Annotated in this window: 52 protein-coding genes (2 of these 52 only partly in view); 25 read left to right on the forward strand and 27 right to left on the reverse strand. The window is 62.1% G+C overall.

Annotated features, from left to right (window positions below):
• The 3 genes from HJO_RS03720 to HJO_RS03730 all read right to left on the reverse strand — a co-directional run.
• Positions 1-67 carry the 5' portion of an SDR family oxidoreductase gene (locus HJO_RS03720; protein WP_035613608.1) on the reverse strand. It extends 719 nt beyond the left edge of the window, so the window shows 67 of its 786 coding nt (coding positions 1-67); it begins with the start codon at positions 65-67; its stop codon lies off the left edge, out of view.
• Positions 68-157: 90 nt separating this feature from the next.
• Complete coding sequence (locus HJO_RS03725) at positions 158-1,030, reverse strand: CPBP family intramembrane glutamic endopeptidase (protein ID WP_051618121.1); 873 nt, start codon at positions 1,028-1,030, stop codon at positions 158-160.
• A gap of 10 nt (positions 1,031-1,040) precedes the next feature.
• On the reverse strand, positions 1,041-2,978 hold the full coding sequence (locus HJO_RS03730) for a CocE/NonD family hydrolase (protein WP_051618123.1): 1,938 nt from the start codon (positions 2,976-2,978) through the stop codon (positions 1,041-1,043).
• A 168-nt stretch (positions 2,979-3,146) separates the two neighbouring features.
• On the opposite strand from HJO_RS03730, the gene HJO_RS03735 reads away from it, so the two are divergent.
• Positions 3,147-3,728 (forward strand): hypothetical protein, encoded by a 582-nt coding sequence (locus HJO_RS03735; RefSeq protein WP_035613611.1) that lies wholly within the window; start codon positions 3,147-3,149, stop codon positions 3,726-3,728.
• A gap of 75 nt (positions 3,729-3,803) precedes the next feature.
• Here the strand turns inward: HJO_RS03735 and groL are convergent, their stop codons facing one another.
• Together groL and groES are read right to left on the reverse strand one after the other, a co-directional pair.
• A complete protein-coding gene (groL, locus tag HJO_RS03740; RefSeq protein ID WP_035613614.1) occupies positions 3,804-5,450 on the reverse strand; it encodes a chaperonin GroEL in 1,647 nt (548 codons plus the stop codon).
• Between the two features lie 57 nt (positions 5,451-5,507).
• Positions 5,508-5,798 (reverse strand): co-chaperone GroES, encoded by a 291-nt coding sequence (groES, locus tag HJO_RS03745; protein WP_035613617.1) that lies wholly within the window; start codon positions 5,796-5,798, stop codon positions 5,508-5,510.
• A gap of 209 nt (positions 5,799-6,007) precedes the next feature.
• On the opposite strand from groES, the gene HJO_RS17520 reads away from it, so the two are divergent.
• Entirely contained in the window at positions 6,008-7,192 is a 1,185-nt protein-coding gene (locus tag HJO_RS17520) for a DUF3137 domain-containing protein (RefSeq protein ID WP_051618126.1), read from the forward strand.
• A 50-nt stretch (positions 7,193-7,242) separates the two neighbouring features.
• A complete protein-coding gene (locus tag HJO_RS03755; RefSeq protein ID WP_035613620.1) occupies positions 7,243-7,902 on the forward strand; it encodes a hypothetical protein in 660 nt (219 codons plus the stop codon).
• On the opposite strand, the gene HJO_RS03760 is transcribed toward HJO_RS03755, so the two are convergent.
• Genes HJO_RS03760 through HJO_RS03785 form a run of 6 tightly spaced genes read right to left on the reverse strand, consistent with a single transcriptional unit; the run spans position 7,899 to position 14,231 of the window.
• The gene (locus HJO_RS03760; RefSeq protein WP_241764657.1) at positions 7,899-8,846 is read right to left on the reverse strand and encodes an RDD family protein; all 948 of its coding nucleotides are present in this window, start codon (positions 8,844-8,846) and stop codon (positions 7,899-7,901) included. The genes HJO_RS03755 and HJO_RS03760 overlap by 4 nt on opposite strands.
• Positions 8,843-9,835 carry a stage II sporulation protein M gene (locus HJO_RS03765; protein ID WP_035614446.1) on the reverse strand — a complete coding sequence of 331 codons (993 nt, stop codon included), beginning with the start codon at positions 9,833-9,835 and terminating at the stop codon, positions 8,843-8,845. The genes HJO_RS03760 and HJO_RS03765 overlap by 4 nt, the downstream gene beginning before the upstream one ends.
• An 8-nt stretch (positions 9,836-9,843) precedes the next feature.
• On the reverse strand, positions 9,844-11,157 hold the full coding sequence (locus tag HJO_RS03770; RefSeq protein WP_035613623.1) for a DUF58 domain-containing protein: 1,314 nt from the start codon (positions 11,155-11,157) through the stop codon (positions 9,844-9,846).
• The gene (locus HJO_RS03775; RefSeq protein WP_035613626.1) at positions 11,154-12,110 is read right to left on the reverse strand and encodes an AAA family ATPase; all 957 of its coding nucleotides are present in this window, start codon (positions 12,108-12,110) and stop codon (positions 11,154-11,156) included. The genes HJO_RS03770 and HJO_RS03775 overlap by 4 nt, the downstream gene beginning before the upstream one ends.
• Positions 12,097-13,323 carry a hypothetical protein gene (locus HJO_RS03780; RefSeq protein ID WP_035613629.1) on the reverse strand — a complete coding sequence of 409 codons (1,227 nt, stop codon included), beginning with the start codon at positions 13,321-13,323 and terminating at the stop codon, positions 12,097-12,099. The genes HJO_RS03775 and HJO_RS03780 overlap by 14 nt, the downstream gene beginning before the upstream one ends.
• Positions 13,320-14,231 (reverse strand): hypothetical protein, encoded by a 912-nt coding sequence (locus HJO_RS03785; RefSeq protein ID WP_156945404.1) that lies wholly within the window; start codon positions 14,229-14,231, stop codon positions 13,320-13,322. The genes HJO_RS03780 and HJO_RS03785 overlap by 4 nt, the downstream gene beginning before the upstream one ends.
• A 142-nt stretch (positions 14,232-14,373) precedes the next feature.
• Between HJO_RS03785 and HJO_RS03790 the strand changes: the two genes are divergently transcribed.
• Positions 14,374-14,841 (forward strand): GAF domain-containing protein, encoded by a 468-nt coding sequence (locus tag HJO_RS03790; RefSeq protein WP_035613632.1) that lies wholly within the window; start codon positions 14,374-14,376, stop codon positions 14,839-14,841.
• On the opposite strand, the gene HJO_RS03795 is transcribed toward HJO_RS03790, so the two are convergent.
• From HJO_RS03795 to HJO_RS03820, 6 genes are all read right to left on the reverse strand, one after another.
• Positions 14,806-16,521, reverse strand: a complete 1,716-nt coding sequence (locus tag HJO_RS03795; RefSeq protein WP_162173766.1) for a carboxylesterase/lipase family protein — start codon at positions 16,519-16,521, stop codon at positions 14,806-14,808. The two genes, HJO_RS03790 and HJO_RS03795, sit on opposite strands and share 36 nt — an antisense overlap.
• A gap of 137 nt (positions 16,522-16,658) precedes the next feature.
• A complete protein-coding gene (locus HJO_RS03800) occupies positions 16,659-17,768 on the reverse strand; it encodes a cystathionine gamma-lyase (RefSeq protein ID WP_035613638.1) in 1,110 nt (369 codons plus the stop codon).
• On the reverse strand, positions 17,761-18,744 hold the full coding sequence (locus tag HJO_RS03805) for a glutathione S-transferase family protein (RefSeq protein WP_035613641.1): 984 nt from the start codon (positions 18,742-18,744) through the stop codon (positions 17,761-17,763). Before HJO_RS03805 ends, HJO_RS03800 begins: the two co-directional genes overlap by 8 nt.
• Complete coding sequence (locus tag HJO_RS03810; RefSeq protein ID WP_051618130.1) at positions 18,741-19,163, reverse strand: DUF1330 domain-containing protein; 423 nt, start codon at positions 19,161-19,163, stop codon at positions 18,741-18,743. The genes HJO_RS03805 and HJO_RS03810 overlap by 4 nt, the downstream gene beginning before the upstream one ends.
• Before the next feature lie 3 nt (positions 19,164-19,166).
• Complete coding sequence (locus HJO_RS03815) at positions 19,167-19,574, reverse strand: hypothetical protein (RefSeq protein ID WP_035613644.1); 408 nt, start codon at positions 19,572-19,574, stop codon at positions 19,167-19,169.
• Positions 19,571-20,146, reverse strand: a complete 576-nt coding sequence (locus tag HJO_RS03820) for an NUDIX hydrolase (protein ID WP_051618133.1) — start codon at positions 20,144-20,146, stop codon at positions 19,571-19,573. The genes HJO_RS03815 and HJO_RS03820 overlap by 4 nt, the downstream gene beginning before the upstream one ends.
• A 45-nt stretch (positions 20,147-20,191) precedes the next feature.
• Between HJO_RS03820 and HJO_RS03825 the strand changes: the two genes are divergently transcribed.
• Positions 20,192-20,470, forward strand: a complete 279-nt coding sequence (locus HJO_RS03825) for a hypothetical protein (RefSeq protein ID WP_156945405.1) — start codon at positions 20,192-20,194, stop codon at positions 20,468-20,470.
• On the opposite strand, the gene HJO_RS03830 is transcribed toward HJO_RS03825, so the two are convergent.
• Positions 20,457-22,760, reverse strand: coding sequence for a S9 family peptidase (locus HJO_RS03830; protein WP_084141418.1), 2,304 nt, complete (start codon positions 22,758-22,760; stop codon positions 20,457-20,459). The genes HJO_RS03825 and HJO_RS03830 overlap by 14 nt on opposite strands.
• Before the next feature lie 143 nt (positions 22,761-22,903).
• Here HJO_RS03830 and HJO_RS03835 point away from each other — a divergent pair, with 143 nt between their 5' ends.
• A complete protein-coding gene (locus tag HJO_RS03835) occupies positions 22,904-23,539 on the forward strand; it encodes a tetratricopeptide repeat protein (protein WP_051618134.1) in 636 nt (211 codons plus the stop codon).
• A 127-nt stretch (positions 23,540-23,666) separates the two neighbouring features.
• Positions 23,667-25,331, forward strand: a complete 1,665-nt coding sequence (ettA, locus tag HJO_RS03840) for an energy-dependent translational throttle protein EttA (RefSeq protein WP_035613650.1) — start codon at positions 23,667-23,669, stop codon at positions 25,329-25,331.
• Here ettA and HJO_RS03845 read toward each other — a convergent pair.
• The 3 genes from HJO_RS03845 to HJO_RS03855 form a co-directional block, all read right to left on the reverse strand.
• Positions 25,328-26,533, reverse strand: coding sequence for a glycosyltransferase (locus HJO_RS03845; RefSeq protein ID WP_035613653.1), 1,206 nt, complete (start codon positions 26,531-26,533; stop codon positions 25,328-25,330). The genes ettA and HJO_RS03845 overlap by 4 nt on opposite strands.
• A gap of 158 nt (positions 26,534-26,691) precedes the next feature.
• Positions 26,692-27,318 (reverse strand): MlaC/ttg2D family ABC transporter substrate-binding protein, encoded by a 627-nt coding sequence (locus HJO_RS03850; protein ID WP_051618253.1) that lies wholly within the window; start codon positions 27,316-27,318, stop codon positions 26,692-26,694.
• 33 nt (positions 27,319-27,351) lie between these two features.
• Positions 27,352-28,107: an MlaA family lipoprotein gene (locus HJO_RS03855; protein WP_035613656.1), complete on the reverse strand. Its 756-nt coding sequence runs from the start codon at positions 28,105-28,107 to the stop codon at positions 27,352-27,354.
• Positions 28,108-28,250: 143 nt separating this feature from the next.
• On the opposite strand from HJO_RS03855, the gene HJO_RS03860 reads away from it, so the two are divergent.
• The 6 genes from HJO_RS03860 to pyk all read left to right on the forward strand — a co-directional run bounded on the left by HJO_RS03860 (position 28,251) and on the right by pyk (position 36,233).
• Positions 28,251-29,228 carry an ArsR/SmtB family transcription factor gene (locus HJO_RS03860; protein ID WP_035613659.1) on the forward strand — a complete coding sequence of 326 codons (978 nt, stop codon included), beginning with the start codon at positions 28,251-28,253 and terminating at the stop codon, positions 29,226-29,228.
• On the forward strand, positions 29,225-30,124 hold the full coding sequence (metF, locus tag HJO_RS03865; protein WP_084141424.1) for a methylenetetrahydrofolate reductase [NAD(P)H]: 900 nt from the start codon (positions 29,225-29,227) through the stop codon (positions 30,122-30,124). Before HJO_RS03860 ends, metF begins: the two co-directional genes overlap by 4 nt.
• Positions 30,125-30,133: 9 nt before the next feature.
• A complete protein-coding gene (locus tag HJO_RS03870; RefSeq protein WP_035613662.1) occupies positions 30,134-31,201 on the forward strand; it encodes a homocysteine S-methyltransferase family protein in 1,068 nt (355 codons plus the stop codon).
• A gap of 125 nt (positions 31,202-31,326) precedes the next feature.
• Positions 31,327-31,887: a pyridoxamine 5'-phosphate oxidase family protein gene (locus tag HJO_RS03875; RefSeq protein ID WP_035613665.1), complete on the forward strand. Its 561-nt coding sequence runs from the start codon at positions 31,327-31,329 to the stop codon at positions 31,885-31,887.
• Between the two features lie 11 nt (positions 31,888-31,898).
• Positions 31,899-34,538 carry a methionine synthase gene (gene metH, locus HJO_RS03880; protein ID WP_051618139.1) on the forward strand — a complete coding sequence of 880 codons (2,640 nt, stop codon included), beginning with the start codon at positions 31,899-31,901 and terminating at the stop codon, positions 34,536-34,538.
• A gap of 270 nt (positions 34,539-34,808) precedes the next feature.
• The gene (gene pyk, locus HJO_RS03885) at positions 34,809-36,233 is read left to right on the forward strand and encodes a pyruvate kinase (RefSeq protein WP_035613666.1); all 1,425 of its coding nucleotides are present in this window, start codon (positions 34,809-34,811) and stop codon (positions 36,231-36,233) included.
• On the opposite strand, the gene HJO_RS03890 is transcribed toward pyk, so the two are convergent.
• On the reverse strand, positions 36,220-36,762 hold the full coding sequence (locus HJO_RS03890; protein ID WP_051618141.1) for a retropepsin-like aspartic protease family protein: 543 nt from the start codon (positions 36,760-36,762) through the stop codon (positions 36,220-36,222). The genes pyk and HJO_RS03890 overlap by 14 nt on opposite strands.
• Positions 36,759-36,953 carry a DUF1289 domain-containing protein gene (locus HJO_RS03895; RefSeq protein ID WP_035613671.1) on the reverse strand — a complete coding sequence of 65 codons (195 nt, stop codon included), beginning with the start codon at positions 36,951-36,953 and terminating at the stop codon, positions 36,759-36,761. Before HJO_RS03895 ends, HJO_RS03890 begins: the two co-directional genes overlap by 4 nt.
• 139 nt (positions 36,954-37,092) lie before the next feature.
• Here HJO_RS03895 and HJO_RS03900 point away from each other — a divergent pair, with 139 nt between their 5' ends.
• From HJO_RS03900 to HJO_RS03915, 4 genes are all read left to right on the forward strand, one after another.
• On the forward strand, positions 37,093-38,088 hold the full coding sequence (locus tag HJO_RS03900; RefSeq protein ID WP_035613674.1) for a nicotinate-nucleotide--dimethylbenzimidazole phosphoribosyltransferase: 996 nt from the start codon (positions 37,093-37,095) through the stop codon (positions 38,086-38,088).
• A gap of 127 nt (positions 38,089-38,215) precedes the next feature.
• Positions 38,216-39,412, forward strand: coding sequence for an acyl-CoA dehydrogenase family protein (locus HJO_RS03905; RefSeq protein ID WP_035613677.1), 1,197 nt, complete (start codon positions 38,216-38,218; stop codon positions 39,410-39,412).
• 23 nt (positions 39,413-39,435) lie between these two features.
• Positions 39,436-40,590: an acyl-CoA dehydrogenase family protein gene (locus tag HJO_RS03910; RefSeq protein WP_035613680.1), complete on the forward strand. Its 1,155-nt coding sequence runs from the start codon at positions 39,436-39,438 to the stop codon at positions 40,588-40,590.
• A 135-nt stretch (positions 40,591-40,725) separates the two neighbouring features.
• Positions 40,726-41,964, forward strand: coding sequence for a glycosyltransferase family 4 protein (locus HJO_RS03915; RefSeq protein WP_162173767.1), 1,239 nt, complete (start codon positions 40,726-40,728; stop codon positions 41,962-41,964).
• Between the two features lie 28 nt (positions 41,965-41,992).
• Here HJO_RS03915 and HJO_RS03920 read toward each other — a convergent pair whose 3' ends face one another.
• On the reverse strand, positions 41,993-43,114 hold the full coding sequence (locus HJO_RS03920; RefSeq protein ID WP_035613686.1) for an NAD(P)/FAD-dependent oxidoreductase: 1,122 nt from the start codon (positions 43,112-43,114) through the stop codon (positions 41,993-41,995).
• A 704-nt stretch (positions 43,115-43,818) separates the two neighbouring features.
• On the opposite strand from HJO_RS03920, the gene HJO_RS03925 reads away from it, so the two are divergent.
• From HJO_RS03925 to HJO_RS03965, 8 genes are all read left to right on the forward strand, one after another.
• Entirely contained in the window at positions 43,819-45,105 is a 1,287-nt protein-coding gene (locus HJO_RS03925) for an outer membrane beta-barrel protein (protein WP_084141429.1), read from the forward strand.
• Positions 45,106-45,224: 119 nt separating this feature from the next.
• A complete protein-coding gene (locus HJO_RS03930; protein ID WP_162173768.1) occupies positions 45,225-47,552 on the forward strand; it encodes a GNVR domain-containing protein in 2,328 nt (775 codons plus the stop codon).
• Between the two features lie 49 nt (positions 47,553-47,601).
• Positions 47,602-48,744 carry a glycosyltransferase family protein gene (locus tag HJO_RS03935; RefSeq protein WP_051618145.1) on the forward strand — a complete coding sequence of 381 codons (1,143 nt, stop codon included), beginning with the start codon at positions 47,602-47,604 and terminating at the stop codon, positions 48,742-48,744.
• Between the two features lie 2 nt (positions 48,745-48,746).
• Positions 48,747-50,033 (forward strand): O-antigen ligase family protein, encoded by a 1,287-nt coding sequence (locus HJO_RS03940; RefSeq protein ID WP_162173769.1) that lies wholly within the window; start codon positions 48,747-48,749, stop codon positions 50,031-50,033.
• A 28-nt stretch (positions 50,034-50,061) separates the two neighbouring features.
• On the forward strand, positions 50,062-50,802 hold the full coding sequence (locus tag HJO_RS03945; protein ID WP_051618147.1) for a polysaccharide deacetylase family protein: 741 nt from the start codon (positions 50,062-50,064) through the stop codon (positions 50,800-50,802).
• An 86-nt stretch (positions 50,803-50,888) separates the two neighbouring features.
• A complete protein-coding gene (locus HJO_RS03950; RefSeq protein ID WP_156945407.1) occupies positions 50,889-51,977 on the forward strand; it encodes a hypothetical protein in 1,089 nt (362 codons plus the stop codon).
• Positions 51,964-53,376 (forward strand): MBOAT family O-acyltransferase, encoded by a 1,413-nt coding sequence (locus tag HJO_RS03955; protein ID WP_035613697.1) that lies wholly within the window; start codon positions 51,964-51,966, stop codon positions 53,374-53,376. Before HJO_RS03950 ends, HJO_RS03955 begins: the two co-directional genes overlap by 14 nt.
• 559 nt (positions 53,377-53,935) lie before the next feature.
• A complete protein-coding gene (locus HJO_RS03965) occupies positions 53,936-55,033 on the forward strand; it encodes a glycosyltransferase family 2 protein (RefSeq protein ID WP_035613703.1) in 1,098 nt (365 codons plus the stop codon).
• A 5-nt stretch (positions 55,034-55,038) separates the two neighbouring features.
• Here HJO_RS03965 and HJO_RS03970 read toward each other — a convergent pair whose 3' ends face one another.
• From HJO_RS03970 to HJO_RS03980, 3 genes are all read right to left on the reverse strand, one after another.
• On the reverse strand, positions 55,039-55,812 hold the full coding sequence (locus HJO_RS03970) for a family 16 glycosylhydrolase (protein WP_162173770.1): 774 nt from the start codon (positions 55,810-55,812) through the stop codon (positions 55,039-55,041).
• A 140-nt stretch (positions 55,813-55,952) separates the two neighbouring features.
• Positions 55,953-56,648: a sugar transferase gene (locus tag HJO_RS03975; protein WP_084141435.1), complete on the reverse strand. Its 696-nt coding sequence runs from the start codon at positions 56,646-56,648 to the stop codon at positions 55,953-55,955.
• A gap of 341 nt (positions 56,649-56,989) precedes the next feature.
• Positions 56,990-57,152 carry the end of a polysaccharide biosynthesis/export family protein gene (locus HJO_RS03980; RefSeq protein WP_035613707.1) on the reverse strand. 431 nt of this gene lie beyond the right edge of the window, so only the last 163 of its 594 coding nucleotides appear in the window; its start codon lies beyond the right edge, outside the window; it ends in the stop codon at positions 56,990-56,992.

The following is a 57,152-nucleotide window of genomic DNA, read 5'->3' on the forward strand; positions in this document are numbered from 1 at the left end:
CCGTGGCCTGGCCAAGGCCGGATGCGCCGCCGGTGACGACAACGGGTGTGGATTTGCTGATCTGCATGGGTTTCTCTCCTCGGGATTATCTTTTGCCCGATTTGTAGACCCGGCTTCCGGCCTTGGGAACGCCTGCCGCCGGGAGAGGTAGCCCATGTCAGGCGATCCCGTCCCTCCTGGCCCGCCAATAGAAATACGCCGCCAGCACCACGCTCACGATCGGCAGCAGGATGCCGAACTCGTCGATATACATATGCGTGCCCTCGCCCTCGACGGTCAGCGGCGTGAAGATGCGCTGCAGGAACAGGTTGTGGCTCGCATGCAGGATCACCGCCGGCCACAGGCTGTTCGACCGGAACGCCAAGTAGGCATAGACAATCCCCATCGGCACGATGGACAGGGTGAACAGCACCATTTGCAATGTGAAATTGCCCGTGCCGGCATTGTAGTCGGTGAACAGGATGCCCGGCCAGTGCCACACCGCCCAGATCAGGCCGGAGAGAAGGCCCACGGCCCAGAACGGCATCACCTTGCGCATCTCCCACACCAGGAAGCCGCGCCAGCCGATTTCCTCGCCCAGCGCCCGCGCCGCCGATGCCACCACGCCCAGCGTGCCCATCAGGACCACGCAGAACACCACTGCCGCGATGTTCGTCTCCCCGCTCACGATCTGGCTGGAGAAATCCGCCAGTGTTTCGGCATTCGGGAACCCGCTGCCGCCCAGCCCCAGGCCCCAGACCGGTACATACATCACCAGGCCGTAGCCAATCGGCAATGCCCAGGCCAGCCAGTTCCAGCGCCACTCGCCCCAGCGCCAGGGCAGGCTGGCAATCGGCCGCTTCAGGATCAGGCAGGTCAGCAGCGCCGCAATGCCGGGGCTCCACATGATGCCGCTCACCAGCAACAGGCTCATCCCTCCGCGCTGCGCCATCAGCGTGTCGAATACCGCGCTCAGCGCCAGCATCAGCGCCATGAAGATCGCAATCGCCTTCCATGCGGCCCTTCGGTCGTCCGTCAGTCCCTCAGTCATTTTCAGCCCCTCAATTGTTCGTCAGGTCCACCACTGGCAGGTCGATCCGCGACAGCATCGCAGGCCCGTGATGCACCCTGTTCGTCGCCACTGCCGTTTCGGTCGTCGTGTACGGGTCGCCCGCGGTGTTCAGGTTGCGCGCATAGGCCGGGAAATGGCTCGACGAAACTTCCACCCGCACCCGGTGGCCCTTCAGGAACACATTGCCTGCCAGCATCGGCGGCGGTGTGATCGCATAGGTCTCGCCGGGCTGCATGAACACGGGCCTGTCCATGCCCTCGCGATAGCGCATGCGCAGGATCGTGTCGGTGATGTTCCACGCGGTGCCGTCCGGCGCGACATCCACCAGTTTCACGGTAAAGTCCGTATCCGGCATGTCCGACGAGACGAACAGGTCGGTATGGATGAATCCGAAGACCGGCAGGTCTGCCTCCAGCACGTCGCTCGTATAGACCAGCACGTCATCGCGCGCTTCGATCCCGCGCTGGTCATAGGCGCCGTCCTCCTGGTCTGTCCCGAGGCCGGAAATCTGCCCGCCATGCGCGATCACGGGGTCGGCAGGATCATAGGTGAACGTGTCGACCGCTGCGGCGTCCGGCGCCGTTGTCACCAGTGTGCCGTCGCCGTCCAGTGTGTTCGCGCTGCCGCCACTGGACAGGTAGAACGTCTTCGTGGTGTCCGTCCCGGCCTGCGGCACCGCATCGAAGGACACCCAGCGATTGATGCCCGCCATGTACACGGTCACCGCCTGTGCCGGCAGGGGGGCATCGGCCTTGCCCTTCAGCCAATGGTCCAGGAAGGCCAGTTCGCGCGCGGTGTAGTCGAAGCGCATGTCGCCGATCGGCCGGTCGCCGACGGTGCCGTCCGCCACCTGCTGGCGATAGGAACAATGCTGCCCGTTGATCAGCATCAGTGCCTGTGTCCCGGCAGGGCTTGTCGCCAGCGTTTCCATGAACCGGGCGGTGCCTGCGGCAGAGGAAATATCGTACAGCGCTTCGGCATAGAGGCCGGGCACGGTTGGCGTCTCGCCCGTCGTGATCCGGTCGTCGGCCCAGGCGGGATGCGATGGCCCGCGGGCCAGGTAGGCAGGCAGGTCCGTCTCCGGCGCGCCCACCACATCGCCCAGTTCGCTCATCGGCAGGTGCATGCGGTTCGCCTGCAGGTCCGCCGGCGAGACGGCCGACTCCTGTTCCAGCTTGAAGCTGGCCATCAGCCGCTGGCGCTCCGTGTCCGACAGGCCGGCCGGCAGCTGCGGCACATGGATCGCCATCTGCGCATAGAAATAGTCCGCCCATCCCATCTGCCATGCGCCGCCGCGCCAGAAATTGCCCTGCTCGTGATGGCCGCCGGCCTCCGCGATCCCCACGCCGGACGAATAGGCAATCACCGCCTTCAGCGCCGGATGGCCCAGGGTCGACAGTTTCAGCTGGTTCTCCGCCGACGATGAACAGCCCGACATCGCCACGCCGCCGTCAGACCAGTCCTGCGCCGCGATCCATGTCAGCGTGTCCCAGCCATCTTCGGGGGCATTGCCCAGCATGTGCATCTCGCCTTCCGACAGGAAGCGCCCGCGCTCGTGCTGCTGGACAATCGCATAGCCGGCCGCGAGGAAGGCGTCATACTGGTTGCCCCTCAGGCTCAGCTCGCGGGCATAGGGCGTGCGGATCAGCACGGTCGGAAACCGTCCCTCCGCCGCTGGCAGGTAGACATCCGTGTCCAGCCGCGCGCCGTCGCGCATCGCCACCTGAAGGTGTTCCATCCGCACCTTGGCGGCCGGCAGCAGGACGGTCGGTGCCGCCTGGGCTGGCGCGCTCACTGCCGCCGGGGCAGGGGCCGGCGGTGCATCGGCCACCGGGGCAGCAACGGGGGTGGGTGTACAGGCGCCAAGCACGAGGAGCGAGACGGCTCCCAGCGTGCTGATGAAGACGGACGGGGACGATGAACGCATCGGAAGAGCCTCGATCAGGGGATACTCATGGCAATTTCTGCGCGACTTTCTGCCCGTCGTCCAGACACGCTTCAACGGGCCGGGGCGGACGGGAGCCCCGCGTTGCGGCGGGTTGACGTCCGCGCCGCATGGGATAGACTACACATGTAGTCAATCAGGAGATGCCCGATGTCCACCTTCAATTCCACGCCCGCCTGCAGGGGCCGGTTTGCCCGCCGCAGCGTCATTGCGGCTGCCATCGTCCTGGCACCTGCGTTCGCCACGGCCTGCGCCAGCGAACCCGGGACCGGCGAGGCGCTCGCCGGTGCCGACGTCACCACCGAAGTGACAACCGACGGCACGAAGGAGGGGCACAAGCGCATCGTCATCAGCAAGGAGAAGACAATCTCCGTGACAGACGGCGCGCCGGGCACCGACGTGAAGATCGTCGGCGACGTCGACGCGCACACAGTCGTCCGCATCAGCCGTGATGGCGACGAGGAGGTCCACGTCACCGAATGCGCGTCCGGCAGTGAAGGCGGCGAACCCGTGAAATACGAATTCAGGGACGAGAGCGACGATGGCGACCGTGTCGAGGTCAGTGTCATCTGCCTGACCGGCGACGACGCCAGGCCGGAGAACCGCGCGGCTGCCCTTGATGAAGCGATTGCCCGGATGGAGGCTGAAAGCGCCGAGGAAGCCGCCCACCACGCCCGCGCCATCGCCGCCCTGCGCGCCGAACGTGCCAAGCTGGATACGGCAGGCGAATAGTCCGGATGCCGAAATGAAAAACGGCCCTCCGTTTCCGGAGGGCCGTCTGTTCGTACTGGTTGGCTGGTGGCTGGACTAGAAGCCCATGCCGCCCATGCCGCCCATGTCCGGCATGCCGCCACCGCCGCCGCCGGCTGATTCTTTCTTCGGTGCTTCAACAATCGAAGCTTCCGTCGTGATCAGCAGGGCTGCAACAGAGGCCGCGTTCTGCAGGGCAGAGCGGACAACTTTCACAGGGTCGATGACGCCCATGGCAACCAGGTCGCCATATTCTTCGGTCTGGGCGTTGAAGCCGTACGAGCGCGACTTGTTCGACAGGATGTTGTTGACAACAACCGAGCCTTCCACGCCTGCGTTCTCGACGATCTGGCGGATCGGCGATTCCAGCGCCTTGCGCACGATGTCGATGCCGGCTTTCTCGTCGTCATTGAGGCCAACGACGTCGATGTTCTTGGATGCACGCAGCAGGGCCACGCCGCCACCAGGAACAATGCCTTCTTCGACAGCTGCGCGCGTTGCGTTCAGCGCGTCGTCGACACGGTCTTTCTTCTCTTTCACTTCGACTTCGGTCGCACCGCCAACCTTGATCACGGCAACACCGCCAGCGAGTTTCGCCAGGCGTTCCTGCAGTTTCTCACGGTCATAGTCCGACGACGTGTCTTCGATCTGGTTACGGATCTGAGCGACGCGTGCTTCGATGTCTTTCTTCTTGCCACCACCATCAACGATGGTTGTGTCGTCTTTCGTGATCGCCACGCGCTTGGCTTTGCCGAGCATGTCCATCGAGACGTTTTCGAGCTTGATGCCGAGGTCTTCGGAGATGACCTGGCCGCCTGTCAGGACAGCGATGTCCTGCAGCATGGCCTTGCGACGATCACCGAAGCCCGGTGCCTTGACGGCAGCGATCTTGAGGCCACCGCGCAGCTTGTTCACGACCAGCGTGGCAAGGGCTTCGCCGTCGACGTCTTCAGCGATGATCAGCAGCGGCTTCTGCGACTGGACCACGGCTTCGAGGATCGGCAGCATCGGCTGCAGCGACGACAGTTTCGACTCGTGAAGCAGGATCAGGACGTCTTCGAGTTCGACGTTCATCTTGTCTGCATTGGTCACGAAGTAGGGCGACAGGTAGCCGCGATCGAACTGCATGCCTTCGACGACTTCCAGTTCGGTTTCCAGCGACTTGGCTTCTTCAACCGTGATGACGCCTTCATTGCCGACTTTCGCCATGGCTTCAGCGATCATCGCGCCGACTTCAGTGTCACCGTTTGCCGAGATCGTGCCAACCTGGGCGATCTCTTCGTTGGTTTTCACTTTCTTCGAGCTGTGGGCCAGGTCGCGGACGACTTCGGCAGCGGCTTTCTCGATACCGCGCTTCAGGTCCATCGGGTTCATGCCCGCTGCGACGCGCTTCATGCCTTCGCGAACGATGGCCTGGGCGAGAACCGTGGCAGTCGTCGTGCCGTCGCCGGCAACGTCGTTGGCCTTGGAGGCGACTTCGCGCAGCATTTGTGCGCCCATGTTCTCGAGCTTGTCTTCAAGTTCGATTTCTTTTGCGACAGTGACACCGTCCTTCGTGGAGCGCGGTGCGCCGAAGGATTTTTCGATCACCACGTTACGGCCTTTCGGGCCGAGCGTGACTTTCACTGCGTTTGCGAGAACGTCGACGCCCTTGAGCATCTTCTCGCGGGCTTCGGAGCCGAAAACAACGTGTTTGGCAGCCATATTGAGTTACCTCTTTGAATTGGTGGGTATTTCAGGAAAGAGTGGGCAGGCGCGAGTCTAGCTCGCCAGGACGCCCATGATGTCGCTCTCTTTCATGATCAGCAGCTCTTCGCCGTCGATCGTGACTTCCGTTCCGGACCATTTGCCGAACAGGACGCGGTCTTTCGCTTTCACGTCGAGCGGGATGCGCTTGCCGTCTTCACCGAGGGCGCCAGCGCCCACAGCGACGATCACGCCTTCCTGCGGTTTTTCCTTGGCGGTATCGGGAATGATGATCCCGCCCTTGGACTTTTCTTCTTCCTTGACGCGGCGCACGACAACGCGGTCGTGGAGGGGACGAAGTTTCATATTGAGCCTCTCGCTTTTCTACGTAGGTTCGGGTTGAATCTGACACGCTAGAAAAAGGAGCGGAGGCTGTTAGCACTCACCCGCCCCGACTGCTAACGCTGCGCCGGAAATAGGAGCGGTGAGGGGGTTCGTCAACGGGCCATCAGTGAATTTTTTGTTCACCATGTGCCGTTAGGCACTATGAAAACAGGCAATTACGGGGGCGGGAGATGGTTCGTATCGTATATGACGCAGCAGGCAAACCCGTAAAGGTGCCGCCCCTGCAGGATATTGCACAGGCGCGCCCGGAATTCGCCAGCGGCCCGCGGATCTGGGACGAAACCCTGGCGCCGGCCCTGCAGGCACGTGAATCCGACCGCCGCGAAACCCTCCGCCGGGCCTGGCGCAAGACATTCGTGGCGGCCCTCATCCCCGGGCTCCTGCTGGTCGTGGGCGGTATCGCGATGCCGTTCCTGCTCGGCGGCTGGATGCTGATCCTGTTCTTCGGCGTGCCGCTGAGCGTCATTCTGATCGCCGGCATGGACTGGCTGAACATCTACGCGATGAAGAATGCCACCAAGGAACTGGTCCTCAGCGCCGCCTGCCAGTGCTTCGGCTTCACCTATGACACCCTCGCGCCAGACATTGCCCGCGTCACCGATTTCCGCAGCCTCGTCGCCGCCGGGAAGGCGTACAACGCCAAATACGGCTCGCCGGGCGCGAAACCCGGCACGAAAAACAGGAAGCGCGGCGCCCAGACCCGCATCACCACCCCCTTCGGCAGCGCCAGCTTCGGTGCCTCCAATGCCACCGGCCCGGAATGCCCGACCCCCGCCTACGAGGCGCTCGAGGCCGCCAGCCTGCTGCCGGCCCATGATTCACGCCATTTCGAGGACCTGATAAAGGGCGAGCGCGCCGGAGCGGCCTTTTCCCTCGTCGAGGCCAAGCTCGAAACCACCGGCGACAATGGCGGCACGGTCTTCCAGGGTCTCCTGTTCCATGTCGACTATCCCCAGCGTTTCCTTGGCCGCACCCTCATGGCCCGGTCGCGCTGGTGGAAGCGCGGCAAGGCGGCCAAGGCGCTGAAGAAGGTCAGCCTCGTCTCCGCCGAACTCGACAAGGCCTTCACCGTCTACTCCACCGACCAGGTCGAGGCCCGCGCCCTGCTGACGCCCGACCGGATGGAACGCCTGATCGCGCTCGAGCGCCACTTCTCCGCGGGAAAGCTGCGCGGCCTGTTCGAGGATGGCCACATGACGCTGGCCCTCGAAGCCCCGAACCAGTTCGAGGCCGGCTCGATCTTCAAACCCCTCGTCAATCCGGACCGTTTCACCACCGCCCTGATCGAACTCGGCCTCGTCTGCGACATGATCGACGGCTTCCTCACCCGCGACTGGGTGCAGGACAAGCTGTAGGACAGGCGCGCGTTTCTCCGACCCCTTGGAACCTGTGCCATGCTTGGTCCATGTTTTCTCTCGACACCCGTGACCTTGAAACCATCGCGTCGGAAGGCTGGCGGCGGGTCGCCAGCCTGCTCGCTATCGCGCGGTATTTTCTTGGTACGGAGGTCATCCCCCTGCCACGCGGTCTCGCCACCAGCGTGCTGACCGTGCTGAAACCCGCCGAAGCGATGGCTCGCCGCCTGCTGTTCCTGGTCGCGCCATCCCTCTCTGCCTCCCCGGCGACAGCCGGGGCCTCGGGGCATTCGGGTCCGCCGCCCGCCGCAGGACAGGCCGGCCCGCGCCGGGAGGGGCGGATACCCCGGTTCCGCTTCGCCGAACCGCTCGGCCCGGCCCCGAAACCCGCCGGCCCCTGGTTCCGCCGCCTCGATGGCCCGCCCGCTGTGGCAAGGCCGCCCCGGCCCATGCCGCAGCCGGCCACCAGCGCCGCCCTGCTGCAGCGCCTGGCCGCCCTCCAGGCCGTCATCGACGCGCCAGACGCCCATGCCAGGCGGCTCGCCCGCTGGCTCGTCCGGCGCCGCGCGAAATGCGTTGCCCGCCCCGTCAGCTTCAATTTCCTGAAAGTGCCGGGCCTCGCCCGCAAGGATCTCGAACCGGAAGCCAGGGCGGACCTGCGTTTCCTCAACGACGCCGCCTTTGACAAACTCAACGCCGCGCCGGGCTAGGGTTTCGCCCGCGTGTCGTATTTGTCCGCCTTGCGCTCGCCCAGCAACATGCGCTGTTCGAGGCGTCGGCGCAGGGCGGCATAATAGGCTTCCAGGAAGCCGAGATCGGTTTCGCCCGCCGCGGCCTGCCAGCCGATCTTGCCGCGTATCCGCTCGGCCACCTGTTGCTTGATCTCCGGGCTCGACTGCCTCAGCACGTCTTCCAGCACATGCAGTTCGTGGATGCCGTAGGCGTCGGCCTGTTCCGGCGTGAAGGCATAGCGCGATGCCTGCGCCTGCGCTGTCACCACGGCGGTAATGTCGGTCATCAGCGTGGCCTTCGGCGCCTTGATCACCCACGTGCCCGCCAGCAGGTCGCCGACCCGCATCTTGTCCCGGTTGAACACCGGGAAGAACAGGAACACGCCCGACCAGACCAGCCCCAGCAGCGCCATCCACGCGCCCAGCTGGTCGCCGCCCATCAGCAGGAATTGCAGCGGCAGGCCGATCTCGACCTCGCGCATGAAATTGCGCGCCAGCACGGAATCGGCCGTCAGCCGCCCGCCATCGCGTGCCGCGACCCTCAGGCCCAGCGCCCGCTTGCCCGGCGTCGCGGCCTTCTGGCCGATCTCGAAGAAGATGTAATAGAAGTTCCGGACGAAAAAGTAGAACACCATCCAGAAAGCGAAGGCGACATTGGCATTGTCGAAGCCCATCGCGGCCATCATGTAGCTCAGCCCGAGCAGGGTGGCGATGACGATCGCCCACTGGATGGCCATGTCGATCAGCAGGGCGCCGGCGCGCTCGGCAACGGTGGCCAGCTTCAGGTGGATCTCCGCCCCCTCCGGCGTCACCAGGGTGCGCACCAGCTTGCCGATGCGCATCTTCTCGGCCATCCGCGCGCGGCGGCGCTGGGCGGCTTCCATGCTGATGCCAGGCCGGGCAGGGCTGCTTGTGTCCGTCATACCTGGCGCTCCGTCCGGGGCAGGTAGAAATAGGCGCACCAGAGGACCAGGCTGGTCAGCGCGATGGCATAGCGCAGCACGTCGGAATTGATCATCTGACGCCCGAAGCCTTCCAGCAGCGCGGCAATCACCAGCATCACCACACAGCCCATCGCCATCGTTGCCGCCTTCTGGCCGGACGCCCGCGCCGAGGCGATCCGCGTCTTCTGGCCGGGAAACGCCACCGCCCCGCCGATGACGAATCCGGCCGCCCCGGCCAGGATGATCGCAAACAGTTCCGTGACGCCATGGATCAGCAGCCAGCCGGTGAATTCGTACCCCAGCCCCTTCTGCCAGAACACCGCATACATCGAACCGAGGCTGACCCCGTTATAGACCAGCAGCCACGCCGTCGGGATGCCGAACGCAAACCCCAGCGCAAAGGCGAACAGGGAAATCTGGGCATTGTGGTTGAACAGGAAGCTCGAAAACGCCGCCAGCTCGCTCTGCCCGTTCTCGCCTTCATTCGTGTAGATCGTCGAGCGCAGGTATTCCACCGTCGCATCCGGGTTGCGCCCGTCGAAGAAATTCTCGCCATTGAAGGTCCAGAACCATTCCATGTCCTGCAGGCACAGGATGAAGGCCAGCCCGATTCCGGCCGCCAGGCAGAGGAAGGACAGCAGGGTCGGCCACACCGCGCCGCGTACGGCTTCGGGCCAGCCGCGCCGCAGGAAGTCCATGATCCGCTCACCGATTGACGTGCGCGCGCCGTAGACAAAGAAATAGGCCCGCGTGCACAGGCTCTCCAGGTAGGTCACCACGTTCTGGTCCAGCGAGATCGACCGCGCCACCGACAGCGACGATACGGCCTGCCGGTACAGCTGCGGCAGGGCCGTCATCTCGGCATCCGACAGCGCCTTGACCCCGCTGTTCTCGGCGCGCGTCAGGATCAGGTCCAGCTTGCGCCAGTCGGCCTCGCGTTCCTCCCGGAACCGGTAGGATTTGAGCATGTCACCCTTCACAACATGTCCCTCTGCTTGATCTGGAGGTAGCGGGAAATCAGGGCCCCGCCAAACGCCTCCGGCCTGGTCTCGATGATCTGCACGCCCATCCGCTGCAGGCGCCGGAAGACGAGGTCGCGCTCCGACAGCAGGCCGTCGGCGATCACCGCGCGGGTCACGTCCAGGGTCGTTTCCGGCGGCGCATCGACCATCGCCGACATCGCCTCGTCCTCGAACGTGGCGAACAGGATCAGGTGCCGGTCGGTCAGGCGCTTGACGTTTTCCAGCATCAGCTCGGCCGAGATCGTATCGACGAAATCGGAAAAGATGATCACCAGGCTGCGCCGTTCCAGCCGGTTTGCCAGTGTCGACAGGGCCAGCGTGAAATTGGTCTCTTCGCTCGAATAGTCCAGGTTGGCCGCCATGCCCTGCGCCTTGGGAAAACTGCGCGGCCCGCTCAGGAACCCGGTCGACAGGCCGGGCCGGGCATCAAAGCCGTAGAACATCGTCCGGTCGCCGTGGCGCAGCGAGACATAGGACAAGAGCAGCCCGGCATTGATCGCCCGGTCGATCTTCGGCACGCCGCCCAGCGGCTCGCTCATCAGCCGCCCGGTATCGAAGGCGAAGACGATATTGTGGTTGCGCTCGGTGCGGAATTCCTTGGCCAGCAGGCTGCGATGGCGCGCCGAGTGCTTCCAGTCGATCGCCCGCCGGTCCATCCCGCTGGCGAAGTCGCGCAGGGCGTCGAACTCGCTGCCATCGCCGCGTTCGATCTGTGTCTTGATGCCGAAGGCCGCATCGCGCGAGAACAGGCGGATCGCCTCGTCCTTTACCCAGCGCACGTTCGGCGTCACCGGGATGTCCCGGTCCAGCTGCGCGATGTGGCGTTTCTGCACCAGGCCGAGCGGCCCGTTCCAGCGGCTCCACAGGCGCACCAGTTTCGCCAGGCCGCGCCGCTTCGGCGTCAGCGTAAAGGCGTAGGGCCGGGTCCGGCCTTCCCAGCCGCGCAGGCCCTTGGCCGGGAGGGCTTCCAGGAAGTCATTCGTCTCCAGCTGCACCTGTATCCGGCGCGGCAGGGGCCCCCTGGCAAAGCCGAGTGTCACCGGCAGCGGGTCGCTTCCGCCGGCATAGAGCAGGGCCGGCGCGTCCATCGTCACGCCATAGTCGCGCAGCGATGCACCGATCACGGCGTCGACCAGCACCAGGGCGCCAACCCCGACAATCCAGCCCGCGGACATGATCCACAAGGCCGGCGCCGACAGGGCGATCACCAGCATCAGCGGCACGCCGAGCAGCATCAGGAAAATCGCGCGGGGCGTCGGCGAAATCACCGTGGCGCCGCCGTCTGTTCGACAATGCCCGCCAGCGTCTCGTCGGTCGTCTTGCCTTCGATCTCGGCGGCCGGCGACAGCAGGATGCGGTGACGCAGGGCCGGCAGGGCCAGGGCCTTCACATCATCCGGGATGACGAAGTCGCGACCGTCGATCGCGGCCCTGGCCCGGGCGGCGGTGGCCAGCGCCGCTGCCGCGCGCGGGCTCGCGCCGGTCTCCAGCGCCGGGGTCTCCCGCGTCGCCCGGACCAGGTCGACGATATAGGAGATGATGTCATCCTTCAGCTTGATCTGCGCCACGGTCTCGACCGCCTGGTCCAGCTCCTCGGCACTGATCGCCGATTCGATCTTGAACGAGGCCGGCGTGTTCATGCCGGTGCGCGTGCCGTGCTGCGCGACGATGGCGAACTCTTCCTCGCGGCTCGGATAGTCCAGCGTGTGCTTGAACAGGAACCGGTCCAGCTGCGCCTCGGGCAGGGGATAGGTGCCCTGCTGCTCGATCGGGTTCTGCGTCGCGATCACGGTGAAGCGCGGGTTCAGCGGATAGGAGTCCCCGTCAATCGTCACCTTGCGTTCCTGCATCGCCTCCAGCAGCGCCGCCTGCGTCTTGGGCGGCGTCCGGTTGATCTCGTCGGCCAGCAGCAGGTCGGTGAAGATCGGCCCCTTGGTCAGGCTGAATTCATTGGTCTGGAAGTTGAACAGGTTGGTGCCCAGCACGTCGCCCGGCATCAGGTCCGGCGTGAACTGGATGCGCCCGAATTCCAGCGAGATGGATTTCGCAAAACACTGCGCCAGAAGGGTCTTGGCCGTTCCGGGTGGCCCCTCCAGCAGTACGTGGCCCGACGAGAACAGCGCCGTCAGCAACAGGTCGACTGTCAGGTCCTGCCCGATCACGGCCTTGCGCACCTCGCTGCGGATCTTGCCCGCCAGGTCCTTGATGTCACTTGTGTTCATGCGTGCTTCTCCTGAGAATGTCGCGTCGCCAGCGATACAGTTCGCGGGCCTTGGTCATGAGGTCTTCGCGGCTGGTCGCAGCCGTACGAAGGCCGCGTTCGATCTGCGAGAACGTCTTGCCTGATTGGTCCTCCGGTCCCAGCCGGTCGAACAGGGCGGACAATTGTGCTTCCGTCATCGTCTTCGGTGCCGCGATCTCGCGCGCCACCCGTCGCCGCATCATGGCGAGATAGCCGGGCGCCATCCGCGCCTCGCGCCGCGTCATGGTGATCAGCCCCGCTGAATTGTCCGCCAGGGCCTGCTTGCCCAGCGCAATCACGCGCCCTTCGCGGGCCGTCGGGCCGAACCGCACAAGCGCGGCCCAGCCGAGCAGGAAGGCCGAGGCCAGCGCTGCCAGCGTTGCCCCGACAAACGGAATGTCGAACATCATCTTCAGCAGGTTCTCCGACCGCACGAAGCCGTGCAGCGTCGCATCGAAGATGATCGGCTCATCGGCGTCATAGCGCAGGTAGTCCATCAGCTGGACGGCGAACCGGGCATTCTCCCGTTCGGCCAGTCCGAACGTGTTCAGCATGTCCGGGTCGGCGAGGATGTAGATTTCCTGGTCCGGCAATTTCGCCAGCAGGAATCCGTCACCCGTATCGACGATCGGTTCCAGCCTGTCGGAATTCAGCACCTGCATCTTGAGGTCGGGCCGCAGCGCCATCCGCCCGAAGGGGGTGCGCGTCGTGTGCGGCACGTTGATCCGTCCGATCTCGCCGTCAACGTCCAGGGCGCCCAGCAGGTCATTCACCAGCCGGGCAGAGGCAAACTTCGTGTCGCGCTGGCGCTTGCGGTTCAGCGGATTGACGGTGCCGGTCCATTTCGGCAGCACGACCAGTGTCGGCTCCTGCAGCGTCAGCTCGTTCAGCGCCTTTGTCATGCCCCAGGGCGAAGCGGTGATGACCATCAGGCCCCAGGGCCGGTCGGTCAGCTTGTGCTCCAGCCGGGAAATTTCGACCGGGTAATCCTGCGCGTCGAGGAACTGGACGATGCCATTGTAGCCGAGTGCCGAGGTCGAGAACGGGTGGTCACCTGCCTGGTCCTTGTTGCGCAGCTCGGGCGACCAGCCGGCCAGCACCATCACTGCGCCGAACGACACGATCGCGATGGCCAGCAGGATGCCGACCGTCCGTGCCGAGAAGGGAGATGATGTTTCCACGGCCTCGCTCATTCCCAGCCCTCACCAAAGGCAAATTTCTCGTAAGATCCGCGCGCGGTCTTCCAGCCGGCCTCGTCGACATCCCGGCCGCCGAAGAAGCTGTGCTCGACAATCGTGATGATCGGCTTCAAGGCCCGGCTTGCGCGCTCGGGCAGGTGGCGGAGCCCGCCGATCTCGCGCGCCGTCAGCGAGCGTGGCACGCCGCCTTCCAGCCGCTGCTGGATGTCGTCGATCGAGCGGAACAGCAGGAGGTGGACGGCCTCGGCAAACTTGCCGGTCCGGGCCAGTGCGTCGGCCTCTTCCAGCAAGGACAGCGCCTGCGCCGCGTCCGGCCGCACGTCGGTCAGCACGTCGTCCGGATTGTCCACCTTGCCGTCGCCGGACTTGCCGAAGCGCACCCGGATGGCCTCGCCGAACAGGAAGTAGAGGATGCCGAGCCCGGCAACGAAGAGGGCCGCCCAGAAGACGAACTGCAGCAAGGGGCCCAACCGGCCAAGAAAGTCGAAGATCGCCTGCAGCCATTTCGGCGGCGGGTTCTGTTTGCGCGGGATGTCGATTTCGTCGGATTCCGGGCGCTCCAGCTGAAGGTCGCCGCCGGGAATCCTGGGCTGGTTGCCTGCCTCGGGACGCCTCAGTTGCAGGTCGTCATCGCCCTGCGGGCCAGCGGGGCGGTGGCCCGCCTGGCCGGCCGGAAGCGTGGCCTCTGCGCCGCCCGGAGCGGTTTCCGGCGTCTCAGGGTCCGGGCGCTCTGCCTGGATGCGGCCTTTCTTCAGGTAGGCCGCGTGGGCCCGGTCCACCGCATCAAGGTCTGTCTGCACGGCGCGCCCGTCATCGTCGCCTGCTGCGGGGGCTGCCAGCACGGGGAATGCCAGCGTGCAGGCAAGCACGAGCAAGGCTCCCAAGCGGATTGGCAGGCTCATGGCACGCCCCTTCTGGCGCAGGCGTCCCGGCCGCCCACTTTCCCGTCGACTATTCCAGAGGTTGCAGACTGCATCAACGCCCTATTGTCCAATTGCCACGGCGTTGCGATATAGGCCCTCCAAGGCAGAGATGAGGCGAGACATGGACAAGGCTGGGCAGTACCGGGAGATCAAGGCGGAAATCGACAGCGTCGTTGCCGGGGAAACCTCGGTCACCGCCCGCTATGCATCGGCATCCAGCATCCTGGCGCAGGCCTTTGGCCCCCGGTTCTACTGGACCGGATTCTACGAAGTCGACCCGCTGAAAGAGCGCGAACTCGTCGTCGGCCCCTATCAGGGTACGCTCGGGTGCCTGCGCATTCCGTTCGACAAGGGTGTCTGCGGCCATGTCGCCACGACCGGCGAACCGATCATCGTGCCGGACGTCCACGCATTTGCGGGCCATGTCGCCTGCGATTCGGCGTCGAATTCCGAGATCGTGGTGCCGGTCTTCGATGCCAATGGAAAGCTCGCCGCGGTGCTGGACGTCGATTCGACCGAATTCGATGCGTTCGATTCGGACGACCTGGCCGGCCTAGTTGCTGTCTGCGACAGGCTCCTCACCATCTGACGGCATCGGCGAGTCGACGAACAGCGCCACGTCACGCGGGGCGACGATTTCGGTCACCATGTCGATCCGCTTGTTGAGGTTCTCTTCAAGGATGTCGAGCTTGCGGGCCCGCAGCTCGCGGTGCGGCGCGACCGGGTAGTCGAGTTCCATCCATGTATCGGTCTCGGGCGTGTAGGCGGGCCATTCCGGCAGGTCGACGCCGTTCGGGTTTCCGGTGCGCGCGAAATTGGTCCAGTAGGACATCATGATGTCGGTCAGCCGTTCATCGGCGTGCGATACCGGCATCAGCGGCGAATGGCTGTCGAACACGAACGGGATCTCGGCAGAGTGATAGGCGCCGATCGTCTGGTGCCGTGACGGCCAGGTGCGCGAGAAGATGTACATCCATGTGGGTTGGCCGGCGGCAGAATTGTGCCGGCCGATAAAGCGCATGTGGACCCCGAACATGTCGTCGCCCAGCATGTCTTCGGCGCCCTCGTCCCAGGTCTCCAGCGTCTCCATGCCATAGAGCGATTGCAGCGCCTTGGCCGGGTTCGGCCCGAACACATCGGCGAGGGCATCCTCACGGGCCTCGAAGGTTCCCGTCATGTTTTTCGCCAGCACTGTCGGCGACTGGATATCGTCATAGAACAGCGAGCCCTCGTCGGCATTGTAGCCCGCCAGCATCGGCACGCGCGGAACCGATCCGTCGCGGATCGCCTGGCCAATCATTTCAGGCACGACCGCACCATCGACATTCGGCAGGAAATAGCCGGTCAGGTCGCTGCGCGCCTCGGCGCGGGAAATGATCGCGGCCGCCGGGATCGCGCGCAATGTCGCTGCCGTCGCGGCGGGTGGCACCAGGGTCGACATGAATTCCATGCCGACATCTTCGGCGCTGCGCACGCTGACCAACGGCGACTTCTTCAGGTGCAGCGCGTTGTAGCTGCTCGACCCGCTTTCCAGGATCACCTTGTCGAACAGGTCGTGAGACAGCGGCGAGGCCATGATCTCGCTGATCGCCTGCGCGCCGGCGCTTTCGCCGAACAGGGTGACATTCTCCGGATCGCCGCCAAACGAGGCGATATTCTCGCGAACCCATCTCAGTGCCGCGATCTGGTCCATCAGGCCGTAATTGCCGGACGTTCCGTCTTCCTCCGTCAGCGCCGGGTGTGCCAGGTAGCCGAGCGGTCCGAGCCGGTAATTGATCGTCACAAGGACGACGCCTTTTTCGACCAGTCCGTTCGTCTGGTAGAAGCTCTGCGATCCGGAACCGGCCTGGTGCGACCCGCCATGAATCCAGACCATGACCGGCGCCGGCGTGTCGCCGTCAACATTCCCGGAGCGGACGTTCAGGAACAGGCAGGTTTCCGATTCCGGGGGAGTCCGCTGCGCGGCGATGTATTTCTTGGCGAGCATGCGCTTCCACCAGGGCAGGCCGACACCGTCGATGATATCGTCGACAAAGGCGTTCAGGCCGTTGCGCGGCTGCAGGCATTCGGCCCCGAAATTTCGCGCGTCGCGGGGTATTGCGCCCCATTGCGGCGGGATATCCGGCGCGGTCCAGCGCCGTGCCGTCGCGTACGGAATACCGTTGAAGACCTGGATGGCGGGGTTGTCGTGGTCGATTCCACCGATGATGACGCCCTGCTGGATGCGCAGCGGGTCGGCCATTTCCATGGCCGGTGCCGGCTGGTTCAATTTGAACCATCCCCAACCTGCAGCGGCAACTACCGCGAAAAAGAGTACTATACTAAGTCGTTTCATTGCGCGGTTCCCACCAGCAATCCGCAAGAACTATACCACATGAATGGCATTGTCACCGCGACCGTCCCGGATCAGGACAATGTGTCGAGTGTCTGTGTCACCGCTGCAACAAGGTCCGCTGTCGGCTCAATGCCGGCCGCGAAGCGGACAAAGCCGTCCGGTACGTCGTCACCCCAGCGCGCACGGCGTTCCGCGCTCGAATGAACCCCGCCGAAACTCGTCGCGGACGACAGTAGCGGGCAGTCATCAATGAATTGCTCCGCACTCGCCTCGTCGGCGAGTGTCAGCCCGACGATCGGGCCGAACCCCTTCATCTGGCGCATGGCGACCTGGTGGAATGGGTCATTGCCGAGGCCGGGATAATGGACCGACAGGACCGCCGGATGCGATTGCATGGCGCGGGCAACGGCCAGCGCATTGGCGTTCATCCGGTCCAGCCGCAGTTCCAGTGTCTCCAGTCCGCGGTGCAGCAGGTAGGCATCAAACGGGCCGATGATGGCTCCCGACAGGCGCCGGCATGTCTTGATCGCCTCGAACAGGTCTGCGTCGCGCGTCGCGACATGGCCGCACAGCACGTCCGAATGGCCGGCCATCGCCTTGGTGTCCGACATGACCACGATGTCCGCGCCAAGGTCCAGCGGCTGCTGGCAGAGCGGCGTCGCGGTCGTATTGTCTGCCATCAGCAGGGCGCCAGCCGATCTCGCGCGCGCGGCCACGGTGGCAATGTCGCAGACCGCAAGGCCAGGGTTCGATGGCGTCTCGATCTGGACTAGCCGGCACCCTGCCATGTCGGCTGCTGCCATCTCCGCCGTCGGGCAGGTTCGCAGGGTGATGCCCATCGGCACGAACTGGGCGGCCAGCAGGTTGCGCACATTGTAATAGCCATCCGACGGCACCAGCACCGTATCGCCCGGGCGCAGCACGGCCTGGAACACGGACGCGATCGCCGCCATGCCGGACGGGAAAACGACGACCTGCGCATCCTCGAGTATGCCGATTTCCGCCTCGACGGTCTCGACCGTGGGGTTGCCGTTGCGGGCATAGAAATGGCTGCCGTCGGGCGCGCCGGGCAGGTGGAAGGTCGATGTCGCCATGATCGGCAGGGAGACCGGTTCGCCCTTGGCCAGGCGGCCGGTCCGGTGGTGCAGCAGGCGGCTGATGCGGGAAAGGGTGTCAGTCAAGAAGGGTCGCTCCGGTGCCGATCCAATCCCTTAGCGAGGCTTTCGCAGCGCTGTCCAGTCCGGCCCATTCGGTGCGCAGCGCGTCGAGGCATTTTGCCTGGTATTTGAACACGCCCTGTTCGTAACGTCCGCCCTCGATGGTCAGGCTGAATGTCTCCGCGCCTGCTGCCAGCGCATCCGCGTTCGCCTGCAGGAAGGGCAGGTAGGTCTCCCCGGCAATCGCCAGCAGGTCTTTCACCGGCTGACTGATCTCGCCGGACCAGTCGCCCTCGATGCCGCCGGCATCGTCTGCATGGTCCAGCCAGCGGTAGAGGTAAGGCGTCTCGGCGCGCAGCCACGCCATCGGTGTCGGGTCATATGACATGACCTTCAGCTGGCCGTAGAAGGCAAGGTCCGCCAGCGAGATGCAGTCGCCGAACAGGAACCGGGTCGGCCCCAGCGCCATCGCGTCAAGCGCTGCGTTCGTCCGCTTCCAGCTGGCCTCGATCAGCGGCGCGGTTTCCGGCGTGCAGCCAACCAGCGCCATGCGGGAGATCTGCCGCGCGCGAATGCTCTCCGCCGTCTGCTCGATGGCCTCGCGGCCGGCATTCGGCAGCGAGTCGAAGATCAGCCAGTTGGCCACCCATTCGGCATCCTCTTGATAGAACCAGCGATAGTGGAACATCGCCTTCATGAACCACTCGTCGGCCATGTCCTCCAGCAACAGGCAGGCAAAGCGCGCCACTGCGCCGGGCGGCAGCAGCGGCCGGCCCTCCCCCTCGATCGACAGCAGGAAGGGCGTGGAATCATTCGTCCACGTCCCATCCGGCCGCTTGATCACCGGGATCACCGGCGCCTTCACGTTCGGCATCACCTGGCCGCGTTCGGCGACTGTCATGCCGGTCCATGTGTGCGGCAGGCGCTTGGCCCGCATCGCGGCGCGTACCTTCATCGAATAGGGCGAGCCGAGGCCGCCGTGGACTTGATAGCCGCTCATGTCTTTTCTCCGTTCAGCCAGCTTGGCCGCGTCACGATCAGCTCCTGGCACAGGAGGCCCGCGTCGCGGTGGCGCGACATGGATTTGTAATCCTTGTGGTTCAGCATCGCGATGAAGGCCTGGCGTGACGGGAAGTGATTGACCAGCACCCCGTCCCAGTCGCCGCCGCCAATGAAATAGCGCTCGGTCGCGGCCAGCAGCAGCGTCGTTCCGCCGGTTTCCTTCGCCGCTTCGGTGAACGCTTCCGAATAGCGCGCATAGGCGGCCTCGCCACTGATCTCCTCGCCATATTCCGGGTCGCTCGGCTGGTAGGCCGCTTTCACGCGGAATTTCAGCAGGTTCACCTGCGCGATCGGGCCGTCATGGGGGTCGTCACGAAAGGCGCGGAACTGGTCGGCGGTCGGTTGGAAGGCAGGCATGGTTCAGATCGCTCCCGGCGTGGTTTCGATGAGGTCCTGGTGCAGCAGGCCCGCGTCTCTGTGGTAGTGGATCGCGCGGTAATCGTCGCGCTGCGGCATCTCGAGAAACACCCGCCGCGATGGATACCAGGCCAGCGCCACGGCGTCCCAGTCGCCGGTGCCGATCATGAACCGTTGCACCGGGGCGAAATAGACCGGCTTGGCGCCGATCTTCTTGAACACCTTCGACACGCCGGCGCCATAGCGGGCATAGGCCGCCTGTCCGGTCAGTCCCTCGGCAGCTTCCGGCGTTCCCGCGTCGTAGGCGGCCTCAGCGCGGAACTTCAGCAGGTTCACCATGCAGACGGGTTCATCCATGTCGGCCTTGAGGAAGGCGGCAATCTGGTCGGGGCTGGGCTGCAGGGCGGTCATGGCTGTTTCCTCGTTGCGGGGCGCTTGTCCGGATGCTTGCCGAAAAACCGTTCAGTGTAAAACAATGCCGCCGCGTGAAGCCCGTGCTGGACCTCAAGGTCTTCGTAGGCGAGGAAGGCCTCATAGGGCATTTCCACGACCTCGATTTCCTCGTTCGGGTCCAGCGCCTGCGCGTGAGTCTTCGTGCAGCCGGTGGCGAGATAATAGTGCAGCCGGTTGTCCTGCGTCGCCGGGTTCGGAAAGCAGGTGCCGACGTGGATCATCGCGCGCGGCGTATAGCCGGTCTCTTCCTGCAGTTCGCGGCGGCCGGCGGCTTCGGCATCCGTCTCGCCGGGGTCCATCACGCCGCCTGGCAGGCTGGTCAGCACGACGCCGGCAGCGTGGCGATACTCACGGATCAGCACGACATTGCCCTGATCGGTCACCGGGATCAGCGTCACCCAGTCGGTGAATTCCAGCACATGATAGGTTGGCACGATATGGCCATCGTCGCGCTCGCAGCGGTCGGTGCGCACCGACAGGAACTTGTCCTTGAAGGTCTGGTGGCTCTCGAGGGTTTTCCAGGGTTTCATTTTTCTCTCAATATGGTGGATGATCGAGCGTAAGGGGATGCGAGCATGAAAGACAATTCAAACTTCTCGGCTCTGATGCATGCTGTCTGCGTAGGCTTGGGGTATTGCGGGTCGGTCAAGGATGGCCGTACGCTCCACGTTACCGACCTTCTCCCGGCCGCTGGAATGCTGAGCGCCGAGGACTTCGCCAGCTGCGTGTTCCTGGCGGAGGGGATGGCCCCCGACACCAAAAACCATCGCGAAGAAATCATGCAGGCCTTCGTCCAGCACATGGGGGCCGACCGGGTGGACGTCATGCATCTGGACTGGTCTAAGCCGGAGTGAGTGGGCGTTTCTTGAGGTGTCGGTCCAGGAACGCCATCCGCGTCTTCATCAGGTGCACCTGCAAGGCCTCGCCGCGAATGCCGTGGCGCTGGCCGGGATAGGTCATCAGCTCGAACGGCTTGCCCTTCTCCTGCAGCGCGGCCATCAGCCGGGTCGTATTGTCGAAGGTGACGTTGTCGTCGGCCATGCCATGCATCAGCAGCAGGGGTGTTGTGAGGTTGTCGACATAGGGAAACACGCTTGAGGCCTCATAGCCGTCCGGATTGTCTTCCGGCGTGTCCATGTAGCGTTCGGTATAGAATGTGTCGTAGAGGCGCCAGTCGGTCACCGGCGCCCCGGCGGCGGCGGCCGCGAACGTGCCTTCCGGCGCCTGCAAAACGGTCATCAGCGTCATGTAGCCGCCATAGGACCAGCCCTGAATGGCGATGCGGCCCGCGTCCACGAAAGGCTGGCTTTTCAGCCAGTCGACACCGACCAGCTGGTCGCGCACTTCTGGCCCGCCGGTGCGGCGATAGATGACGTCCTCGAACGTCTTGCCGCGATTGGCGCTGCCGCGATTGTCCAGCCGGAACAGGATATAGCCTTCGCGCGCATAGAACTGGTCCGATACGCGGCCCCATTCATTGACCACGGTCTGCACACCCGGCCCGCCATACACCTCGACAATCACGGGATACTGTTTCGCCGGGTCAAAGCCCGGCGGTTTCAGGAGGGAATAGTAGAGGTCTTGCCCGTCTTCGGCTTTCAGCGTCCCGAATTCCGGCATTGAATGATCAGACAGGAACGGCGCATAGGGATGGGTCTCATCCAGCCGGTTCTCCTCGATCCACGCAATCAGCGACCCGTCTGCCTTGTACAGCCCGACCTGCGGCGGTTGGCCGGGCGACGAGGACGCACCGACAAAGGACTGCCCATCCGGCGCCATCGTGATCGCCCACGTCTTGCCGGGCGCGGTGATGCGGGTGGATTCGCCCATACGCATGAACTCGTCCGCATTGGTCCCGGATTTGAGCGTTTCAAAGAACTGTTTCCGATCAACACCAATCCTGTATAGATGCCGTTCAAGCGGCGTGTCCTTGTATCCGGTCACAAAAGCTGTGTTCGATGGGGCATGCGCACCTGCCAACTCGTCGATTGGCCAGTCGCCGTGCGGGAAGAAATGCACTCCTCCACCAGTGAGAAGAACAAGGTGACGGTAGCTGCCGTCACCGTTTTCTGACGTTGTTAGCAGGCCGATGTCCGGAATAATCAAGAAATCAGATCTGAGGTTTACCCAACAGGCCTGATACTCTGCGAGGAATTCTGCGTCGAGCGAGGTGTCAGTTGGCGGCACGCCTTCACCCGACAGTATCTGTCCATCACTGAAACGAACATTTTTCGCTTTGATAAATGTCTGATCTCGATCAACCGCCTGGACCACTAGACTGTCTGAAATCATGTCCACCCGCGCGAGGTACTGGTCCGTCGCCGGCCCCCAATCGTCTCTCCGCCAGTTGATCTCAACCGTCTCGCCCGTCGCCATGTCCCGAACGAACAGGTCCACCACGGCATTCGGCCGCCCGGCGCGCGGATAGCGCTGTTCGATGACCGTCACCTTGTCCGCCTCTATGTCGAAGCGTGGTATGATATCGACCGTGGATTCATCCACGCGCGTATAGGCGACATATTTGTCGTCCGGGCTCCACCAGTAACCGGTGAAACGATGCATTTCTTCCTGCGCCACGAATTCGGCGACGCCATACGAGATGGCCTTGTCCGGTTCGGCGGCGGGCGACAGGCGGGACTCCTCTCCGGTCGTCAGGTCGATCGCATAGAGGGCGCCGTCGCGCACGAAACTGACATGGCGCCCGCCCGGCGACACTTTTGCATCCGTTTCGAACGCATCGCTGTCGGTCAGCTGGCGCACCTGCGGCGTCCCAGCGCCAAGCGTCACCAGGAACAGGTCGCCGCCCATCGGCACCAGGATCGTGTCCGCCGTGCCCCAGCTGTAATCGACGATGCCTTTCGATCCGGCGATGCGCTTTCGCTCGCGCAGGGCCTTTTCCGCTTCGGACAATTCCTCATCGACAGGTTGCAGCAGCTGCGAGTCGACCAGGAGGGCCTGTTCGCCTGTTGCGACCAGGAATTGCCACAGGTCGAACCGGTCCTGCTCGTCCGGACGGCCCTTCAGGAAGGTCACCCGTCGGCCGTCGGGTGAGAATTTCACGCCGCGCGGCGCCGGGCCTGACAGGGAAGGGGATGCATAGAGGCGTTCCAGTGTCAGATCTGTCCGGGATTCAGGCAATGTCACTCTCCGCTCGCTGTCGCGCGCACACTAGCGCCGATCGGGCCGGTGTCATCCCGCTGTACAAAAATCGCGCTGTGATTGTGTTTTTGTGGCGAAACTGTGTTTGACGTCTAGCCAGAATGGCGCGCGTATCTATTGTGAGCGTCATGGAAAATGGGTGGGACTCCTTCGAACAGGTTCACGCTTTGCTTTCCGGCAGTGAGGGCGGTGAAGCGCTGATCAAGGCCGCTGAAGCCATGCGGAAAGCGGCGAACGCCGGTCATGCCGGCGCCGCCAACGAATTCGGTTCCCTGCTGCACCACGGGCGCGGCGTCCCGCAAGACCTCACCGCCGCTCGGGCCTATTACACCCAGGCCGCCGAAAGCGGACTTGCCGCCGCCCAGTTCAGTCTCGGCTTCATGCTGGTGCGCGGCCTCGGCGGTCCCGTCGACAAGGCCCGCGCCCGGACGCTGTTCCTCAGCGCGGCGGCGCAGGGTGAACTCGACGCGATCACCCATCTCGGTGCCATGATGATGGCCGGCACCGGCGGCCCGCAGGAATTCGACACCGCCCGCGACTGGTGGGGCAAGGGCGCCGAACTCGGCGACAGCCGGTGCGCCTTCAATCTCGGCATCGCCCACGCCGGCGGCCATGGTGCGGAGCCCGATTTCGTATCCGCCTGGCGATGGTTCAAGCATGCCGAACACCTCGGCAGTGGCGGCGCCGCGCTGGAACTGGAACGCCTCGAAAGCGTGATGTCGGAAGAGCAGCACAAGGCCGCCCTGGCGCGCAAGTGCTGCTAGGCGGCCTCGGCACCCGTCAATTTTCGCCTGATACCTGCGGGTGACCGGTCCGGCTTGATCTTGGGCCGGGCGCCTGTCATTAGCTGCGCTTTGAAACTCACCCCATTCCAGCAAGGAACAAGGCACGATGGCCGGTCCACAAATCGTCTTCCATATGCAAGGTCTGACCAAGGCCTATCCAGGCGGAAAAAAGGTGTTCGAGAACATCCACCTGAACTTCCTGCCGGACGCCAAGATCGGTGTCGTGGGCGTCAACGGCTCCGGTAAGTCGACCCTGCTGCGCATCATGGCCGGCGAGGACAAGGACTTCCAGGGCGAAGCCTGGGCCGCCGAAGGCGTCAAGGTCGGCTACCTGCCGCAGGAACCGAAGCTGGACCCGACTCTCAGCGTGTTCGAGAACGTCGCCTCCAAATGCCCTGAAAAGCAGATGCTGGCCGAATTCAACGCCATCTCCGAAAAGCTCGGCGAGGATTATTCAGACGAGTTGATGGAACAGATGACCGCGCTGCAGGAGCAGATTGATGCGGCCGACGCGTGGGATATCGATTCCAAGATCGACATGGCCCTGACGGCGCTCGGTTGTCCCGAGAATGACGCGGACGTCTCCGCCCTGTCCGGTGGTGAAGCCCGCCGTGTCGCCATCTGCCAGCTGCTGCTGTCAAAGCCCGACATGATCCTGATGGATGAACCGACCAACCACCTCGACGCCGAAACGGTGGCGTGGCTGCAGAACTACCTGATCAATTTCCCCGGCTGCGTCATCCTCGTGACCCACGACCGTTACTTCCTCGATGACATCACCAGCTGGATTCTCGAACTCGATCGCGGCCGCGGCGTGCCTTTCCAGGGCAACTATTCCGGCTGGGTCGAGCAGAAGGCCAAACGGATGGAGCAGGAAGCCCGCGAGGATACTGGCCGCAAGCGCACGCTGGCCAAGGAACTCGAATGGGTCCGGTCCGGCCAGAAAGCCCGCCAGGCAAAATCCAAGGCCCGTATCAGCGCCTATGAAGACATGGCCTCCAAGGCCGAGCGCGAGAAGGTCATGACCGCGCAGATCCGCATCCCGCCCGGCCCGCGCCTCGGCGGCGTGGTGCTGGAAGCCGAGAACCTGCGCAAGGCGTTCGGCGACAATCTCCTGATCGAAGACCTCGACTTCAAGCTGCCGCCCGGCGGCATTGTCGGCGTGATCGGCCCGAACGGTGCCGGTAAGTCGACCCTGTTCAAGATGATCCTTGGCCAGGAACAGCCGGATGAAGGCACCCTGCGCGTCGGCGAGACGGTGAAGATCGGCTATGTCGACCAGAGCCGTGACAAGCTCGACCCGAGCAAGAACGTCTGGGAGGAAATCTCCGGCGGAACGGACGTGATCGACCTTGGCGGTGTGGAAGTCATGTCGCGCGCCTATGTCGGCGCCTTCAACTTCAAGGGCACCGACCAGCAGAAGAAGGTCGGCCTCCTGTCAGGCGGTGAGCGCAACCGCGTCCACCTCGCCAAGATGCTGAAGGGCAGTCACAACCTGCTCCTGCTCGATGAACCGACCAACGACCTTGATGTGGAAACGCTGCAGGCGCTGGAGGAAGGCCTCGACAACTTCCCGGGTTGCGCCGTGATCATCTCGCACGACCGCTGGTTCCTTGACCGCATGGCGACCCATATCCTCGCGTTCGAGGGCAACAGCCATGTCGAGTGGTTCGAGGGGGATTTCTCGTCCTACCTCGAAGACAAGAAACGCCGTCTCGGCGAAGACGCGGTGAACCCGAAGCGCCTGAAGTTCAAGAAGTTCGCGCGCTAGACGAGGTCGATGTCCTTGACGGTCGGTGACGACACGTCGAGGGCATGCCGGACCGGTTTCGTCCGCACGTCCTCGGCTGCCACACGCTCGTAGAACGGATCGTAGAATGCCGTTGAGACGTCCGGTGCGAACATGCGCTCGGCCGTCAGGCGCGCGTAGCGCCGCATCTGCAGAAGGCGATCAGGCGCGCCGAGGAAGGGCAGGATCGCGGCTAGGGCCGCATCTGCCAGGCGCTCGGCTTCCTCGCCGAAGGCGCGCGCATATTCAGGCTCGCCCCGCGTTTCCGTGGGGGGCTGCAGCCAGTTGCCGATCGCGTCGGTTGGGAGCGGCAACAGGATACCGTTGACGCCGTCCATGACGACCTCGGGGATAGCCTGGACGGCGGTTGCGATGGAGGGCGTGTGCTCGGCCATGGCCTCGATCACCGAATACCCGAATGTGTCGGAGAATGTCGGCAGGAAGCCGAAGTGCGACTGCCCCAGTGCCTTCCGGACAGCCCGATTGGGCAGGCCGTCACGGACCGTCACATTCGGCAGTTTCAGCATGTCGAGATAGGGCTTGATAAAAGTGGGTGAGGTCGGATCGGTCCAGACACTTGCGCCGTATTTCAGCGACGAGATCACCTGGATTCGCAGCGGCAGCTTCTGCTCATGGGCCTTCTTTGCCAGCAGGGCGGCGACGCAGCCGCCCTTCCGGGCAAAGTGGGCACCGACAAATGTAATGGTCAGGTCGTCCAGGCGTCCGGCCTGCAAGCCTTCCGCAAGGGGGTCGGTTGGCGGGCCCATCAGAAGGTTGGGATGGCGGACAAACAGCTTGGCCTCGAGGTCGGCAAGCGCATCCTGGTCCTTTGCCTGGTCCAGGAACTGGCGCCGGGCATAGTGGGACAGGGCAATAATGCGCCGGCACCGGTGGCTCGCGATCTCGCGGCTCATCCAGTCGGTGAAGGCATTGTCGCGTTGAAAACCGAACCGGCGGGGCAGGTGGCTTTCGAAGGAAATGACGTATTTGCGCTCTCCCACCGGAAGGCGGTTGAATGCATGGACGATATCCGCGTTGTGTAGTGGTGCCAGCAGGGCGATGCCGTCAAGATTGCTGTTGATCTTGTCAAACGGTATGAATAGCCGACGATCAATCGTGTGCGCGCTGGTGCGCGGCACAACGAAGGATGTCGGATACCGATCCTTGTAGACAGAGATCTTCATTCTTATTCCTGATTGCAATCAAGCCACTAGACCTGCACCAGGATGCAGGAATCAGGCCGTCAGGGAATTTTGTTCCGATTCTGACCTTCGCCCCGCTTGATGGCACGTTTGCCATCCGGACCCAAATTCCGGGCCAGATTGGCTAACCATGCTGCAGATCAGGTGCGCTTTGATGCCTTCAGGTCGGCTGTCATGCTGTTGATCTTGTTGATCAACGCATCGGCAGAGCCGTTCGACCGGTCGAGCAGGGCAATGAACTGTGCGCGCTGTTCGATTCCCAGCCAAATCAGGTTGCCATCGATGTTGAGGGCAACGTCTACGACCTGGAATTTCCCGTCGCGCTTGAGCACGCGCCAGCGGACATCCATGTCCTTGCCGTCCTGGCGCTTGATCACCGTGTCGACGATCGAATCGGTCGCCGTCCGGTCGACCGAGCCCTCCACGACCACCGCGTTGCCACGATAATCATCCAGCTGGGCCTCATACACGGCCAGCGCGTAGTCGCGGAACGCTGTACGGTAGCGCGCCAGTTCGTCGGGCGTGAACCGGCGGCTGTACTTCCCGATCACGAAATTGGCGACGGCGTTGAGGTCGGTGAACTCGTCCATATACCTGCTGAACGCCTGTGTCCGCTGGGTGGCGTCGAGGGCGGGGTCGTTCAGCGAAGCCAGCACGTCGCTGGCATTTGCCTGGACATATGCTTCGGCTTCTGCATCGGCAAAAGCTGGCGCAGCGCTCAGCGCAAGCGCGGTGATTGCCAGTGCGGTATTACGTAGAAAGGTCAAGAAATCGCTCCTGTTGTCGCCGTCGTTCACTGCCTAGTTGTCATACTCGTCGAAATCCGGGAGATCGTCGTAGGCATTGTTGTTATCCACCTTACCATTACGAATCTCAGCCTGACGCTGAGATGAATAAATACGGCGCAGAGCGACATAAGGTTCCGGTTGTTCGTTCAGGGTCCTGATCTGGTCGTCGAGCGCAACCCTTGCGTTCAGGCCGCCGAGAACGCCGCGACCGATCCGGATCTGGTCGTCGAGGTCGGGTCGGGCAGCAAACTCTGTCCATGTCAGCGGGTCAAAGGCAATATCGACGCCCCTGCCCAGCAGGTCACGCGGATTGGATGGCCCCATGAAGGGCAGGACAAGGTAGGGTCCGCTGCCAACGCCCCAGACAGCGAGCGTCTGGCCGAAATCCTCACGGTGCCCCTTCAGCCCGAAATAGTCGGCTGCATCCCACAGGCCGACAAGGCCGATTGTCGTATTGATCGTGAACCGCAGGAAAGTGTCGCTGGCCCGCGACGGCTGCACCTGGAGCACATCGTTCACGAAAACGACCGGTGCGCCCAGGTTCGACAGGAAGTCGGCGACGCGGTCGCGGCCAAATTCGGGGGTGACCGTCTTGTAGACGGTTGCTGCCGGGCTGATGGCATACTTGTCCACGCCACTGTTGAAAGCGAACACCTGCCTGTTGAACCCTTCGTAGGGATCGTGAACGGCCATCGGATCGGACGGCGGTGTGGAGGCACAGGCGCCGAGTCCAAGCGCGAGGCTTGCGCCTATGAAACGAATTTGCATGAGGAATTTCCCCGATTTGGATTAAGAGCGGTAAATGGAGACGATGACCGGCGGCATCAACTCACAGTTTGGTTAAAATGTACCCCGACGGGTGCGAACATCCTGTCTTGCAATTACATATAAACTCATGTTTATATACTGATATGAAATCAGACCCGGCCATCGTTATCGACCGCTTGCGGGCATCGGGAGAACCGACCCGCCTGCGCATTCTTGCGCTGTTGCGGCAGAAGGACCTGTCGGTTGGCGAACTGGTGCAGATCCTTTCACTCAGCCAGCCCCGTTTGTCTCATCATCTGAAAGCGCTGACAAATGCCGGCCTGGTTGAACGGCTGCCAGAGGGGTCGTTCGTTTTCTATCGCGCGGCGAGCAAGGGCGACGGCAAGATTTTCCTCGATTTCCTGTTCGAGCAGGTCGATGTCGACACGCCTGCCTTCGAGCGTGATTCGGCGCAGCTGGAAGATGTCGGAGTGATGCGCTCGGAGTCGGCCAAGACCTATTTCTCCCGGGTTGCGGGAACCTGGGACACGATCCGGTCGCTGCACTATCCGAACGAGGCGATCGAGCAGAACCTGCTCGCCCTGGCCGGCCCGGGGCCGTTTCGCCGGGTTGTCGACTTCGGCACGGGCACCGGGCGCATGCTGGCCCTGTTTGCGCCCCTCGCGAAGGAAGCCGAAGGTATCGACCTCAGCCACCACATGCTGACGGTTGCCCGCGCCAATCTCGAACGGGAAGGTATCGATGCGGCCCGCGTCCGGCAGGGTGATGTGACGGCAGTGCCGTTCGAGGACGGGACGGCCGATCTGGTGATCATCCACCAGGTGTTGCACTATATGGATGCGCCGGGCAGGGCGATCGCCGAAGCAGGCCGCGTGCTTGTGCCGGGCGGGCGCCTGCTGGTTGTCGACTTCGCGCCGCACGACCTGGAGTTCCTGCGGGCCGAGCATGGCCATCTCAGGCTGGGTGTCCGGCATGACACGATGGCGTCGTGGGCCAGCGACGCAGGACTCACGCTGTCAGCGCCGCGCGTGCTGGCACCGCCGAAGGGCTCGGATCCCGGCCTTGAGGTCAATATCTGGGTGGCCGACAAGCCGGCAGAAGCCCGGGAGGCGGTCGCGTGAGCACATTTTCGATTGCTGATCGCCAGTCAGACGCGGCGCCGTCCGTGTCATTCGAATTCTTCCCGCCGAAGAGCGACGCCATGGCGGCGCGCCTGTGGGAAACGGTGCAGCGGCTGGAGCCGATGGCGCCGGACTTCGTGTCCGTCACCTATGGCGCTGGCGGCTCGACGCGCGAGCGCACACATGACACCGTCAAGCGGATTGCCGGCAGCACGACCTTGCTTCCTGCCGCGCACCTTACCTGCGTTTCGGCAACGAAGGCAGAAGTACTGAGCGTGGCAGATTCCTATGCCGCGGCCGGCGTGCACCACATCGTCGCCCTGCGCGGAGACCCGCCCGAAGGCATGAGCGGCACCTTCACGCCCCACCCGGCAGGTTTTGCGAACTCCGTCGAACTCATTGAATCCCTGTCGGATGCCGGCCAGTTCGAAATTTCCGTGTCTTGCTACCCGGAACCGCACCCCAACAGTCGCGGATGGGACGAAGACCTCGCCTTCCTGAAAGCCAAGCAGGACGCCGGCGCAACGCGCGCCATCACGCAGTTCTTTTTCGAGCCGGACGTCTACCTCCGCTTCGTGGAGCGGGCCCGCGCCCGGGGCATCACGATGCCGCTGGTGCCGGGCATCATGTTGCAGCCCAATTTCGCAGGGCTGAAGCGCATGGCGGGCATGGTCCAGGCCAGCGTACCTGCCTGGCTCGACCGGCTCTATGACGGGCTGGATGACGATAGCGAGACCCGCGATCTTGTCACGGCGACGGTCGCGGCCGAACTCTGCCACAAGCTGGCCGACCAGGGCGTGAACCAGTTCCACTTCTACACCTTGAACCGGGCCGGGCTGGCATTGTCGACCTGCCGCCTGCTCGGACTGAAACCCAAACCCGCGCAACCTGCATGAGGGGCTGACATGAACCGGACCGAACGCATCGCCGCCATGAAGGCTGCCGCAAGGGAGCGCATCCTGATCCTCGACGGCGCCTGGGGTGTGATGATCCAGCGGCGCGGCCTCGACGAGGCCGATTTTCGTGGTGACCGCTTCGCCAGCCACGAAGGCCAGATGAAGGGCAACAATGACATCCTCTGCCTGACCCGGCCCGACATCGTGACGGACCTGCACCATGCCTATTTCGAAGCAGGCGCCGACATTTCCGAAACGAACACGTTCTCGGCGACTACGATCGCGCAGGACGACTACAAGCTCGATGCGGATGCGGTGCGTGACATCAACCATGAAGGCGCAAAGCTGGCGCGCGCGGCGGCAGATGCCTGGACCGCGAAGACGCCGGACAAGCCGCGCTTTGCAGCCGGTTCGATTGGCCCGCTCAACAAGATGCTGTCCATGTCGTCCAACGTGAATGATCCCGGCCACCGCGCCGTGACGTTCGACGAGGTGTACGACGCCTACCGCATGCAGGTGAAGGCACTGAACGACGGCGGTGTCGATCTCTACCTGATCGAGACCATCACCGACACGCTGAACTGCAAGGCCGCGATCAAGGCGATCATGGACCTTGAAGCGGAAGGCATGGACAAGCTGCCGATCTGGATTTCCGGTACGATTACCGACCGGTCCGGCCGCACACTGTCAGGCCAGACAGTCGAGGCGTTCTGGAATTCCGTGCGCCATGCCAAGCCATTCGCGATCGGCTTCAACTGTGCCCTTGGAGCGGACCTGATGCGCCCGCACATCGCCTCGCTGTCGCGGATCGCCGACACGCTGGTTGCCGCCTATCCGAATGCTGGCCTGCCCAACGAGATGGGCCAGTATGACGAGACTCCGGGCCAGACCTCGGGCGAACTGCAGGGCTGGGCCAAGGACGGCATCGTCAACATTCTCGGCGGCTGCTGCGGGACGACGCCGGAGCATATCGCGGCCATCGCGAAGGCCGTTGACGGTGTGAAGCCGCGCAACCCCGCACCGACATCGCATGACATGCGCCTGTCCGGCCTGGAACCGTTCGTGCTGGCGTCATGACCCGACAACAGGCCTGGAATTACGGGCACAGCAAATCCGTGGATGCTTTCAGCGCGGTTGAACACGGCAACCGGCCGCTGGATGCCGGGCGCGGGCGCGTCTGACGGATTGAAAAGGACCAGGCCATGGGCAAGACCTACGACAGACTCGACACCAAGCTGACCGCTTTCATCAAGGCGCAGAAAATGTTCTTCGTCGCGACGGCGCCGCTGAGTGCGGACGGTCTCGTGAACGTGTCGCCCAAGGGGTATGACAGCTTCGTTATCATTGATGACATGACGGTCGCTTATCTCGACCTCGGCGGCTCCGGAATCGAAACGCAGGCGCATGTCCAGGAAAATGGCCGCATCACCATCATGTTCTGCGCGTTTGAAGGCGCGGCCAATATCCTGCGTCTGTATGGCAAGGGCGAGGCCATACAGTTCGACGATCCCCGCTTTGACAGCCTGCTGGAGCATTTCCCGGGGTTCGACAAGGCGCGCGGGATTATCGTCGTGCGCCTTGAACGCATCGCCGACAGCTGCGGCTGGGCCGTGCCGTTCTACGAGTTCAAGGAAGAACGTGACCAGTTGAAGCGCTACACGGACAATCCGCAGCGTGACGCGGATTACTGGGCTGAAAAATACCGTACCAGCAATGCCAGGAGCCTCGACGGGCTGCCGGGCATCCGCTCCCAATCTGACTGACCGGAAATCGAATGACCAAGCAAACCGCGACCTTCATCAATATTGGCGAACGCACAAACGTGACCGGGTCTGCCGTGTTCCGGAAGATGATCACGGCTGGCCGCTATGACGATGCCGTCGAAGTGGCGCGCAATCAGGTCGAGAACGGCGCGCAGATCATCGACGTCAACATGGACGAAGGCATGCTGGATGGCGTCGAGGCGATGCGCACCTTCCTCAACCTGATCGCTGCCGAACCGGATATCGCCCGCGTTCCCGTGATGATCGACAGCTCGAAATGGGCCGTCATCGAAGCCGGCCTGAAGTGCGTGCAGGGCAAGGCCATTGTGAACTCGATCTCCATGAAGGAGGGCGAGGAAGCGTTCCGCACCAATGCGCGCACTTGCCTGTCCTACGGGGCGGCCGTTGTTGTCATGGCATTTGATGAGGCGGGCCAGGCGGATACCGCCGCGCGCAAGGTGGAGATCTGCCAGCGTGCCTACAAGATACTCACCGAAGACGTTGGCTTCCCGCCGGAGGACATCATCTTCGACCCGAACGTCTTTGCCGTTGCGACGGGGATAGAAGAGCACAACAATTACGCGGTCGACTTCATCGAGGCAGCGAAGGTGATCCGCGAGACTTGCCCGGGCTGCCACATTTCCGGCGGGCTTTCGAACGTCTCCTTCAGCTTCCGGGGCAACGAGCCCGTGCGCCGGGCCATGCATTCTGTGTTCCTCTATCATGCCATCCCGGCGGGCATGGACATGGGCATCGTGAACGCCGGCCAGCTCGACATCTATGACGATATCGAACCCGAACTGCGCGAACGCGTCGAGGACGTCATCCTCAACCGGCGGCCTGACGCGACCGAGCGCCTGGTCGACCTGGCTGAAACGTTCCGGGGCCAGAAGGGGAAGGTGCAGGAGAAGGACACGCGCTGGCGCGAGGCACCTGTCGCCAAACGGATCGAGCATAGCCTGGTCCACGGCATCACCGAGTTTATCGAAGCCGACACGGAAGAGGTGCGCCAGTCTGTCGAGCGCCCGCTCCACGTGATCGAAGGCCCGCTGATGGATGGCATGAATGTTGTTGGAGACCTGTTCGGTTCCGGCAAGATGTTCCTGCCTCAGGTGGTGAAGTCGGCGCGCGTGATGAAGGCCGCCGTGGCCTATCTCGAGCCCTTTCTTGAAGAGGAAAAGGTTCGTCTCGGTACGGTGGATGTTTCCAACGGCAAGGTGCTGATGGCGACGGTGAAGGGCGATGTCCACGACATCGGCAAGAACATTGTCGGCGTGGTGCTTGCCTGTAACGGCTATGAGATCATCGATCTCGGCGTGATGGTTCCAGCCGAGAAGATCCTCGAGACGGCGATCGAGCAGAATGTCGATATCATCGGCCTGTCGGGCCTGATCACGCCCAGCCTCGACGAGATGGTCTATGTTGCATCGGAGATGCAGCGGCGCGGGATGACGCAGCCGCTGATGATCGGCGGGGCGACAACGAGCCCGGCGCACACGGCGGTGAAGGTGGATCCTGTCATCCAGTGCGCCCCGGTAATTCATGTTTCGGATGCCAGCCGGGCAGTGGGCGTTGTCAGCGCATTGCTGAGCGCTGAAGACAAGCCCGCGCTGGTGGAGCAAACCCAGGCGCGCTACCACCGGATGCGGGAATCCCGCAAAGGCGGCCCGCCCAAGCCGCGCCTGCCAATCGCCGAAGCCCGGGCGGCGGCCCTGAAGATTGACTGGGACGCATATGAGCGCCCCGAGCCGACGTTTTCCGGTGTGCGCACGTTCGACGATCTCGATCTGGCCACGCTCGCCCGCTACATCGACTGGACGCCCTATTTTTCCGCCTGGGACCTGGCAGGGCATTACCCGGCCATCCTGACCGACAAGGTGGTCGGTGAAGCGGCGAGCGGCCTGTGGCGCGACACCGAGGCGATGATGCAGCAACTGGTCGGCCAGGCCTGGTTCGCGCCGAAAGCCGTGGTGGGATTCTGGCGCGCGAACAGCCGGGTCGACGACATCCTGCTGGAAACCGGCGACACGTTCCACACGCTGCGCCAGCAGATGGTGAAGGACAATGAGCGCGCCAATTTCGCGCTGTCTGACTTCATCGCGCCTGACGGTGACGACTGGATTGGCGGGTTCTGCGTGACGTCGGGTTCGGAAGTGGAAGGTATCGCAGCCGAGTTCGCGGCCAAGGGCGACGATTATTCAGCCATCATGGTGAAGGTGCTGGCAGACCGGTTTGCCGAAGCGACGGCCGAGTACATGCACGAGCGCGTGCGCCGCGAATTGTGGGCCTATGCACCAGACGAGGCGATGGACACGCTTGACCTTGTTGCCGAGAAATATCGCGGGATACGCCCCGCACCAGGGTATCCGAGCCAGCCGGAGCACACCGAAAAGCACACGCTGTTCAGGCTGCTCGAGGCCGAGAAGCGGATCGGGGTGTCGCTGACGTCCAGCTGCGCCATGACACCGGCCTCAAGTGTGTCGGGCATGTACTTCGCGCACCCCGAGAGTGTCTATTTCGCCGTCGGGCGGATCGAGCGCGACCAGGTGGAAGACTATGCTGCCCGCAAGGGCTGGGACATTCGCACGGCCGAGCGCTGGCTGGCGCCGATCCTGAACTATGACCCGCTCGCCGTAAAAGCCGACGCCTGACCGCCGAGATAGGGCAGGGATCGCCGAGGGTGAATCCGGGCGTTTTGTCGGTGAAGTGCCGGAGCCAGTCGGCGTGCCCTGATCCGAGGAATACGAAAAGACGATCTCACTGGTCTGGTAACTCCGAGATGCGTCCAGACGGGCAATCAGGCGCAGGCGCCGTTCACATATTTGGATAAATCGGCATGTTGGCGCTATCATCGCTACTGGTGACCCGCCGCCGAGTCGCATATGACGGTCCACGCAACTGCTCGCCATTGGAGAACTCAGATGAGCCAGAACCGACTTCGCGGCGAGAATGCCAAGATCGTGGCGACGCTTGGACCGGGCAGTCGCTCGCGCAAGGAAATACGCGCGCTGGCAGAGGCCGGCGTGGATGTTTTCAGATTGAATTTCAGTCATGGCGAACATGAGGCCCATCGTGAAGCCCTCGAGGCTGTGCGTGCAGCCGAGGCCGCGACGGGACAACCATTGGCGACGCTTGCAGACCTGCAGGGCCCGAAAGTACGTGTCGGCAAGTTTCCCGGTGGGGCCATGCGCCTGGCCTTCCGGGCCGAGTATGAGCTGGTCGCGGCGGACAGTACGGACCGCGATGACGTTATCCCTGTGCCGCACGCAGAAATCGTCGCCGTGCTGGACGTCGGTGACACGATCCTGGTTGATGACGGAAAACTCATCCTGACCGTGACGCAGGCCGGCAAGCAGCCGCGGGTGCGGGCGGAAGTGCCGGGCAAGCTGGGCGACAGGAAGGGGTTCACGGTGCGCGGCAAGGCGCTGCCGGTTCAGGCCCTGACCGACAAGGACAGACGGGACCTGGCGTTTGCACTGGAGATCGGTGTGGACATTGTGGCGCTGTCCTTCGTGCAGACGGTTCAGGACGTGATGGATGCCAAGGCAATCATCGCCGGCCGGGCGCCGTTGGTGGCGAAACTGGAAAAGCCGGCTGCGATCACGAACCTGCTCGCCATCGTGGAGGCTGCGGATGCGGTGATGGTGGCGCGCGGTGACCTGGGCGTTGAATTCGCGCCGGAAGAGGTGCCCGTGATCCAGCGGCGTATCGTGCGGGCCGCACGGGCGGCTGGGCGACCGGTGATCGTCGCCACACAGATGCTGGAGTCGATGATCGAAAATGCGGCGCCGACCCGCGCCGAAGCCAGCGATGTTGCCACCGCGATCTACCAGGGCGCAGACGCGGTGATGCTGTCAGCCGAGACAGCCGTCGGGCGTCATCCCGCCACGGCGGTTGCGATCATGGCGAGAATTATCCGGGCCACCGAAGACGCGGACGATTATTGGCGCTCGATCGCGGAATTTGATGGCGATGCCCTGGGCCGGAACGGGATCGACGTGGTGGCTGAAACGGCGCAGGCGCTGGCGGCGGCTGAGGGCGCCGGGGCGCTTGCACTGAGGACTGGCGCGTTTGACCGTCTGGCCCGGTTCTCGAGGGTCCGGGGAGCGGCACCCATCCTTTACGGCTCGCTGGATGACCAGCGCCTGCGCCAGGCCTGCCTGCTGTGGGGTGTGCACCCGCAAAGGCTGAATGCCGGCGAAACGACCTGGTACAGGGACCTGATGAATGCAGCGGGCCTGAAAGGGCGTGTGGCCTATGCGCGCTGGGCCGGAGACGACTCCCGGTTCGCGTGGGAAATCGGCATCGGCGCGGGCAGTGATGCACCGGCTGTCACTGACGTATGATCAATTGGCTTTTTCGGAATTCGTATGAGTAGAGCTCGCCCAGAAACGTCATTCCCAGCAGAGACTGTTCCAGTCCCTCGTGCAGCACCATGGCTTCGACGTCCTGGACCTCTACCCGGCCAATCCGAATCTTGTGGAGGGTAACGGCTGCGCCATGAACGATGCCTCCCGCCGTGCGGATTTCCCATTTGAAGTCGAGCTCTTCCGGCTTCAGTCCCATGCGTTGGGCGTCGCGATAGGTAATCGCGACCGTGCTCGCGCCGGTATCGATCATGAACTTCACGCCGGTGCCGTCGACATCGGCAAGGGTCCAGTAATGACCGTCCGATTCGCGATTGATGATGGCCGCGTTGGAAAATCCCCGCGACGACGCCGGTTTGACGGACACCGTTGCGGCGATCGGCGTGGCTGCCTGCGGCGTTTCGGCAGCCCGCAGCTTCGGGACGATGAATATGGCCACGGCACCTGCGATCAGAAGGGCGGCGACGGCCACAGTCAGGCTGCTTTCGACAAGGCGGCTCCGGCTCATCGCTTGCCCAGGTCTTCCAGTCTGGACATGCGTGCGGGCAGATCGGCCATGACCTCTTGCCGCCCGTCTTCCCCCATGGCCATCCATCGACCGATCTCAGGCAATGTACGCGCGCATCCGAGGCAGAGCCCGGTCGCCGCGTCAATCGCGCACACTTTGATACACGGGGTCTTGACGGGTGGGGTATTCATCGGGAGTCAGCCTACTTCATCGTGTGATCAGGGCAAGCATGACACGGCAAGCGGTAACAAATCCTTGTCGTGCAGCCCGGACATTCTCTGTTACTAGATAGCCACAAGTCCAGCCGTACGGATCAGGAGACCAGTTTACGTGAGCACCCCAGACAACAATCAGTCTCCATTGGATGATGTCCGGGACCTCATCCACAAGCGGTTCGATCCGGACGAGGCGGCGGGGAACGAAGTCCGTGCCGCGCTGTTGGGAATGGGCCGCGAGGGTGATTTCGGGCGGCTGGGGCAGGCGGCCGAATGGCTGGCCCGATGGCAGCACCGGTATCCGCCAAGAATCGAGAAGCCCGTGCTGGCGATCTTTGCGAGTGCGCATGGCATCGTCGAGGAAGGCGTCTCGCTGTCGAGCAACACCGATACAATTGCGCATGTCGAGGCCCTGCGGGCCGGTACGGCGCCCCTGTCAGCGATTGCAACGCAGGTCGGCGCTGACATTCGCGTGTTCGAGCTCGCGCTCGAACGGCCGACGCCGAGCATTGCCGAGAACGCCGCGATGACCCAGCGCGAATGCGCCGCGACGATTGCGTTCGGCTTCGAGGGAACTGTCGGAGAGCCTGACCTGCTGGCGCTCGCTGTCGCTGGTGCGGGGGTTGGCACGGCTGCCGCCGCGGTCGCGTGCGCACTGTATGGCGGGTCGCCCGATTACTGGGTGCGTCCCAGCAATTTCACACCGCCCGCGCTGTCGAAACGCCGGATTGAACTGGTCGACCGGGCGCTGAAGTTGCATCGCGGCCATCTGTCCGATCCGCTGGAAGCGCTGTGCTGCCTTGGCGGCCGTGAACTGGCCGCCTGTGTCGGCGCGATCATCGCGGCACGCCACCAGGGTGTGCCGGTCGTGCTGGACGGGTTTGCGACCACGATTGCGGCAGGTGTCGTCCATGCCATTGATCCCGCGGCCATCAGCCACTGCCTCGCGTCGCATACGACACGCCGGCCGGCGCACGAAGCCGCATTGGAGCGGCTTGGCCTCAAGCCCCTGATGGAGCTTGAATTCCAGACCGGTGGTGGGCTTGGATCTGCAACGGCGATTGGCCTGTTGAAAACGGCGTGCGCCCCGTTTATCGCCAAACCGGCCTGATTCAGCGGCCGGTAGCCGCGTGGGAAAGTTGACGTTTACGTGCGCGTCACCTTGCCATGTATACGGTTTGACTGACATAGAGGGAGAAAGTCTCTCAAAAATACCAAACCGGAGGAGTTCGCAGCTCATGAACCTTGATTTTTCGCCCGAGGAGGTCGCCTTCCGCGACGAAGTTCGCACGTTCATCGACGCAAACTACCCGAAGGAACTGATGGAAGCCGGGACTCGTGAAGACCTGACCCGCGAGCAGTTCCTCGCCTGGCACAAGATTCTTGGCAAAAAAGGCTGGTCCACGCCTGCCTGGCCGGAAAAATACGGCGGTACCGGCTGGACCTCGACGCAGCGCTACATCTGGTCTGAAGAGAACGCCCGCGTGGACGCGCTGATGCCGCTGCCATTCGGTGTCTCGATGGTTGCGCCGGTGATCTACACATTCGGGACCGAAGAGCAGAAGGCAAAATACCTTCCGGGGATTCGCTCCGGTGATGTCTGGTGGTGCCAGGGGTATTCCGAGCCCGGCGCGGGGTCCGACCTCGCCAGCGTCAAGACGACGGCCGTGCGCGACGGTGACCACTGGGTGATCAACGGCCAGAAGACCTGGACCACGCTGGCACAGCATGCCGACTGGGGCTTCTTCCTCTGCCGCACCGATCCCGACGCGAAAAAGCCCCAGGAAGGGATCAGCTTCATCCTCGTCGACATGAAGACGCCGGGTATTGAAGTGCGCCCGATCAAGCTGATCGACGGCACCCATGAAGTGAACGAGACCTGGCTGACGGATGTTCGCGTCCCTGTCGAAAATCTCGTCGGAAAAGAGAATGAGGGCTGGACCTGCGCCAAGTTCCTGCTGGCCCACGAGCGGTCCGGGATCGCCGGCGTTGCCCGGTCGAAACGCGGCGTTGAACGCCTCCGGTCGATTGCGTCGAAGGAAATGGTTGACGGCAAGCCGCTGATCACCGCCGATGATTTCGCGCGCAAGATCAGCCAGCTCGAGATTGACCTGACTGCGCTGGAATTCACGGAATTGCGGACGCTGGCGTCCGAATCTGCGGGCAAGGGACCAGGCCCCGAAAGCTCGATCCTGAAGATCAAAGGCACCGAAATCCAGCAGCGCCTGACCGAGCTCACGCTCGAAGCGGTTGGCAATTATGGCGCCCCTTACGCCTATGGCATGGAAGCGGCCGGACACAATGACTACGATGTCGGGCCGGACTATTCGAACTTTGCCGCGGAAACGTATTTCAACATGCGCAAGACGTCGATCTATGGCGGGTCGAACGAAATTCAGCGGAACATTATCAGCAAAATGATCCTCGGCCTTTAGGCACTGAGGCAAGGAGGAAACACATGGATTTCAACTTTACTGAAGAACAGACGATGATCCGCGACAGCCTGTCGAGGATGATCCGCGAGCAATACGATTTTGATACGCGCCGCAAGGTTGTCGAATCGGAAGCCGGTTGGCGGCCTGAAATGTGGGCCAAGTTCGCCGAACTCGGCCTTCTGATGGCACCGTTCAGCGAAGAGGACGGCGGTCTCGGCGGCGGTCCGATCGACGCGATGGTGGTGATGGAAGAGTTCGGCAAGGGCCTCGTGGTCGAGCCTTATGTTCCCAGCGTCGTTTGCGGCGGTGGCTTCCTGAAGCGGAGCACGACGGCGCACAAGGAAGAGTTCCTCAGCGGCGTGATGTCGGGCGAGATGGTGTTCGCGTTCGCGTATGCCGAGCCGCGCGGCCGCTACAACCTCGCGGACCTGGAAACGACGGCGAAGAAAGCTGGCGGCGGATTTACGCTCAACGGTCACAAGGCCGTCGTGATCGGCGCGCCCTGGGCGACACACTTCATTGTCACCGCCCGCACGTCGGGTGACCGGCGCGACCGTGGCGGCGTGACCGTGTTTGTCGTGCCCAAGGATGCCAAGGGTGTATCGACGCGGGACTATCCGACCGTCGATGGACGCCGGGCATCAGAGGTCTATTTCGAGGATGTGTCGGTTGGCGCAGACGCCGTGATCGGCGACGTCGATGGCGGCCTCCCGCTGGTCGAACTCGTGGCGGATGAAGCGATTGCGGCGCTGTGCGCCGAGGCGAGCGGCGCGATGAAGGTCGCACACGCCATGACCGTGGAATATTCGCGCAATCGCAAACAGTTCGGTGTCGCGATCGGCAAGTTCCAGGTGCTGCAGCATCGCATGGTCGACATGTTCATGGAGCACGAGCAGTCGGTTTCCATGACGTATATGGCGACGCTGAAGCTGGGCGAGGACGAGGTGACCCGCAAGAAAGCAGCATCTGCTGCCAAGGTCCGTATCGGCCAGGGCGGCCGGTTCGTCGGCCAGCAGGCCATCCAGATCCATGGCGGCATGGGCATGACGGATGAGCTGGCTGTCGGCCACTATTTCAAGCGCCTGACGATGATCGATTCCGAATTCGGCAACGTCGATTATCACCTCAAGCGCTATACCGACCTGTCGGCCGAGGACATGCCTGTGGCCGCCGAATAGGATCGGTATCGTTTCGAGACATGAATGCGGCGGCTGGGAAACCGGCCGCCGCTTTTCGTTGTGGCGCCGGGATTGCAGGAAGACTAGCTATCACTACCGATTTGGACGGTCATGACGGATATTGCAGGAAACAATATGGACAAGCCGCGCCCCCTCCGGATGGACATGATCGTGCAGCGCCAGCTGGATGTCATGTCGACGGGGAATTCAGCCTATCTCGCCATATTCCTGCGCGCTGTGAAGGCCGCCGGTGTCGATATCCGGATCGTGTTTGCGCCGATGCGATCATTCGGAAACCGCCCGTGGATGTCCGTTCACCCGGTCTTTTCAGACCTTGCGACCGAGATTGTCGTGCCTTCAAGCCTGCGTATCGCCGGCCGTTACTGGTCGCTGTCGCCGCAGGTTTGGGGCCGGTTCCTGGTGCGCATCGGCAAGGCCGTGCTGAACAGGATCGGGGCCCGACCCGTCATCCACTCCTATCTCGGCGACCCGCTGAGGGCTGGTGAGGCGCGGCAAGTGACGCAAATCGTGGCGCGCCGGGGGCCTGATATCGCCCTCGCGGAATACTCGTCCCTGGGGCCGCTGCTCGACGCGCTTCCGGATGTACCGCATCGCGGCATCCTGCTGCATGACCTGTTTTCACTGCGAGCCGAGCAATTCCGGCAAAAGGGCCGGGAGCCCGACTTCACCGAAGTGACACGCGATGAAGAGGCCCAGCGTTGCCGGTCCTCGACAGCCAATTTCTATGCATCGAAGAATGAGATGAGCGTGCTGGCGCCGCTGGTGCCGGGCGCGAATGCCATATGGTTGCGGCCGGACCCTCCACCGTATTCTGCCGGGGATGGAGATCCCAATCCGCATGCCGTGTTCCTCGGCACCCGTCATGCCGGCAATATCGACGCGCTTCACCACCTTATCGACGACATCTGGCCACGCGTCCTGGAACGCGCTCCTGACGCGGTGCTGAAGGTGGCAGGCTCGATCTGCGCTGACCTCACACCGTCGCAGTTGCAGACCGCAGGCGTGCAGCCGCTCGGCAGGGTGGACGACCTTGGCAGTCTCTCCGGCAGCAACGCTGTCGGCCTTGCGCCGACGCGCATCGGCAGCGGCGTGAGTATCAAGGTCGCCGAATACCTCATGCTGGGGATGCCCTGTGTGGTCTATCCTGTCGCCCTGGAAGGGTTTCTGGACTCGCTGGACGACCTGGTCGTGCGGGCTGACGGGCCGGATGCATTCGCGAAAGAGGTGGCCGATCTGATCGTGGACGCCGGTCGGCGAATGCGCCTGTCTGAAAAGGGGCTCGCGGAAACGCCGGAGCGCCTGTCGAACCGCGAACTGATCGACTACTTCCGCGGCCTGCACCCCCGCGCCTGAGCAGTGGCTGGCGCTGCGAACCCTGGTGTCAGCCGCGGACTTGGCGCACGACTTCTTCAGCGATGGCGAGCGAACTTGTAAGGCCCGGAGATTCGATGCCGAGCAGGTGGACGAGGCCGGCGTGCCCGTGGTGCTGAGGCCCGTCTATCCTGAAGTCGGCGGCCGTTTCGCCGGGGCCATGAAGTTTCGGGCGGCAGCCAGCATAGTCCGGGCTGATCGCGCCGTCCGGCAGCCCCGGCCAGTAGGCCCTGACAGCCGCATAGAAGTCGGCCGCCCGTGTCAGGTCGACGGCGTAGTCCACCTTGTCAGGATCGCCATGGCCGAGCCATTCGACATCGGGTCCGAAGCGCATCTGACCGGCAAGGTCCAGAGTGACGTGAACGCCGAGGCCGCCGGCCACCGGGATTGGATAGATGAGGTGCGAGAACGCCTGTGGTGCCTGGCAGCTGAAATAGCTGCCCTTTGCGAGCGTGAATGGCGGCAGCAGGGACGCGGCGTAGCCTTCCATCGCGCCGGCCAGGCGATGGGCATGGAGGCCTGCACTGTTCACAAGGTGGCGGGTCAGGACTTCATAGCGTTCGCGGCCGCCCACCGAGACCCTGAAGCGCCCGTCCGGCTGGATGGCGATCGCGGTGACGGGCGCGTCAAGCACCAGCGCGCCGCCGAGGTCTTCCAGACCGGCCCGCAAGGCCTCCATGTAGGCGTGGCTGTCGACCAGGCCGGTTTCGCCGGACAGGATGGCCGCGGTGCATGAAAGATTGGGTTCGAGCCGGGTTGCCTGTTGAGGCGTCAGTGCCTGCAGGCCTTCAACGTCGTTGGCCCGGCCGCGCGCCAGCAGGGCATCAAGCTGGGCCGTCTGGCCATCATCGGTTGCGACGACCAGTTTGCCGGACTTTCTGTGCGGCAGGCTGCGGGTGGCCAGGTAATCATACAGCAGCCTGCGGCCCCTGACACAGAGCCGGTGGCGCAGGCTGTCGGTGGGATAATAGAGGCCGGCGTGGATGACTTCGCTGTTGCGCGAAGAAATGCCGGTCCCGATATCGCGGGCTGAATCCAGAACGAAGGTTTCGAGGCCGGCCCGTGCCAGCGCCTCACCACACGCAAGCCCGAGCACGCCTGCGCCAATGACCAGTGCGTCAGTTTCATACATGTGAGACGCAGATCCTGGGTGTCATTCGTTCGTTTCTGTTGTGGAGCACGCCAATCGTGCCAGACTTATGCCATTCTGACCGAACCAGGGCGGAGCGGCCAGCTTCGGGACGTCGGTCCGTCGAGGAGGCGACCGGACTTCCACGTTCCGGACTATCTGGAATTGTGTAGTAGGGCAGGGTGACACTTAAGGGTTAACGGTGTAATTTCCGATCCTATCGAAGCATTGCCTAAAGCGGTAGTGAACACAGCGAACCTGAGGGAAAGTGGTATTCCAGCGTCCGGAACGCGCGATGCGTTGTTGGAACTGGGAGCGGCATTTTAAAATGTTCGTGTCTCTTCAGAATGCAGAGAGATCGGGTCGGGGATGACAAACTACATTAAACTCAGCAAATCCAATGCTGTACGGAAAAGTCAGGAAGGGGCTTCGGGGTTGGAGCGCCGTGGCTCCGAGGCGGCAGTGCCGCCGCATGCTGAATTGCGGTTAATTTGCTTCAATCGATTCAAGTCATTTTCATTGCAGGCGTCTACAAGATGCGTGAATGACGCTGTTTCGAACAGACAGTCGTTAACGTCGTTTTCGGGGGCCGCTCTGGCCGGGCAGAACAATACAGAGGCATCAGGGAGTTGGTCTCGACTTTGCATCTCCGGGGGAGTTGACCAAAGCATCGACCGGCTCAAAATTTACCAAGGGATGAAGTAGAAATGTCGAACTTTAAGCGTTTGTGCCTGCTTGGCGCTGCATCTTGCGGAATTCTGTCGATGACGGCCGAAGCGCAAAACGAAAACTACTACAGTCGCGAAAAATATGAATCTGTTCGTGATCGTCCCCAGCCGGCATTCGACCCAGAGCCTATTCGCGTGGGGACATTCCTCGTGCGTTCCAATGCGAATGGGTCGGTGACCTATATCGACAACGTCCTGGCAACTGACGCAGACACGCAATCCGACGTGATCGCGCGGGTCGGCGTCCAGGGTACGGCGCGGACGAACTGGAACGTCCACGAATTGTCCTTCGATGCGTCAGCCTCGCATAATGAATATCTCGATACCGACAGCGAATCGACGAACGATATTCGTGCTGTTGCGCGCGGCCGGTTCGACGTGTCCCGTGACTTTCACCTCGGTGGCTCGCTTTTCGTCGAGAGCGAAGCTGAGCCCCGTACGGACGTCGCAAACTCGGTTGGCCTCGATGCGCCTGTCGAAGTGGTACGCACGGGTGGCGGTCTCGAAGCCACCTACCAGTCTGACCGTTTCCGCTGGAACAATGCAGCTGACTTTGCCGAGCACGACTACAAGGATGGTCGCATCACGGGCTCGGGCTTGCCATTCGACCAGGATTATCGCGATGTGCAGATCACGTCAGCCCTGTCGCGCCTCTCCTACGCGCTGACGCCAAACGTGGCAGTGTTCGGTCAAGCGACCGTTCGCGAGCGTAGCTATGATCAGACACAGACCCTGGGCGGGGTTCAGCGTTCGCGCGACTCCACCGGATATACAGCCGCCGTCGGTGTGGACTTCGAACTCAACGCGCTTGTCCGCGGTGACGTTGCGGTTGGCTACATGCAGGAAAACAAGAAGGATTCCTTCTTCAAGGATGTCGACGGCCTGTCTGTCGATGCAAGGATGCAGTGGTTCCCCAGCCGCCTCACGACTGTCGGATTTTCGGCCGGCCGTCGCGTTGTGGACATCGGCCTGTTTGAATCGCCGAGCGCGTTGCAGACATCGGGCAGTGTCCGTGTTGACCACGAGCTGCGGCGCAACATCATTCTGTCGGCCGACGCCGTCTACTCGTCGTATGACTATCAGGAAATCGATCGCACCGATGATGTCGCGGAATTCGGCGTCACGGCTACCTACAAAATGAACAAGCGCATGCAGTTCGATGCGTTCGCCCGGCACACGAACCGTGATGCCAGCGGTTCGCAGGTCTCCGGTAGCCCATCCTACGATGTGAACGTCATCGGCGTCGGTCTGAGAATTTATCCCTGAGGGGTCCCGGCTTCGCGAGGAGCCTTTCGTAACCAAGTTGGTACAGTGCCTTGAATAAGACCTACAGTCTCGAAATCCCGTCACAAATGGCCGCTGCCTCCGGTAGCGGAATCGATGACATGCCTATTGATTTCAAGGCGTTGGTAGGCACCGTCTACCGACGGTTCTGGGTCATTGTCACGGGATTTACGGCAACACTGCTCGTCGTTGCCTACCTGACATTCACTCAAACGCCGATTTACAAGGCAAACTCGATCCTTCAACTCGACACGAACAAGGAAAACGTGATCGACCTTGGGAGTGTGCTCGGGGGGCTTGCAGCCAGCACAGCCGTGATCGACACCGAAGTGCGCGTGATGGGATCGAAGTCGCTGCTTACCAAGGTCGCGACCAAGCTCAAGCTGTCCGAAGATCCCGAATTCAACTGGACACTCCGCGAGCAGAAGCCAAGCATTGTCGACAACATCAAGGCGCAGGTTCGGTCATGGTCGGGGCATCAGGCCGAAACCACCGAGCCGTATGCGAACCTGAGCGCAGAAGAGCGCGAAGCAGCGATTCTGGAATCTGTCGTTCAGACACTGATGCAGAAGGTGCATGTCAGCCGGATCGGCACAACGTACCTGATCGATGTCGAAGTGACGAGCACATCGCCGGAGACCGCTGCGCGCGTCGCGGATGCCGTGGCTGACCAATACCGTGTGCAACAGCTGGATTCAAAACTCGAGGCGACACGCCGTGCAACGGCCTGGTTGTCGGAGCGCGTCGCAGGCCTGCGCGATGAAGTCGAGGCGAAGGAACGCCGCGTCGAGGAATTCCGTGCAGAAACCGGCCTGCTGTCAGCCCAGGGCGCGACCCTGACCGAGCAGCAGATCGCGTACAACACGAACCAGAAGAGTGTTCTGGAATCCCAGATGAACCGTGCCAGGGCACGGTACCAGAGCATGAAGCGCCAGATCGATAGTGGCGCGGGCATCGACGCGATTGCCGAAGTGCTCGACTCGTCGGTCATTTCCAACCTGAAAACCCAGCGGGCACAGATTCTTCGCCGGGTGGCAGAACTCGAAACCACACTTGGCCCTGCGCACCCTGAACTCATCGGTGCCCGCAACGAAGCTGAGGATATCGAACGCCAGATCACCGCGGAAGTGAACCGGATTGCGACCAATCTCGAAAGCGAGATGAAAGTCGCCCAGGACCAGTTGAACTCGATCAACTCCAATATCAGTCAATCGACTGCGCAATTGCGGGGCAACAATATCAACCAGGTTCGTCTTCGCGAGCTTGAGCGCGACGCCGAGACAAGCCGCGTGCTGTATGAAGAGTTCATCAGCCGGTCGAAGGAAACACGCGAGCAGGACGACCTCGTCCAGGCGGATGCGAATATCCTGTCGACAGCGACAGTTCCAAGTAGCCCGAGCTCGCCACGCAAGATGCTCAATCTCGTGATCGGTGCGCTGCTTGGCGGCATCATCGGTGGTGGCCTTGCGTTGCTTGCCGAGGTCTTCGACATGAAGATCAGTTCGGCGGAAGACATTGAACGCAAGTTCGGCGTGAGTTCGATCGGATCCGTACCGCTGATCCGCAGTACAAGCTTGCTGCCCTTCTCGCATATCAAGCCGGCCGATTTCCTCGTCGATAATCCATTATCAGCATTTGCGGAAAGTATTCGCTATCTTCGTGCGGCGATCGCCTTCTCGGATCTCGACAGCGAGACCAAGACAGTCGCGATCACCTCGTCATTGCCGGATGAAGGCAAGACCAGCCTTACGCTGAGCCTGGGGCGGATGTCGGCCATGTCGGGATCGCGGACCCTGGTCATCGACGGTGACTTCCGGCGCGGCCAGTTGACGGAAGCTGCCGGACTGTCGCCGGAGATCGGCTTTATCGAGCACCTGTTCGGCGCGGGGCAACTGTCCGATGCAATCACAAAGGACCAGCGCAGCATGCTGGATATCCTGCCGCTTTCGAAGTCAGGTCATGTTCCGCATGACGTATTCGGGACGCGGGCATTCGATGACCTGCTGGCGCGCCTGCGGACAATGTACGATCTCATCCTGATCGATACCGGCCCGCTCCTCCTGATGGCAGAAGCCCGTGTCGTTGCCGGCAAGACGGACAAGACGATCCTGGTCATTCGTTGGCGTCGGTCATTGCGGTCGGCAGTGCGTCAGTCGTTGCACCTGCTGAGCACGTTCAACGCCGATCTCCTGGGTATCACGCTCAACATGGTCGACGTATCGCGTCGCCGCCACCACAAGGATCCAGGTTCGACCTACAAGGCTTACAGCAAGTACTACACGATGGAGACAAAGCGGTCGATTTTCAGCTGGGGCCGGAAGTCCGGTTCGAAAGCCGCCCAGAAAGCCAGTTATCCCTCCGTTGTTTCGAATTCGCTGCGTTCCCACGAGCCACAGCAAGAGTCCGTTGACGAGTTTTCGTCGAACTAACGTGCGCACCAACCGGTCCAGCGCCTGCCAGCGGAGTCACGAGTGAAAAATGACCAGGGTTGCATTTTTCGGTCATGATGCGTCTGACGCTGCGGTGCGCCGCAGGGTCCAGGCGATGCAGGATGATGGTCTGGACGTCACGGGCTTCATGATGCGCCGGCGCGAGGATTTCCAGCCGGCCTGGTTGAATATCGACCTGGGCCTGACCCGCGACGGCGCGTTCCTGCAGCGTGTCCGGCGCATCTTCACCGGTGCGAGGATTGCCGCCGCCGCGCGCGACGATCTTGCGCGTGCCGACGTGATCTACGCCCGTAACCTGGACATGCTGGCGTGCGCATTCCTTGCCAAGAAACACGCCGCACTCGATACACCAGTGATCTACGAGAGCCTTGATGTGCACCGTCTTCTCACGCGGAGGGATCCGATTGGCGCGTTCCTTCGCTGGATCGAAAAGAGCCTGTTGCGACGGACCGTGGGTCTGGTGGTGAGTTCTCCCGGGTTTCTCCGAAATCATTTCGAGCCTCATTATCGAGGGCTCTACAAGCCGTTCATCGTCGAGAACCGGCTGGCAGCGGGCAGCGACTTTGGTCCGCGCCCCCAGCTGAGCGACGGACCACCGCGCGTTGGCCCGTTGACCGTCGGCTGGGTGGGGAATCTGCGCTGCCAACGGTCGTTTGATTTGCTGTGTGCGCTGGCCGACGCCTTTCCCGACACGGTCAAGGTGAGCCTGCACGGCCAACCGGCCAGAGGGGAGATCAGCGTTTTCGAGCCCGAGATCGACGCGCGTCCAAACATGTCCTACGCGGGGCGGTACCGCGCACCGGAAGACCTGGCGGATATCTACGCGTCGCTGGACCTTGTCTGGGCCGGCGACTTCATGGAGGCGGGGTACAATTCCGTCTGGCTCCTGCCCAACCGGATTTATGAAGGGGGCTACTACGCGACACCATCGATCGCGCCGGCCGATACAGAGACCGCGGCGTGGATTGAGGCGCGCTCGTGCGGGTTCACCTTGGCAGAGCCTCTTGAATCCACTTTGCCAGCGCTGGTCGGGCAACTCCTCGCGGACCAATCGACCATCGCGGCCTGCCGTAACCGGTTGCTAGAGCAACCGAATGAGGTGTTTATCCAACCCAACGGATACTTAGCGGAGGTTGTGACGCGGGCGCTTGAGGGGGCGTGCGTCAGATGAACATGGTCAAGCCCATCCAGGTCAATGAGAAGAAGGTGCTCGGGTTTGCCAACCTTTACCGAACCGGGCGCAAGGCGCCGGTCTGGGAGCAGGCGCTGGTGACGATCTGGTTCTTTGTGACCTACCTGCCTTTGGATGGCGTTACGCCCATACGTTATCTGATGGTGGCCTATTTCATCGGAATTGCGGGGATGTATTACCGCGATGTCCTGCCGGTTGTCCTGAAGGCCTGGCCGCTGTTCCTGTTGCCGATCCTCGGTCTGCTTTCGTTCATGTGGTCAGACTATCCGTCGGAAGCGATCCGGTCGGGCGTCCTGATGCTGCTGACGCCCCTGACAATCGTTGTGATCGGGGCACGGCTCAACACACGTCAGGTCCTGCGTTGCCTGATGTTCGCCGGCATCATGACGGCCATCTACGCCGTGCCGTCCATCTCCACGTTTGCCATCGGGGGACCATATGGGAGCGGTGCCAAGAACCTGCTCGCCATCCAGATGTTGTTTGCCATGCTGCTCAGCCTTGCAACCGCACTCAATCAAAAGGAATTCCTGTGGATTCGGCTAGTGGCGGCGCCATTTGTTCCGATCTGCTTCGTGTTCCAGTACATGGCACATTCGGCGACGTCACTCGTGTTTGCTGTTGTCGGCATCGTCGGGTTGCTGACGGTGCGGTACTTGTGGATGAGTATCGGACGCATCCGCCATCTGCGCACGTCGATCTTGATGGCTTCGGTGACGCTTGCGCTTACCGCTGCAGTCGTTGTGCTCAATATGCCAGAGAACACGATCGAAGACGACTTCCTCAACATGCTTGGAAAGGATTCTACCTTCTCTGGCCGGTCGGCGATCTGGCGTGAAGCGGCGCTGGTGAGCCAGGAAAATCCGGTCTGGGGCGTCGGGCTGGAGAGTTTCTGGCAGTATGATGTCGGTGCAGCGCAGACATTGAACGAAAATGACTTCAAGCCATTCGGCACGAAGCTGTCTTTTCACAGCTCGTTCTGGGAAGTCCGCGTGCACCTGGGAATCGTCGGACTGTCACTATTCCTGCTGATCATTGGGTGGTGTTCATACCGAACGCTTTGGTCCTGGTTCAGGACACCCACAATGGACACATCCGCCCTGGTCATCACGGCCGTGATCATCCTTACATCCACGTTCACTGAATCGTATCTCTGGAGCACGTTCAATACGTTGGTAAACCTTCTCTATTTCGGCGCGGTTACAACGCTCGGGGCAGGGAAGCGCGTGTTCCAGGGGCGTGTACCTGTCATCATACAAGAGGCGTCCTGATATGATTCGGAGATTGACTGCGTACAGTATGAAGCCCCTCCGAGCGGGCGTGCTGACCTGCATGCTGTTGTCCGGCTGCATGGGCCCGGATGATGCAGCGGCAGAAGCGTGCCTGCCGGGCGCACTTGGCGTGGCGCGCACGTTGACGCTGACACCGGATTCGCCGCCCGTGTCCGCCCAACTCGTCCCCGGCGAAGTCGTCCTGACATTTGACGATGGCCCGGAGCCTGGCCGCACGCGGGCAGTGCTGGACGCGCTGAGCGCAGAATGCACACGCGCGACGTTCTTCATGCTTGGAGGGCAGGCTGAGGCGTCGCCGGGGCTTGTTCGTGAAGTCGCACGCCGTGGCCATGCGATAGGTGGGCACAGCTACGACCACACCAATTTCACCACGCTGCCGCTGGCGGGTGCGATGAAAAACATGAAGCGGGGAAACACCGCGATATCCGACGCACTCGGTGGCCAGGCTGTCAGCCTGTTTCGCTTTCCCTATGTCGCTCTTAACCAAACCTTGTGGGGGGCGATGCAAGAATCGAAGACGATCGTCGTTGGGGTGGATGTGGATGGGGCAGATTGGACAGACATAAGCAATACGGAATCGGTCGACCTCATCATGTCGCGCCTCGGTCAGAACGACCGCAAGGGGGTGATCCTGCTGCACGACCCGTTCCCGAAATCGGACGAGCGGCTGAAACTATTGATTTCACGCCTCAAATCAGAGCACTACCGTGTGGTCGCGCTCGCGCCAGACGCGAACGTTATCAACTGAAATTCTCCCAGAGACGTTGGCACGGGTCTTGCGATTCGCTGGATAAGCAATTGTCTGCAAACTTACGTCCTGCGGAGCCGTACTGAATGTCATCTCGCACGCGCTTCCGAAACATCAGGGATGCGATGGTCCCCTGCCTGCTGTTCGCAGGCGTGTTCGTCGTGTGTGCGGCATCGATCTCCACGATATTGAGACACCGGGCCGGCGTGCCCGAGATGAGCGTTCTGAGCCCGAAACTGGCCGCTTATCAGTCACAGCCGGATGCCTATGACACTCTCTTCGTGGGGACGTCCCGCACGTTCTATCACATCGTTCCGGAAGTGATCGAATCGAGCGCTGCCGAGTATGGCTGTCCCGATTTGCGTGTCTTCAATTTTGGAGTCTTTGGCCTGACAGGGGCTGAGCAAGACTGGCTGGTCGACCAAATTCTCGACGCGGGGCAGGGGCACCTTCGCGCCATCGTCCTGGAAGATCCGCTGCCGGAAGCGCGCGCCACCAGAGAAGCCACAAGCACCCGTGCACGGTTTTTCAACAGTACCGGAAACGCCGGCCGGCGCATCGCCAGCATCATGTCCTACCCAGAGTCGATCGCAAAGAAGGTGTACCGGATCGGCGTACTCGGCTACGGCATGGCTTACGACCTTTCGGGGGTTGGCCGCGCAGCGACGGTGGCATTCCCCGCAGCCGTTCCGGATGTACCCGAAACCCTGAATCTGTCCCAAGACGGGTTCGAAGCCCTGGGGTCGGTCCCGACAGATGATATTCTCGCGCGCCACAAGGATTTTGAAGACAATCCTGCCAAGTTTGCTGATGCACTCGCGCGATATGGAGCGCCCTCGAATGAGAAGGTGGAACCGCGCGCGGTGTATATCGCGAGTCGCATCAAGGCGCTCGAAGCGCGGGGAATCAACGCCGCACTGTATATTTCACCCGACCCACTGGAACTCGATCGTACGCCGCGCGTGGGGGAGGCGGTCCGTGCACTGATGCCGGAAACAACGGTCATCGATCTCAACCGGCCGGATGAGTATCCGGACCTGTTCGAGCGCGGTATCTGGTTTGATTTTAGTCATGTTGGTGAAGAAGGTGCGCGCCGCCTGAGCCGTCACGCCGGGCAGGAATTATGCGAAGGACTGAAGCAAGGTCGCAGGGGCGTAACCGATGCTGTTCGTTGAACTGAGATTTTTCGTCTTTTTTGCGGTCGTTTTCGCGCTGACTTGGATATTGCGGAACAATGGCCAGCGGAAGCTGGTACTGACCGCTGCGTCCTATGTATTCTATGGCCTGTGGGACTGGCGGTTTCTAGGGCTGATCCTGTTTATCACAGTGGTGAGTTACCTTGTTGGCGGCACACGCGCTTGGTGGGCAGACAATGAGGCGAAACGCCGCCTGGCCCTGACAGCAGGTATCGCCAGCTCGTTGTGTGTCCTTGGCCTGTTCAAGTATTTCAATTTCTTTGCGGATACGTTCGCGGAGTTTGCGAGCATCGTTGGCCTGCCTTCAGGGCACGTTACCCTAAACTTGATCCTCCCGGTCGGGATCAGTTTCTATACCTTCCAAGCCATATCCTACATGGTTGATGTACATCGCGGCGATATCGGCACGCGACGCTCGGTCCTGGATGTGGCGTTCTATATTGCCTTTTTCCCGCAACTGGTTGCGGGCCCGATCGTGCGGGCCTCTGACTTTATTCCCCAGATGGCCACGGTTCGGAGATGGGCGGATGTGCCGGTGCGGGCCTGCCTGACATTGTTCCTGATCGGTTTCATCAAGAAGGCGTGCCTTTCGGACAATATCGCACCTTATGTCGACCTGATTTTCAATGATCCTTCAGCCTTTGCCGCGGACCAAGTGATCGCCGGCGTCCTGCTATATGGTGTGCAGATATATTGCGATTTCTCGGGGTATTCGGACATGGCGATCGCTTGCGCCGGTTTGCTCGGATACAAGTTCCCGCCGAACTTTGACTCGCCTTACCTGTCGACAAACATCCAGATATTCTGGCGACGCTGGCATATTTCGCTATCCAGCTGGTTGCGGGATTATCTCTACATTCCGCTCGGGGGGAATCGTAAGGGGGAGATGCGGCGCGATGTGAACCTGATGACCACAATGGTTCTCGGCGGGTTGTGGCATGGGGCGTCGTTCAACTTTGTCATTTGGGGGTTCCTACATGGATTGGCCCTCATGCTGGAGCGCAGTTGGGGAAAGCATGTTGCGAGCCGGATCCCGAGCCTTGGGTGGGTGGGAATTGTTCTGGCGACGGCGGTTACCTATTTTTGGGTCAATCTGGCGTGGATTTTTTTCCGGGCAACGAACCTCAACGAGGCAATCGGCATTGCAAGGACATACCTGACATTTTCGTCGCCCGGTGATGGACGCCTGCCTATCTCAGCGTGGCTTCTGCTCATGGTTCTCGGGGCGGCGCATGCACTTGCCCATCATTTCAAGGCCGACACTTACCTTACCCGGATGAATCCGAACTCATACGCCATCGCTTTTGGCGCATTGTTCGCGGTCGCACTTGCGTTTGTTCCCCTGGGCTACAGGCCCTTCATCTATTTCCAATTTTGAAATGAAGCACAGCGCCCGCCGTCTAGCCGTGGGCGAAGTCTTCAGGATGTCGCTGTAATTCCCGCGAATGCCTCCTGCGAATGGAAGACAGCCAGGCCGGGAACAATCGCCCATCAATCGCGTTTTGGACGCATTCCTGCCTAATTTCCTCGGCAGTCTTGATGAACGCAGGATGAATATGAACGCAGCTTAATCTGCTGTTAAAAGTTGGCCGGTCAATTGAACGCATGATGAGTCCAAATTCAGCCCTTTCTTCGCGCCGTGCAGCGAACGAATACTCCCTCCGCGGGCAGGTGAATGCGGATTCGCGTCAATTCGACGAAGTCGTACACGGGAAATGGCCGGCATGGGTCCGGTTGCTGGTGATCATCGGCCTCAGCGCGTTACTGTGGACGGGAATCATTTCCGGCATTGTCGCCCTCGTCGGCTGAGCCCAAACGATTCGAACAGGACCACAATACCCGGTTTTAAGCCTTGTTTTTGGTGGCGTTTAACGGGGGATTAGGCTTGGAGTTGTAAGGTCGCGCAGATCCAACTCTCGCCCCTGAAAAGTGCCCTAATGTCGTCCAGCCACAGCGCCCAAACCAACACCCGACCGACTGGCCCGGTGCGCCTTTCGGTCGTCATCACCAATTACAATTACGAGCAATTTGTCGGCGCCGCGATCGACAGCGTGCTCAGTCAGGATGTTCCGATCGAGTTGATCGTTGTGGACGACTGTTCGACCGATGGGTCTCGTGAAATGATTGCCGCGTACGGCGACCAGCTGGTCCCGATTTTCCTGAATCCCAATGAAGGGCACGCCGGTGGATGCAATGCCGGTTTCACCCGCACGACCGGCGACCTGGTCATGTTTCTTGATTCAGATGATTTCCTGTTGCCCGGAGCCGCCCTCAAGATTCTCGAGAACTACGATCCGGACGCGGTGCTTTACATGTACCGCATGCGCTATGCGGATGACACTGGCACCCTGTCAGGGCTCTTCCCGTCAGAACGCACGGAAATGGCAAATGGTGACATTTCGCAGCTGGTTCGCGAGGTTGGTCGATACAATGGCACCGTCACAAGCGGGCTTGTGTATGCGCGGGGTGTTCTCGACAAGCTTCTTCCGATTGATCCGGTCGCCTTCCGGACGGGCGCCGAAGGCTATATGGTTGCGGCCGCACCGCTCTATGGAAAGGTTCGCTCCAGCAACGACGTAATTTCCGGTTACAGGCAGCATGCGAACCAGCATTCGAAGTTCGCCAGGGCCTATGCCAAGCGGGCACGATGGTGCCTGGCTCACGATGCGGCGCGCTATGACGCGATCCGGTCTCACGCCGCCAAACTCGGCCTTCCGGTTGCGTCCGACCTCGGTGAAAGGGATCCGGAAAACATCCACGAGCGCCTCGTGTCGCTTCTGTTTGAACCGGAATTGCACCCGGTCGAAGGGGACAGTGTCGCCCGGCTGATAGATCGAGCGGCCGACCTGAACGCCAAGGGCGCGAGCGGGCTGAAGAAGCTGTTCGGACGGCTGTACTGGGGCACGTTCCGCGCGATACCCATGGGATTCAAGCGGCAACTGATGACGTGGCGGGTTGACGAAAAAAGCCGCCCGGCCTGGCTGAAAGTCATCGGGAAGTTCATTTTTCGGCGGCTGAAGATCGGCTCGCTCTGACTGTCCTATTCGACGGTCGGCGAGGTGGGGCTGACAATTCCGCCCGGTGCGCTTTCCGTGTGGTCGGAACATTGCGGGCTTGTATCGCCCAAGGCCTGAAAGCTGACACAGTAATAATATGCTTTCGTACCGTCCTGGAATGTCGGTTCACCGTGCCATGAATACTGTGCCTTGGACCCTGTCCAGATATCCATGATGACCCGCCCCGGCGTGCTCGGGATAGCCTGTTCGGCGGAGGTCACGGTGTGGACAAGTTCGTTGTCGATATACCATCTGACGGAGTCCGGGCGCCAATCGAATGCGTAGAGGTGCACACTTTCTGCCGCGTCGAATGGGAGATCGATATAGATCGAACCATTCGATATGCCGTTGGTAAAGACATTGGCATGCATCCGGCGCGTATCGTTGCCCAGGAATTCAATGTCGATTTCGTCGTGGGGATCCCCGAACGTTTCATCCGTATGAGTGAAGAATGCAGATACGACACCCGAACCTGGCGCCGCCTGCATCACGACCTCGTATCGGCCGTAACCGTAAAACCCGCGCTTCTGGACCTCCGCTCCGGAATTCGGCTGATTGTCCACCGGGATGCGGGTCAATTCGAGTGCCAGTGTTTCACCATCATAGTGAACATTTTCCGGAACCCATCCGACGCGGAAGAAAGTCGATCGAATGGTGAAGTCGGAAACGTACCAGTCCTCGTTGTCGAAACCGGCCTGCAGCGGGAGGAAGAAGGACAGGCCATCGCCCCGGCCGGGGATGACTGATGTCGACTGCAACCTCGATCTTACGTACAGGGCAATCAATGCGGCTGCGACGAGCGCAAGCATCAAGATTGTTAAAAAACCTGCGCGCCTTTTGGTCACCCGTTATCTGTCCTGCAGTGGTTCGATCTGCAGTGTCAGTCCGGGGCAGGCGTTCAGCGGGCGCCCCGGGACAACAACACGGCTGGAATGGTTTGGAACACGATCTTGTTATCACCCCAGAAGGAGCGTGTGCGGACATATTCGATGTCGGTTGCAACACGTTCCGGATAGGAGACGTCGCTGCGGCCGCTGACTTGCCAGAGGCCCGTAATTCCCGGGCGTACAGCGCAGTAATGGCGGAAACTGTCGCCGTACCTCAGGATCTCGTTTTCCACGATCGGGCGTGGGCCGACAAGCGACATGTCGCCGCGAAGGACATTGTAAAGCTGGGGGAGTTCGTCAATCGACGTCTTGCGGATGAATTGGCCGAGCGGCGTGATGCGGGGGTCGTTGGTCAGCTTTTGTGTTTCTTCCCATTCCCGCAGTGCTTCAGGGTCGTTGGCGAGAAGGTGTTCAAGCCGCTCGCGCGAGTCGATCACCATCGACCGCAGCTTGAAGCAGTTGAACGTTTCGCCGTTGAGGCCATAGCGCCGTTGCGAAAAGAATGCGGCGCCGCCGTCCTGCATCCGGATCATGATTGCGAGAACCAGCAGAAGTGGCGCCACGAACAGGAGGGCTGTGCCGGAAACGACGATATCAAACAGGCGTTTGATCTGGGCGTTATCGTGTTTCAGCGATGCTTTGGCGTGTGCAGCGGAATAAGCGGTGGCTTCTGCCTGGCGCGACTCGTTACTTAATCTCAAGCCCATTCTGGTCCCCTAAAAATCTACCTGTGGTATTGCGCCTATGCCGCGTCCACTCGACATATTTGCAAATTCGCTACCACATCAGGCGTCCACGCTTATTGCGATCACTGGAGCCATTGCAATGCTTATACCGCGATTTTGGCAAATAATTAACACTCCGTATGAAATTTCCCCTCACAAGCGAAGTATTCGATAAATATTCATTCATAAAAGGCTTTTTGTCGCAAATTGAATATCAAATCGAGATGGGAGCATTAATAATCGCGCAACGTGTTCGCCACGCCGTTGCCAAAAATGGCACAGTCTGTTGCTGAAAGGGCCGAGAGAATCGGCTGGCGGCTGGCCTAGAAAATGCGCTCGCCAATCCTCACGGTGTCACCTGGTTTCACAACGGTGTTCGTGTTGAGCTGGAACGCAACTTCCTCAGACGAGTCCGCGCCCTTGATGAACACGACCTTCTTGTTGGCCCGATAGGTGAAGCCACCTGCGGCGGCGACGGCATTGAGG

The sequence above is a fragment of the Hyphomonas johnsonii MHS-2 genome (assembly GCF_000685275.1).
Taxonomy (GTDB): Bacteria; Pseudomonadota; Alphaproteobacteria; order Caulobacterales; family Hyphomonadaceae; genus Hyphomonas; species Hyphomonas johnsonii.

What these genes read in the sequence shown, in the direction of transcription:
- HJO_RS03725 (WP_051618121.1), bottom strand. Translation starts at nt 1,030, where the DNA reads ATGACTGAGGGACTGACGGACGACCGAAGGGCCGCATGGAAGGCGATT.
- HJO_RS03730 (WP_051618123.1), bottom strand. Translation starts at nt 2,978, where the DNA reads ATGCGTTCATCGTCCCCGTCCGTCTTCATCAGCACGCTGGGAGCCGTC.
- HJO_RS03735 (WP_035613611.1), top strand. Translation starts at nt 3,147, where the DNA reads ATGTCCACCTTCAATTCCACGCCCGCCTGCAGGGGCCGGTTTGCCCGC.
- groL (WP_035613614.1), bottom strand. Translation starts at nt 5,450, where the DNA reads ATGGCTGCCAAACACGTTGTTTTCGGCTCCGAAGCCCGCGAGAAGATG.
- groES (WP_035613617.1), bottom strand. Translation starts at nt 5,798, where the DNA reads ATGAAACTTCGTCCCCTCCACGACCGCGTTGTCGTGCGCCGCGTCAAG.
- HJO_RS17520 (WP_051618126.1), top strand. Translation starts at nt 6,008, where the DNA reads ATGGTTCGTATCGTATATGACGCAGCAGGCAAACCCGTAAAGGTGCCG.
- HJO_RS03755 (WP_035613620.1), top strand. Translation starts at nt 7,243, where the DNA reads ATGTTTTCTCTCGACACCCGTGACCTTGAAACCATCGCGTCGGAAGGC.
- HJO_RS03760 (WP_241764657.1), bottom strand. Translation starts at nt 8,846, where the DNA reads ATGACGGACACAAGCAGCCCTGCCCGGCCTGGCATCAGCATGGAAGCC.
- HJO_RS03765 (WP_035614446.1), bottom strand. Translation starts at nt 9,835, where the DNA reads ATGCTCAAATCCTACCGGTTCCGGGAGGAACGCGAGGCCGACTGGCGC.
- HJO_RS03775 (WP_035613626.1), bottom strand. Translation starts at nt 12,110, where the DNA reads ATGAACACAAGTGACATCAAGGACCTGGCGGGCAAGATCCGCAGCGAG.
- HJO_RS03780 (WP_035613629.1), bottom strand. Translation starts at nt 13,323, where the DNA reads ATGAGCGAGGCCGTGGAAACATCATCTCCCTTCTCGGCACGGACGGTC.
- HJO_RS03785 (WP_156945404.1), bottom strand. Translation starts at nt 14,231, where the DNA reads ATGAGCCTGCCAATCCGCTTGGGAGCCTTGCTCGTGCTTGCCTGCACG.
- HJO_RS03790 (WP_035613632.1), top strand. Translation starts at nt 14,374, where the DNA reads ATGGACAAGGCTGGGCAGTACCGGGAGATCAAGGCGGAAATCGACAGC.
- HJO_RS03805 (WP_035613641.1), bottom strand. Translation starts at nt 18,744, where the DNA reads ATGAGCGGCTATCAAGTCCACGGCGGCCTCGGCTCGCCCTATTCGATG.
- HJO_RS03810 (WP_051618130.1), bottom strand. Translation starts at nt 19,163, where the DNA reads ATGCCTGCCTTCCAACCGACCGCCGACCAGTTCCGCGCCTTTCGTGAC.
- HJO_RS03815 (WP_035613644.1), bottom strand. Translation starts at nt 19,574, where the DNA reads ATGACCGCCCTGCAGCCCAGCCCCGACCAGATTGCCGCCTTCCTCAAG.
- HJO_RS03820 (WP_051618133.1), bottom strand. Translation starts at nt 20,146, where the DNA reads ATGAAACCCTGGAAAACCCTCGAGAGCCACCAGACCTTCAAGGACAAG.
- HJO_RS03825 (WP_156945405.1), top strand. Translation starts at nt 20,192, where the DNA reads ATGAAAGACAATTCAAACTTCTCGGCTCTGATGCATGCTGTCTGCGTA.
- HJO_RS03835 (WP_051618134.1), top strand. Translation starts at nt 22,904, where the DNA reads ATGGAAAATGGGTGGGACTCCTTCGAACAGGTTCACGCTTTGCTTTCC.
- ettA (WP_035613650.1), top strand. Translation starts at nt 23,667, where the DNA reads ATGGCCGGTCCACAAATCGTCTTCCATATGCAAGGTCTGACCAAGGCC.
- HJO_RS03845 (WP_035613653.1), bottom strand. Translation starts at nt 26,533, where the DNA reads ATGAAGATCTCTGTCTACAAGGATCGGTATCCGACATCCTTCGTTGTG.
- HJO_RS03855 (WP_035613656.1), bottom strand. Translation starts at nt 28,107, where the DNA reads ATGCAAATTCGTTTCATAGGCGCAAGCCTCGCGCTTGGACTCGGCGCC.
- HJO_RS03860 (WP_035613659.1), top strand. Translation starts at nt 28,251, where the DNA reads ATGAAATCAGACCCGGCCATCGTTATCGACCGCTTGCGGGCATCGGGA.
- HJO_RS03870 (WP_035613662.1), top strand. Translation starts at nt 30,134, where the DNA reads ATGAACCGGACCGAACGCATCGCCGCCATGAAGGCTGCCGCAAGGGAG.
- HJO_RS03875 (WP_035613665.1), top strand. Translation starts at nt 31,327, where the DNA reads ATGGGCAAGACCTACGACAGACTCGACACCAAGCTGACCGCTTTCATC.
- metH (WP_051618139.1), top strand. Translation starts at nt 31,899, where the DNA reads ATGACCAAGCAAACCGCGACCTTCATCAATATTGGCGAACGCACAAAC.
- pyk (WP_035613666.1), top strand. Translation starts at nt 34,809, where the DNA reads ATGAGCCAGAACCGACTTCGCGGCGAGAATGCCAAGATCGTGGCGACG.
- HJO_RS03890 (WP_051618141.1), bottom strand. Translation starts at nt 36,762, where the DNA reads ATGAGCCGGAGCCGCCTTGTCGAAAGCAGCCTGACTGTGGCCGTCGCC.
- HJO_RS03895 (WP_035613671.1), bottom strand. Translation starts at nt 36,953, where the DNA reads ATGAATACCCCACCCGTCAAGACCCCGTGTATCAAAGTGTGCGCGATT.
- HJO_RS03905 (WP_035613677.1), top strand. Translation starts at nt 38,216, where the DNA reads ATGAACCTTGATTTTTCGCCCGAGGAGGTCGCCTTCCGCGACGAAGTT.
- HJO_RS03910 (WP_035613680.1), top strand. Translation starts at nt 39,436, where the DNA reads ATGGATTTCAACTTTACTGAAGAACAGACGATGATCCGCGACAGCCTG.
- HJO_RS03915 (WP_162173767.1), top strand. Translation starts at nt 40,726, where the DNA reads ATGGACAAGCCGCGCCCCCTCCGGATGGACATGATCGTGCAGCGCCAG.
- HJO_RS03920 (WP_035613686.1), bottom strand. Translation starts at nt 43,114, where the DNA reads ATGTATGAAACTGACGCACTGGTCATTGGCGCAGGCGTGCTCGGGCTT.
- HJO_RS03925 (WP_084141429.1), top strand. Translation starts at nt 43,819, where the DNA reads ATGTCGAACTTTAAGCGTTTGTGCCTGCTTGGCGCTGCATCTTGCGGA.
- HJO_RS03930 (WP_162173768.1), top strand. Translation starts at nt 45,225, where the DNA reads ATGCCTATTGATTTCAAGGCGTTGGTAGGCACCGTCTACCGACGGTTC.
- HJO_RS03935 (WP_051618145.1), top strand. Translation starts at nt 47,602, where the DNA reads ATGACCAGGGTTGCATTTTTCGGTCATGATGCGTCTGACGCTGCGGTG.
- HJO_RS03940 (WP_162173769.1), top strand. Translation starts at nt 48,747, where the DNA reads ATGGTCAAGCCCATCCAGGTCAATGAGAAGAAGGTGCTCGGGTTTGCC.
- HJO_RS03945 (WP_051618147.1), top strand. Translation starts at nt 50,062, where the DNA reads ATGAAGCCCCTCCGAGCGGGCGTGCTGACCTGCATGCTGTTGTCCGGC.
- HJO_RS03950 (WP_156945407.1), top strand. Translation starts at nt 50,889, where the DNA reads ATGTCATCTCGCACGCGCTTCCGAAACATCAGGGATGCGATGGTCCCC.
- HJO_RS03955 (WP_035613697.1), top strand. Translation starts at nt 51,964, where the DNA reads ATGCTGTTCGTTGAACTGAGATTTTTCGTCTTTTTTGCGGTCGTTTTC.
- HJO_RS03965 (WP_035613703.1), top strand. Translation starts at nt 53,936, where the DNA reads ATGTCGTCCAGCCACAGCGCCCAAACCAACACCCGACCGACTGGCCCG.
- HJO_RS03975 (WP_084141435.1), bottom strand. Translation starts at nt 56,648, where the DNA reads ATGGGCTTGAGATTAAGTAACGAGTCGCGCCAGGCAGAAGCCACCGCT.